Raw genomic sequence first — 57315 nt, 5'->3', positions numbered from 1 at the left:
GGTGCGACTGGCTGCTGAAACCCTGGGCCGTCTTGCGAATCAGGGCGGCAGGGCGTGCATGCAAACCGCCCCGGTGGGTGATGCGCACGCTGGCGCTGGTCTCAAAGCTGGAGTTATCCACAGCCGCTTGAACAGTGGCGGTGGCACGCGCAGCAATGCGCATCAACGGCTCGCCAACCTTGACTGTCTTCAGCGGCAAAGACGTCAGCTCATAGCGATCACTGTTAGTCAGGATGATCAGGCTCACCAGGCTTTTGCACTGGCGCGCAATGCGGTCCAGGTCAAACTGCACCAACGGCTGGCCCTCGCTCACCCGTGCGCCTTCCTTCACCAGCAAGGCAAAGCCTTCGCCCTTGAGTTCCACGGTGTCGATGCCTACATGCATCAGCACTTCGGCACCGTTATCAGCGCGGATGGTCAGGGCATGCCCGGTGCGGGCGACATGGATGATCACACCGTCACAGGGCGCCTGCAGGCAATCGTTCAACGGGTCGATGGCAATCCCGTCGCCCATGGCGCCGCTGGCGAACACTTCGTCGGGGACGCGGTTCAGGGCCAGCACCGGCCCACTCAAGGGGGCGCTTAAGGTCAATGGATTATTGTTGTTGGACATGGGCACGGTACTCATCAGGAAAACGCCGCTTCAGTGCGTGCGGGTGACTTTGCTCAGGTGGCGCGGCTGGTCCGGGTCCATGCCCCGTGCCTCAGCCAGGCCGGCGGCCATCACGTAGAAGCTCTGGATCGCCAGGATCGGGTCCAGGCTTGGGTGTTCGGCGCGGCTCAGGGTCAGGTCGCGTTCGGCAATATCGTCTGGTGCGGCCAGCAATACGCAGGCGCCGCGCTGGCGCATATCGGCGGCCAAGGTCAGCAGGCCGGCCTGTTCGGCGCCGCGTGGGGCGAAGACCAGCAAGGGGTAGTTTTCGTCGATCAAGGCCATCGGCCCGTGACGCACCTCGGCGCTGCTGAAAGCTTCGGCCTGGATCGCCGAGGTTTCCTTGAGCTTGAGCGCGGCTTCCTGAGCAATGGCAAACCCGGCGCCACGGCCGATCACCATCAAGCGCTGGCTACCTTTGAGCGCATCGACGGCCAGGCGCCAATCTTGCTTGGCGGCATCGCGCAGGCCATCGGGCAGGGCCTGGCAGGCTTGCAGCAGGTCGGGTTCCTGGTTCCAGTGGCCGATCAACTGCGCGCTGGCGCTGAGGGTGGCGATAAAGCTCTTGGTCGCGGCCACGCTGAGTTCCGGTCCGGCGCACAGCGGCACGTGAAACTCACACGCGGCTTGCAGCGGCGAGTCTTCGGCATTCACCAGCGAGATGCTCAAGGCGCCGCGCTTGCGCAACAGGCGCAGGCTGTTGACCAGATCCGGGCTCTGACCAGACTGGGAGAACCCGAACGCCACCTGGCCGCTGACTTTCATCGGCGCCTGCAACAAGGTCACCACCGACATCGGCAACGACGCCACCGGAATGCCCACATGCTGCATGGCCAGGTAAGCGAAGTAACTGGCGGCGTGGTCCGAGCTGCCACGGGCGATGGTCATCGCCACTTGCGGCGGCTGGCGGCGCAGGCGACCGGCGATTTCCTGCAAGGCCGGGTCCAGGCGTTGCAGTTGTGCCGCGACGGCGTCGCAGGAGGCCAGGGCCTCTTCAAGCATTTTTGAAGTCAATGGTGTCTCCTTCGACCATTACGTCGGTGAGTGTCAGGGAGCGGTCCAGGCGCACGCAGTCGGCAAAGCTGCCGGGTTGCAGGCGACCGCGTTCTTCCAGGCCCAGGTAGTCCGCAGGAAACTGCGACAGGCGTTGTGAGGCTTCACTGATAGGCAGGCCGATTTTCACCAGGTTGCGCAGCGCCTGATCCATGGTCAGGGTGCTGCCGGCCAGGGTGCCGTCGGCCAGGCGCACGCCGCCCAGGCATTTGGTCACGGTGTGGCTGCCCAGCTTGTATTCGCCATCGGGCATGCCGGCGGCGGCGGTGGAGTCGGTGACGCAGTACAGGCACGGGATCGAGCGCAAGGCCACGCGGATCGCGCCGGGATGTACATGCAGCAAGTCCGGTATCAGCTCGGCGTACTTGGCGTGGGCCAGCGCGGCGCCGACGATGCCCGGCTCGCGGTGATGCAGCGGGCTCATGGCGTTGTACAAGTGGGTAAAGCTGGTGGCGCCGGCGGCGAGGGCGGCGACGCCTTCTTCGTAGCTGCCCAGGGTGTGGCCGATCTGCATGCGCACGCCGCGTTCGCTGAGGGCGCGGATCAGGCCGTCGTGGCCGGCGATTTCCGGGGCGATGGTGATCACCCGGATCGGCGCCAGGCGCAGATAGCCTTCGACTTCGGCCATCAACGCGGTGTGGGCGAAGTTGGGTTGTGCACCGAGTTTGCCCGGGTTGATGTAAGGACCTTCCAGGTGCACGCCCAATACCCGGGCGCTGCCTGTCGGACGCTGCTCGCAGAACCTGCCGAGTTCACCGAGGACGCTGGTGATTTCGTCCACCGGCGCCGTCATGGTGGTGGCCAATAGTGAGGTGGTGCCGAACCGCACGTGGGTCCGGGTGATGGTCTCGAAAGCGTTGGCACCTTCCATGATGTCCGCGCCGCCGCCGCCGTGCACATGCAGGTCGATAAAGCCTGGCAGCAAATAGGGCAGGTCGTTGTCGGCCGGGTCGCACGGCGTGCCTTCAATGGCAACTACCTTGCCGTGCTCGTGCACCAGGCGGCCGCGCATCCAGCCGCTGGGCGTGAGGATATTGTCTTCGGACATGGGCAGTTCTCTAAATTCGCAATTCGGCGGAATAGTCATGACGGCGCAGCTCTGCGACAAAGTCGTAGTAGTCGTTGCGGCAGTAGGTGTCGGTGATTTCAATCGGCGTGTTGTCGGCGGTGTAGCCCACGCGGGTCATCAGCAGCATGGCGGTGCCGGGGGCGATGCCCACCAGCTTGGCGAACTCGTCCGACGCATTGATCGCCTGGATATGTTGCAGGGCACGTACGATGGGCTTGCCGATGCCTTCCAGGTATTCGTACAGCGAATTGCCGATGGCTTGCGGCTGGGGCAGTACGGAGGCGGGCAGGGTGGTCATTTCGATCGCCATCACCGTGTCATCGGCTTTGCGCAGGCGCTTGAGGCGCGCCACTTTGTCGGTGGGCGACAGGCACAGACGGATCAGTTCTTCGTGGGTGGGCGGGGTGATGTCGCGCTCCAGCCACTGGGAGGTGGGCACAAACCCCTTGAGCCGGAGCATTTCACTGAATCCCGACAAGCGCGACAACGGTTGTTCCAGGCGCGGCGTAATAAAGGTGCCGGAGCCCTGGCTGCGGCGGATCAAGCCCTGGGCAAGCAACACTTCCAGCGCTTTGCGGGCGGTCACCCGCGAGATGCTCAGCTGTTCGCTGAGGGCGCGTTCGGAGGGCAGGGCCTGCTCGGATTTCCACTGGCCGGCATGGATCGCGGCTTCAAGGCTGCGAGCCAGTTGCAGGTACAGCGGCGTGGATTGCTTGTCGTCGGGGCGCAGGGCCAGGATGGGATTCATCTGTCAGGTTTCCGATGCGTTATTGGAGTGTTGTCGCCCGGTAATGGCCGGAAATTAATACCACTTAAATACCATGTCAATGCTGCCAAAACGGTGCGAGCCCCGGTTTCAGGGCTTCTTAACGGTGCGTGGTATCAAGTGGTATTAGAAAGGTTTTTGTTGCGCGCACACATGCGCAGCCCGCGCAGTGAACTGGTATTCACCGGCAGGCGCTGCCTGGGGCAGGAAATATTTTCGAATTATTTTACGAGCGGTCGCCGATCAGGGCCGAATCTCGATCAGGGTGCCGTCCTTGACCAGGCTCCAGACTTCGCGCATGTCCACATTGCGCATGCCGATGCAGCCGTCGGTCCAGTCCAGGGTGTGAAACCACTGTTCCGGATAGTCCTCGGTGTCGGGCGTGCCGTGGATCATGATCATGCTGCCCGGTTTCACCCCTTCGCGGCGCGCGCGGGCGGCGTCGCTGATATTGGGGTAGGAGATGTGCATGGCCAGGTTGAAGCGCTCGCTGGTCTTGCGCCAATCGATCCAGTACAAGCCTTCAGGCGTGCGACGGTCGCCCTCGATCAGTTTGTGGCCTTTGGGGTTTTTTCCCAGGGATATGCGATAGGTCTTGAGGGGCTTGCCGTCGTTGATCAACTGCAACTGGTGGGCGGATTTGAGCACCAGGACTTTTTCGACAGGTTTGCCGCCCAGGGTTTCCACCGTGGAGGCCGAGGACAGGGCAGCGAACGACAGGCAGATCAGAGCAAGCAACCAACGCATTGAAACGGTATCCCTTTGGCGACGATCGGCCGGCTTGTTATTGGGCGGGCTTGGACAGCGGTGGCACGGACTCGCTGCGCACCGGGTAGGCCTGTTGGCGACGGTCAGCGAAGAAGCATTCTAAGGTACGCCCGACCGTGCGGAAAGCCAGCTCGGACCAAGGGATATCGGCCTCGGCGAACAGCTTCACTTCCAGGCTTTCGATGCCTGCGGCGAAGTCCAGGTCGATCAGCTCGGCGCGGTAGAAGATATGCACCTGGCTGATGTGCGGCACATTGATCAGGGTGTAGAGGCTCAGGTTGCGCACGCGGGCACAGGCTTCTTCCAGCGTCTCGCGCATGGCGGCCTGCTCGACGGTTTCGCCGTTTTCCATAAAGCCCGCGGGCAGGGTCCAGTAGCCCAGGCGCGGCTCGATGGCGCGGCGGCACAGCAGCACTTTGTCGCCCCACACCGGCACGGTACCAGCAACGATATTGGGGTTCTGATAGTGAATGGTCGAGCAATGGTCACAGACATAGCGCAGGCGCGCGTCGCCTTCGGGAATGCGTTGGGTGACCGATTTACCGCACTGGCTGCAGAAATTCATGCTGGGGTTCCTGGGGAGTGGGCCTATCTTGGCTTGGCGGGCAGGGCCCTGCAAGTTGTCGTTTCGCGACACGCCTGTGGTTTTGGGGTTGGGCGCCTGCTCGCTTTGGTGCATGATGCAAGGTAGCCAACAGACCGAGATGACTCATGCTGGACGAGCTACTTCGCCGGGTAAGCAATCACACTCCCCACACCCTGGAGACCGACGGGCGTTTCCCCGAGGCCGCGGTGCTGGTACCGATTACCCGCAGTGACGAACCCGAGCTGATCCTGACCCTGCGCGCCAGCGGCCTGTCGACCCATGGCGGCGAAGTGGCCTTTCCCGGCGGGCGCCGCGACCCCGAAGACCCGGACCTGATCTTTACCGCCCTGCGCGAAGCCGAAGAAGAAATCGGCCTGCCGCCGGGGCTGGTCGAGGTCATTGGCCCGTTGAGCCCGCTGATCTCCCTGCACGGCATCCGTGTAACGCCGTATGTAGGCGTGATTCCCGACTATGTCGAATATTTGGCCAACGACGCCGAAATCGCCGCTGTCTTCAGCGTGCCCCTTGAATTTTTTCGCCAGGACCCACGCGAGCACACCCACCGCATCGACTATCAGGGCCGCAGTTGGTATGTGCCAAGCTACAGGTTCGGCGAATACAAGATCTGGGGCTTGACGGCAATCATGATCGTCGAGCTGATCAACCTGCTCTATGACGACGCCCAGATCAGCCTGCATCAGCCACCCAAGAGCTTCATCAACATCTAAGCCATCGTTTGAATGGCGAGCCGTGAGGGAACACCATGAAATACCGCCTGGGCGACGCCCGCGTCGAGACGCATTCCAACAGTTGGGTGGCACCGAATGCCACGCTGGTGGGCAAGGTCAAGCTGGAGGAGGGCGCCAACGTCTGGTTCAACGCGGTATTGCGCGGCGACAACGAACTGATCCTGATCGGCAAAAACAGCAACGTGCAGGACGGCAGCGTGATGCACACCGACATGGGCTACCCGCTGACCCTCGGCACCGGCGTGACCATCGGCCATAACGCCATGCTGCATGGCTGCACTGTCGACGACTACAGCCTGATCGGCATCAACGCGGTAGTTCTCAACGGCGCCAAAATTGGCAAGCATTGCATCATCGGCGCGAACTCGCTGATCGGCGAAGGCAAGGAAATTCCCGATGGCTCGCTGGTGATGGGTTCACCGGGCAAAGTAGTGCGTGAACTGACCGAAGCGCAGAAGCGCATGCTCGAAGCCAGTGCCGCGCACTATGTGCATAACGCGCAGCGCTATGCGCGGGACCTGGTTGAGCAGGAAGAATGAGTGCGGTTGAACGGCCGGTTGCCTCGCCTTGCGTGAGCATTTGCGCGTTGGACGATGATGACATTTGTACTGGCTGCCAGCGTACGGTTGACGAGATTACGCGTTGGAGCCGCATGGATAATGCCGAGCGACGGGTGGTGTTGGGGTTGTGTCATGAGCGGGCGCTGGCGGGTGGGTTAGTGTTTATGGTTTCTGGTAAATCCGGCGCCTGACTGCTGCCCCCCCTGTAGGAGCGAGCTTGCTCGCGAAAAACCCAAGAACACCGCGTATAGTCAGATCCCCCGCGTCATCGTTAACGGTTTTCGCGAGCAAGCTCGCTCCTACAGGTTTTCTGCCCCATGCTCTTCCTGATCGCCTACATCAGCAGCGTCGTGCTGATCAACTTCGCCTTCTCCACCGCCCCGCACCTGGACGTGATCTGGTCCGCCTGGGGTGGCCTGGTCTTCATCCTGCGCGACATGGTGCAAACCCGCTTCGGCCACGGCGCGATCATCGCCATGCTGGCCGCGCTGGTGCTGTCATATGTGACATCCGACCCGGCCATCGCCCTGGCCAGCGCCACGGCGTTCGCGGTGTCCGAGTGCATCGACTGGCTGGTGTTCAGCATCACCCGGCGCCCGCTGCACGACCGCCTGTGGATAAGTTCGGCGCTGAGCATTCCCCTGGATACCTTTATCTTCTTCGGCCTGATCGGCGCACTGACCCCAGCCGTGGTGGGCACTGCCCTGGCGTCTAAGTTTGCCGGGGTCACGGCTGTGTGGCTGATCATGGCCTGGCGCATCCGCAAGCGGACCGTCGCCAACTGAGGCCAATTTTTACAGTTCATGTAAAATGCCGGCCTTTCTCCCCATGATCCGCTCCCCTGAGGACCTGAGATGACCCGAATCGGAACTCCATTGTCGCCAACCGCGACCCGCGTTTTGCTGTGTGGCTGCGGTGAGCTGGGCAAGGAAGTGGTGATCGAACTGCAACGCCTGGGCGTTGAAGTGATTGCCGTGGATCGCTACGCCAATGCGCCGGCCATGCAGGTGGCGCACCGCAGCCACGTGATCAACATGCTCGACGGTGCCGCCTTGCGCGCCGTAATCGAGGCGGAGAAGCCGCACTTCATCGTGCCGGAAATCGAAGCCATCGCCACCGCTACCCTGGTGGAACTGGAGGCCGAAGGGTTCACCGTGATCCCGACCGCGCGCGCCACCTCGCTGACCATGAACCGCGAAGGCATCCGTCGTCTGGCTGCCGAAGAACTGGACCTGCCGACCTCGCCGTACCACTTCGCCGACACCTTCGAAGACTACAGCAAGGCCGTGCAAGACTTGGGTTTCCCGTGCGTGGTCAAGCCGGTGATGAGTTCGTCGGGCAAGGGCCAGAGCCTGCTGCGCAGCGCCGATGACGTGCAGAAAGCCTGGGATTACGCCCAGGAAGGCGGACGGGCCGGTAAAGGTCGGGTGATCATTGAAGGCTTTATCGATTTCGACTACGAAATCACCCTGTTGACCGTGCGCCACGCTGGCGGCACCACCTTCTGCGCGCCGGTCGGCCATCGTCAGGAGAAGGGCGACTACCAGGAATCCTGGCAGCCCCAGGCCATGAGCCCGGTTGCCCTGGCCGAGTCCGAGCGCGTTGCCAAGGCGGTGACCGAAGCCCTGGGCGGTCGTGGTCTGTTTGGCGTGGAGTTGTTCATCAAGGGCGATCAGGTGTGGTTCAGCGAAGTGTCGCCGCGTCCCCATGACACCGGTCTTGTGACCCTGATTTCCCAGGATTTGTCGCAGTTTGCCCTGCACGCCCGCGCTATCCTCGGCCTGCCGATCCCGTTGATCCGTCAGTTCGGGCCGTCGGCTTCGGCGGTGATTCTGGTGGAGGGGCAGTCGACCCAGACGGCGTTTGCCAACCTGGGTGCTGCGTTGAGCGAGCCGGATACGGCGTTGCGTCTGTTTGGCAAGCCCGAGGTCAACGGCCAGCGCCGCATGGGCGTGGCGCTGGCGCGGGATGAGTCGATTGAGGCTGCTCGTGCCAAGGCGACCCGGGCTTCTCAGGCTGTGGTTGTAGAACTCTAAAAGCATCGGGGGCAAGCCCCCTCCCACATTTGAATGTATTCACAACTCTAACTATGTGAACCCGATCAAGTGTGGGAGGGGGCTTGCCCCCGATAGCGGTCTATCAGGCGACCTTGTTCAAATCATTATCCCGCGTCTCTTTCAGACACAGCACCGCAATCAAACTCAGCAACGCTGCCGCCGACACATACCCCCCGACATAACTCAGCCCGCCCATCGCCACCAGCTTGGTCGCGAAGAACGGCGCCGCCGATGCGCCCACGATCCCGCCCAGGTTATACGCCGCCGAAGCGCCGGTATAACGCACGCGGGTCGGGAACAGTTCCGGCAGCAGCGCACCCATCGGCGCGAATGTCACGCCCATCAGGAACAGTTCCAGCGCCAGGAACAGCGCCACCGCCCAGGTCGAGCCGTGGGTCAGCAGCGGCTCCATGGTAAAGCCCGACAGCATCGCCAGGACCGCGCCGACAATCAGCACCGGCTTGCGCCCGTAACGATCGCTGGCCAGGGCCGCCAACGGCGTTGCCAGGCCCATGAACAGCACCGCGAAGCACAACAGGCCGAGGAAGGTTTCACGGCTGTAGCCCAGGGTCGATACCCCGTAGCTCAGGGAAAATGCGGTGGTGATATAGAACAGCGCATAGCACACCACCATCGACGCGGCGCCCAGCAATACCGGCAGCCAATGCTGGCTGAACAGCTCCACCAGCGGCACCTTCACCGGTTTTTCATGGGCCACGGCATTGGCGAACACCGGCGTCTCGTGCAGCTTGAGCCGTGCGTACAGACCCACCATCACCAGCGCCGCGCTGAGGATGAACGGAATGCGCCAGCCCCAGCTGCGGAACTGCTCGTCGTTCAGGCTCATGGCCAGAATCAGGAACAAGCCATTGGCCGCCAAAAAGCCAATCGACGGGCCCAACTGCGGGAACATCCCAAACCAGGCGCGTTTGCCTTTGGGCGCGTTCTCGGTCGCCAGCAAGGCCGCGCCGCCCCATTCCCCGCCCAGGCCCAGGCCTTGGCCGAAGCGCAATACACACAACAGGATCGGTGCCCAGGCGCCAATGCTGTCGTAGCCGGGCAGCAAGCCGATCAGGGTGGTACACACGCCCATCAGCAACAGCGAGGCCACCAGCGTCGACTTGCGGCCAATGCGGTCGCCAAAGTGGCCGAACAGCGCCGAACCCAGCGGGCGCGCGATAAAAGCGATGCCGAAGGTCAGGAACGACGCCAGCATCTGCGCGGTGCCGGACGTCTGCGGGAAGAACACCGGGCCGATCACCAGCGCGGCAGCTGTGGCGTAGATATAGAAGTCGTAGAACTCGATGGCGGTGCCGACGATGCTCGCGGTCGCCACGCGAGCCGTCGAGTTGGTGGGGGCAGCGGTCGCAGCCTCGTTATAGGTGGTGCTCATGGCGGTAATCCCTGACGGTCATTGCGCGTTTGGACGCGGATTATTATTGGTCGTACACCCATGGATCAGGGTTGTGCGCGGAGCGGCTTGGGTAAGCCGCAGGGATTATAGGAAGGGGGGTGGAATTACAACAAGTAGCTGAAGTAACACAGATCCAATGTGGGAGGGGGCTTGCCCCCGATGGCGGTGTATCAGTCACCTGATGCAGTGACTGACACTCCGCTATCGGGGGCAAGCCCCCTCCCACATTGGAACTCGGTGCTGTCAGAGGTTATGCGGCGACGGGCACATGGCTGGTATGCCAGATCAGCACCTTGCTCACCCGGTTGTCCTCGGTCTCGAGGATTTCCAGGCGATAGCGGCCAATCTTCAGGCACACCGCGCAGTCTGGAATCGTCTCCAGCGCCTCGGTCACCAAGCCATTGAGGGTCTTGGGGCCGTCGCTGGGCAGGTGCCAGCCCAGGCTTTTGTTCAGTTCGCGGATCGAAGCGGCGCCGTCGATGATGTAGCGGCCATCGGGCTGGGCTTCGATGTGCGGGTTATCCACCGTCTGATCGCTTTCGAATTCACCGACGATTTCTTCCAGGATGTCTTCCAGGGTGACGATGCCCAGTACTTCGCCGTACTCGTCCACCACCATGCCCAGGCGACGCTGCTGCTTGTGGAAATTCAGCAGTTGCAGCTGCAACGGCGTGCTTTCCGGCACGAAGTAGGGTTCGTGGCAGGCGGCCAGCAGTGCTTCCTTGGTCAGGCTGGCGTCGGCCAGCAGGTGCTGGATCTGCCGGGTGTTGAGCACCGCTTCGACCTGGTTGATGTCGCTGTGGAACACCGGCAGCCGCGTGCGCTGGGAAGTGCGCAGTTGTTCGATGATGTCTTTGATCGCGTCATCCAGGTTGATGCCGTCCACTTCGCTGCGCGGCACCAGGATGTCATTGACGGTGATGTTGTCCAGGGCATGGATGCCAGGCATGCCGGGCATATGCGCTTGGTCGGCATCATGTTGCGGTTCGTCGTGGTGCTCGGACGAGGGTTCGTCGCTGTTTTTCACCACGCCGGCCTTGCGCGCGAACGGGCGCAGCAACATCAGGCTGATGCCATTGAGCAGCCAGGCCGCGGGATAGAGGATTTTCAGCGGCACGCCCAAAAGCGCATTGCCAAAACCCAGGATGGCGTGCGGATAGCGGGTCGCCAGGGCGCGGGGCAGGTAGTCGGCGAGGATCAACAGCAGCGCGCAGGCGATCAGCCAGCCCAACCAGGGCCCGTTCTGCGCCCAGGCGTAGATCGCCAGCAGTGTGCAGAGAATGACCACGGCTGCGCGGCACAGGCTGTTGCACAGGATCAGGCTGTGGCGCGGGAAGCTCAGGCGTGCGGCAGCCTTGTCACCCTGGCGGGTGCCGGGGCGCAGGGCCAGGAGATGCTGTTGCGCGGCCTCGATGGCGGTAAACAGCGCCGCCCATAGAATCAGCAGGGCAATTACGGCGAGCATCGGCCCAAGGGGCAAGTTGTCCATGATCGCCGCTCGTCAGATATGCAGGATGTATTCGCGAACCAGCTTGCTGCCGAAATAGGCCAGCATCAGCAGGCAGAAGCCGGCCAGGGTCCAGCGGATGGCCTTGTGCCCGCGCCAGCCGAGGCGGTTGCGGCCCCACAGCAACACGCTGAACACGATCCAGGCCAGGCAGGCCAGCAAGGTCTTGTGCACCAGATGCTGGGCGAACAGGTTCTCGACGAACAACCAGCCGGAGATCAGCGACAGCGACAGCAAGCTCCAGCCGGCCCACAGGAACCCGAACAACAGGCTTTCCATGGTTTGCAGCGGTGGGAAGTTCTTGATCAGCCCGGACGGGTGCTTGTGCTTGAGCTGGTGGTCTTGCAGCAACACCAGCAGCGATTGGAACACCGCGATGGTGAACATGCCGTAGGCGAGGATCGACAACAGGATATGCGCGAGAATGCCCGGCTCTTCATCGATCACCTGTACGGTGCCGGTAGGGGCGAATTGCGCCAGCAGCACCGTGAGCATGCCCAGCGGGAACAGCAGCACGAGCAGGTTTTCGACCGGAATCCGGTAGCACGCCAGCAGTGTCAGTGCGATGACGGCGGCGGCGATCAGGCTGGCGGCGCTGAAAAAATCCAGGCCCAGGCCGACCGGGGTCATCAGGTGCGTAAACAGACTGGCGGCATGGGCCAGCAGGGCGAGGACGCCAAGGCCTGTCAGCAGACGTTTGTCCGCTTTGGCGCCTTGGGCCAGACGAGTGCCCTGATAGAGGGTCGCAGCGGCATACACGATGGCGGCGGCGAGACTGGGTAGCAAACTGGGTGACAAGGGGAGCATAAATCCTGATAGACAAGCCCGAAAGGCGCTGAGTTTGGCACACACCCGCGCCGCACGAAAGACTCCCGCACCAGACAGCGGGTGTGCATGGGCGCAGTCTTCGCTATAATCCGCGACCTGCCCACGCCGCAGGCTCGCCGAGCGCTATGTTTAATAGCGATTTACCGCAGCCTGGGCCGCCATTACCTCGGTCTACCAATGCATATCGTTGAATAGGGCCTGAAAGGATCGCGCATGTTTGAAAACCTGACTGACCGTCTCTCGCAGACGCTGCGCCATGTCACCGGCAAGGCCAAGCTGACCGAGGACAATATTAAAGACACCCTGCGTGAAGTGCGCATGGCGTTGCTGGAAGCCGACGTGGCCTTGCCGGTGGTGAAGGACTTCGTCAACTCGGTCAAGGAGCGTGCGGTCGGCACCGAAGTGTCGCGCAGCCTGACCCCGGGCCAGGCCTTTGTGAAGATTGTCCAGGCCGAACTCGAAAGCCTGATGGGCGCGGCCAACGAAGACCTGAACCTCAGCGCCGTGCCACCGGCCGTCGTCTTGATGGCCGGTCTGCAGGGCGCGGGTAAAACCACCACCGCCGGCAAGCTCGCGCGCTTCCTTAAAGAACGCAAGAAGAAGTCGGTGATGGTGGTATCGGCCGACGTGTACCGTCCGGCGGCCATCAAGCAGCTGGAAATGCTCGCGGGCGAAGTTGGCGTGACCTTCTTCCCGTCGGACCTGAGCCAGAAGCCGGTCGACATTGCCAACGCGGCGATTAAGGAAGCCAGGCTGAAATTCATCGACGTGGTCATCGTCGATACCGCCGGTCGCCTGCACATCGATGAAGAGATGATGGGCGAGATCAAGGCGCTGCATGCCGCGATCAACCCGGTCGAGACGCTGTTCGTGGTCGACGCCATGACCGGCCAGGATGCGGCCAACACCGCCAAGGCCTTCGGTGACGCACTGCCGCTGACCGGCGTGATCCTCACCAAGGTCGACGGCGACGCCCGTGGCGGTGCCGCACTGTCGGTGCGTGCCATCACCGGCAAGCCGATCAAGTTCATCGGCATGGGCGAGAAGAGCGACGCGCTCGAACCGTTCCACCCCGAGCGTATCGCCTCGCGCATCCTCGGCATGGGCGACGTGCTCAGCCTGATCGAGCAGGCCGAAGCCACGCTCGACAAGGACAAGGCCGACAAGCTGGCCAAAAAGCTGAAGAAGGGCAAGGGCTTCGACCTCGAAGACTTCCGCGATCAGCTGCAACAGATGAAGAACATGGGCGGCCTCGGCGGCCTGATGGACAAGCTGCCGAATATCGGCGGCGTGAACCTGGCGCAAATGGGCAACGCCCAGGGCGCGGCAGAGAAGCAGTTCAAGCAGATGGAAGCCATCATCAACTCCATGACCCCGGCCGAGCGCCGCGACCCTGAGCTGATCAGCGGTTCGCGCAAGCGCCGGATCGCCATGGGTTCCGGCACCCAGGTGCAGGACATCGGTCGCTTGATCAAGCAGCACAAGCAGATGCAGAAGATGATGAAGAAGTTCTCCGCCAAGGGCGGTATGGCCAAGATGATGCGCGGCATGGGCGGTATGTTGCCCGGCGGCGGCATGCCCAAGATGTAAAGAATTCGAGCGCAGGCCCTGCTTGCGCTCCGACCCGCAGGGATGCGGGATCTCCAGCAAACCCGCCATTGGCGGGCGCTGACTTGCCGTTTTAACCGACGGCTCTATAGCAGATCTGAATGGCACGCTGGCAGGCGCCGGAAAAAGACATTTGCAAAAGTCCGGATATTCCTTAGAATATGCGGCCTTTCGGGCACCTATGCCCGCTGTGCATTTAGATTTGCAGCACCGACTACAGGAACGATGTTCACATGCTAACAATCCGTCTTGCCCTTGGCGGCTCCAAAAAGCGCCCGTTTTACCACTTGACCGTAACTGACAGCCGCAACCCACGTGACGGCTCTCACAAGGAACAAGTTGGCTTCTTCAACCCGATCGCTCGCGGTCAGGAAGTTCGTCTGTCCGTGAACCAAGAGCGCGTAGCCTACTGGCTGAGCGTTGGCGCACAGCCATCCGAGCGCGTTGCCAAGCTGTTGAAAGACTCGGCTAAGGCCGCAGCCTGAGCAATATGAACGCGACGCCGACTGTTGCTGATGATTTGATCGTTATCGGCAAGATTTACTCTGTTCATGGCGTTCGCGGCGAAGTGAAGGTGTATTCCTTTACTGATCCGACTGAAAACCTGTTGCAGTACAAAACCTGGACGCTCAAGCGCGAAGGCAGCGTGAAACAGGTCGAGCTGGTCAGTGGACGCGGGAGCGACAAGTTCCTGGTCGCAAAGCTCAAGGGTCTTGATGATCGTGAAGAAGCTCGTCTTCTGGCCGGTTATGAGATCTGCGTGCCGCGCAACCTGTTCCCTGAATTGACCGACGGCGAGTACTACTGGTACCAGCTGGAAGGTCTGAAGGTTATTGATCAACTCGGGCAATTGCTGGGGAAAATCGATCATCTTCTGGAAACCGGCGCCAATGATGTAATGGTGGTCAAGCCTTGCGCTGGCAGCCTGGATGATCGCGAACGCCTGTTGCCCTATACCGGGCAGTGCGTGTTGGCCGTCGACCTGGCCGCGGGCGAGATGAAGGTGGAATGGGACGCGGACTTCTAAGCGTGGCTAATCTGCGCATTGAAGTGATCAGTTTGTTTCCCGAGATGTTTTCCGCCATCAGCGAGTACGGCATCACCAGTCGGGCGGTGAAACAGGGGCTGTTGCAGCTCACCTGTTGGAACCCGCGAGACTACACGACGGATCGACATCACACTGTGGACGACCGCCCATTTGGCGGTGGCCCGGGCATGGTGATGAAGATCAAGCCCCTGGAGGACGCGTTGGCCCAGGCCAAGGCAGCCGCCGGGGAGAAGGCGAAGGTAATTTACCTGTCCCCTCAAGGCCGTCAGCTGAAACAGGCGGCGGTACGCGAACTGGCGAATGAGGAAAGTTTGATCCTGATTGCCGGTCGCTATGAAGGCATTGACGAGCGTTTTATTGACGCTCATGTCGATGAAGAGTGGTCGATTGGGGACTATGTCCTGTCTGGCGGCGAGCTGCCGGCGATGGTCCTGATAGATGCGGTTACACGACTGCTGCCTGGAGCTTTAGGGCATGCGGACTCCGCGGAGGAAGATTCCTTCACGGATGGTTTGCTGGATTGCCCGCATTACACCCGTCCGGAGGTGTATGCGGATCAGCGTGTTCCCGACGTATTGCTAAGTGGCAATCACGCACACATCCGGCGTTGGCGTTTACAGCAGTCCCTTGGTCGGACCTATGAACGACGCGCCGATCTTCTGGATAGCCGCTCGCTTTCTGGAGAAGAGAAGAAGCTGCTCGAGGAATACATCCTCGCGCGGGACGATAGTTAACAACGTATCGATGGTAGGTCCATTGACTTACCTTAGGAGCACAGCATGACTAACAAAATCATCCTTGCACTCGAAGCAGAGCAGATGACCAAAGAGATCCCTACCTTTGCCCCGGGCGACACCATTGTCGTTCAGGTGAAAGTGAAGGAAGGCGACCGTTCGCGTCTGCAAGCGTTCGAAGGCGTGGTAATCGCCAAGCGTAACCGTGGTGTGAACAGTGCTTTCACTGTTCGTAAAATCTCCAACGGTGTTGGCGTAGAGCGTACTTTCCAGACCTACAGCCCGCAAATCGACAGCATGGCTGTGAAACGTCGCGGTGACGTACGCAAAGCCAAGCTGTACTACCTGCGTGACCTGTCCGGTAAAGCAGCTCGCATCAAGGAAAAACTGGCTTAAGTCCAGCTTCCCGATGCAGAAAAAAGCAGCCTGCGGGCTGCTTTTTTGTGCCTGCGATTTATGCAGTGCGATCCTGGGTCTGACCTGGCTGAATGACTGCCAGTAACGTCCATCCCGCCAGCGGTTTCAAATCGCTCTCTGGCGTGACCACATGCACCCAGCCGCTGTTATCGCGGGCAAACAGCAGTGTCGCTCGTTCCTCATGCAGTGCCTGATAGTCGCTCCAGCCAAACCCATCGGTCAGGTGGGTGGTGTACAGCTCGGCGCCTTGCCCCAGCAAACTGGCGAGCTTGGTGTAGCTCAGCGGCTGGCTGCCCAGCAAGTGCCCACGATGCTCGCCGCTGGCCCGGTGCTTGTCGGTGCGACGGCTTTCCTGGCTATTGGCCAGGGCGAACAGGCGATGCCCGAAGTCATGACGAAAGCGCATGGTGGCCAGGGTATTCAATTCGCCGGACGGGGAGAGCGCGAGCAAATGCCCGAGACCGACCAGGTCCAGATGGGACTCGGCATGCTGTGACGCCGGGTTGCCGAAGTAAGTCGGCAGCCCTTCCATACGGCTGGCGCGAATGTTTTCCCAGCTTGAGTCGGTCAGCAGCACGCGGCTGCCCAGCTGTTGCAGGGCTTTGCCGAGGATACGGGCCGGGCCGTTCGCGCCGACGATCAGAAAGCCGCTTGGCGCAGGCTCGGCTACTTTCAGCAAACGGGCCAGAGGGCGTGCAGTCGCGCTTTGCAGCACCACGGTACCGATAATCACCGCAAACGTCAGCGGCACCAGCAACAACGCGCCTTCGTGTCCGGCTTCATCCAGGCGGATCGCAAAAATCGCCGACACCGCCGCGGCCACAATCCCGCGTGGGGCGATCCAGGCCAGCAGTGCGCGTTCGCGCCAGTTCAGCTTCGAGCCGACGGTCGACACTGCAACGTTCAACGGGCGCGCAATGAACTGAATGATCAGCAGCAGAATCAGCACGAACGGCCCCAGGGCGATCAGTGCATTCAGGTCCAGGCGCGCCGCCAGCAGTATAAACAAGCCGGAAATCAACAATACGCTGAGGTTCTCCTTGAAGTGCAGGATGTGACGCACGTCCACGCCCTTCATATTGGCCATCCACATGCCCATCAGCGTCACCGCCAGCAGGCCGGATTCATGCATCACCTCATTGGAGGCGATGAACACCCCCAGCACCGCCGCCAGGGTTGCCAGGTTATGCAGGTATTCCGGCAACCACTGGTGACGCATGACCAAACCCAGTACCCAGCCCCCGACAATCCCGAACAGGCTGCCGCACAGGATCACGCCGCCAAAGGTCAGCAGGCTGTGGCTCAGGCCATCGCCCGATGCGCTGGCGATGATAAAGCTGTAGACCACCACCGCCAGCAGCGCACCGATAGGGTCGATGACAATGCCTTCCCAGCGCAGGATATTGGCGATAGAGGTTTTCGGGCGCACCACGCGCAGCATGGGCACGATGACGGTCGGGCCTGTGACCAGCGTCAGGGTGCCGAACAGCAGCGCCAGCATCCAGTCGAAACCCAGCAGCCAGTGGGTTGCCAGGGTAATCACCGCCCAAGTCGTCAGCGCGCCAATCGTCACCAGCCGGTGCACCACGCTGCCGATTTCCTTCCATTCCGACAGGTGCAGCGTCAGGCTGCCTTCAAACAGGATCAATGCGACGGCCAGCGACACCAATGGCATCAGCAACGGGCCGAACATTTCCTGCGGGTCGAGCCAGCCGAGTACCGGCCCCGCCAGAATTCCGCTCAATAACAGAAACAGAATCGCCGGCAATTTCAGGCGCCAGGCCAGCCATTGGCAGCCGAGCGCGGCCACACCGATACCGCCGAAAGCCAACAAGATCTGTTGTTCGTTCATTAAAGCTTCCTGTTCCTAGAAGTAGCGGGCTATGAAAGACTAGTGGCCCTTGCCACAGTTCACTAAATAAAATGGCGCCAAGCCCCGTGCCGCGCCGCTTGAGTAACCATGCCCGCCATTGACCACCCCCTGATCGACCGCTTCCTTGACGCCCTCTGGTTGGAAAAGGGCCTCTCGGACAACACTCGCCAGGCCTACCGCAGCGACCTGGCCCTGTTCAACGGCTGGTTGCAGGAGAAAGACCTGGAGCTGATCAATGCCGGGCGCGAGCTGATCCTCGATCACTTGGCCTGGCGCCTCGAGCAACATTACAAACCGCGATCCACCGCGAGATTTCTCTCCGGTGTGCGTGGCTTTTATCGCTATCTGTTGCGTGAAAAACTCATCGCAACCGATCCAACTCTACAAGTCGATATGCCGCAATTAGGTAGGCCTCTTCCTAAATCTTTGTCGGAAACTGACGTGGAGGCGCTGTTGGCCGCGCCGGATCTCAGCGAGGCCATCGGCCAGCGCGATCGCGCCATGCTGGAAGTGCTCTACGCCTGCGGGCTGCGGGTCACCGAGCTGATCAGCCTGACCCTGGAACAGGTCAACCTGCGCCAGGGCGTGTTGCGGGTGATGGGCAAGGGCAGCAAGGAGCGCCTGGTGCCGATGGGTGAGGAAGCGATTGTGTGGGTCGAGCGTTACATGCGCGATGCGCGCCACGAGCTGCTCGGTGGCCGCCCCAGCGATGTGCTGTTCCCCAGCCTGCGCGGCGAACAGATGACCCGCCAGACCTTCTGGCACCGCATCAAGCACCAGGCCAAGGTCGCCGGGATCGGCAAGACGCTGTCGCCCCACACCTTGCGCCATGCGTTCGCCACGCATTTGCTCAACCACGGCGCGGATTTGCGTGTGGTGCAGATGCTGCTCGGGCATAGCGACTTGTCCACCACCCAGATTTACACCCACGTGGCACGGGCGCGCTTGCAGGAAATGCACGCCAAGCACCATCCGCGCGGCTGAAAAATCCCAATTTGTCCGGCTGCGGGCTGCCCTGCGGCCCAACTGTGGTAGGCTTTGCCGGTTCGCAAAGGCGACGGTCCACACCCCAGTTTCCAATCGGCGTGCCTGCACCCGTCCCTGCATCTGCCTTCAGGAGTTTCCATGCGCTTGACCCAGATTATTGCCGCCGCAGCCATTGCGCTGGTTTCCACCTTTGCCGTCGCCGACGATGCGGCCGAGCAGGCCATTCGCAAGAGCCTGGTCAACCTGCAACTCGACACCCCCATCGAAAGCATCAGCGCCAGCCCCATGGCCGGCCTGTACGAAGTCAAGCTCAAGGGCAGCCGTGTGCTGTACGCGAGTGCCGACGGCCAGTACATCGTGCAGGGCTACCTGTTCCAGCTCAAGGACGGCAAGCCGGTCAACCTGACCGAGAAAGCCGAGCGCCTGGGCGTGTCCAAGCTGATCAACGGTATTCCGGTGGCTGAAACCGTGGTGTATCCCGCCATCGGCGAGACCAAGACCCACATCACCGTGTTCACCGACACCACCTGCCCGTACTGCCACAAGCTGCACGCCGAAGTGCCGGCGCTGAACAAGCTGGGTGTGGAAGTGCGCTATGTCGCGTTCCCGCGCCAGGGCCTGGGCTCGCCGGGCGATGAGCAGTTGCAGGCGGTGTGGTGCTCGGCCGACAAGAAAGCGGCCATGGACAAGATGGTCGACGGCAAGGAAATCAAGGCGGCCAAATGCGCCAATCCGGTTTCCAAACAGTTCGCCCTGGGCCAGTCCATCGGCGTGAACGGTACACCGGCCATCGTTTTGGCCGACGGCCAGGTGATTCCGGGCTACCAGCCGGCACCACAAGTTGCCAAACTGGCACTGGGTGCCAAGTAAGCATTAATCGTCGAGCCTTCGACGAGCATGATCCGCCGAACCGTCGGCGGGTCATTAATTGAGAGCCGCGGTTGCGCGGCTGTGTTCCACGGCCGACCTCGAGTCGGCCGTTTCATGGGGAGTTCTTCAGTGAAACCGGTCAAAGTAGGCATCTGTGGGTTAGGGACCGTCGGTGGCGGCACCTTCAACGTACTTCAGCGTAACGCTGAAGAAATTTCCCGCCGTGCAGGGCGTGAAATTGAAGTGGCGCAGATTGCCACGCGTTCGCCAAAGCCTCAGTTCGAAACGACCGGTATTGCGATTACCCACGATGTATTCGCCGTGGCCACCAACCCTGAAATCGATATTGTCATCGAGCTGGTGGGCGGCTACACCGTGGCCCGCGAGCTGGTGCTCAAGGCGATCGAGAACGGCAAGCACGTGGTCACCGCCAACAAGGCGCTGATCGCCGTGCACGGGAACGAAATCTTCGCCAGGGCGCGCGCGAAGGGCGTGATCGTGGCGTTCGAAGCGGCGGTGGCCGGCGGCATTCCGGTGATCAAGGCGATTCGTGAAGGCTTGTCCGCCAACCGCATCAACTGGGTTGCCGGCATCATCAACGGCACGGGTAACTTCATCCTCACCGAAATGCGTGAGAAAGGCCGTACCTTCGAAGACGTGCTGGCCGAAGCCCAGGCCTTGGGTTACGCCGAAGCCGACCCGACCTTTGACGTGGAAGGCATCGACGCGGCCCACAAGTTGACCATCCTGGCGTCCATCGCCTTTGGTATCCCGCTGCAGTTCGACAAGGCCTACACCGAAGGCATCACCAAGCTGACCACCGCCGACGTGAACTACGCCGAAGCCCTGGGCTACCGCATCAAGCACCTCGGTGTGGCGCGCAGCACCCCGGCCGGTATCGAGTTGCGTGTGCACCCGACGCTGATTCCGGCCGATCGCCTGATCGCCAACGTTAACGGCGTGATGAACGCAGTGATGGTCAACGGTGACGCCGCCGGCTCCACCCTGTTCTACGGCGCCGGTGCTGGCATGGAGCCGACCGCTTCGTCGGTGATCGCCGACCTGGTGGACGTGGTCCGCGCCATGACCAGCGACCCGGAAAACCGCGTGCCGCACCTGGCCTTCCAGCCGGATTCGCTGTCGGCCCACCCGATCCTGCCGATCGAAGCCTGCGAAAGCGCCTACTACCTGCGCATCCAGGCCCAGGATCATCCCGGCGTGCTGGCCCAGGTGGCGAGCATCCTGTCGGAGCGCGGGATCAACATCGAATCGATCATGCAGAAGGAAGTCGAGGAGCAGAACGGCCAGGTGCCGATGATCCTGTTGACCCACCGCGTGCTCGAGCAGCATATCAACGATGCCATTGCCGCCCTGGAAGCCTTGCAGGGCGTGGTGGGCCCGGTGGTGCGGATTCGCGTCGAACACTTGAACTAACCGATTTGTCCAAGGGGCCCCGTGCGTTCGGCGGCCTCTGTTCTGGAATGTTTAGAGGAACCAGTCATGCGTTATATCAGCACCCGCGGCCAGGCACCGGCCCTGAATTTTGAAGACGTCTTGCTCACAGGCCTTGCCACCGATGGCGGCCTGTACGTGCCGGAAAACCTGCCACGCTTCACCCAGGAAGAAATCGCTTCCTGGGCCGGCCTGCCGTACCACGAGCTGGCGTTCCGGGTGATGCGCCCGTTTGTCACCGGCAGCATTCCGGATGCGGATTTCAAGAAGATCCTCGAAGAGACGTACGGCGTGTTCTCCCACAGCGCCATCGCGCCCCTGCGCCAATTGAACGGTAACGAGTGGGTACTCGAGTTGTTCCACGGCCCGACCCTGGCGTTCAAGGACTTTGCCCTGCAATTGCTGGGTCGCCTGCTCGACTACGTACTGGAAAAACGCGGCGAGCGCGTGGTGATCATGGGCGCTACGTCCGGTGATACCGGTTCGGCTGCCATTGAAGGCTGCAAGCACTGCGAACACGTCGACATCTTCATCCTGCACCCGCACCAGCGCGTATCGGAGGTGCAGCGTCGCCAGATGACCACCATTTTCGGTGAGAACATCCACAACATCGCCATTGAAGGCAACTTCGATGACTGCCAGGAAATGGTCAAGAACAGCTTCGCCGACCAGAGCTTCCTCAAGGGTACGCGCCTGGTGGCGGTAAACTCGATCAACTGGGCGCGGATCATGGCCCAGATCGTCTACTACTTCCACGCCTCCCTGCAGTTGGGCGGCCCGGCGCGTTCGGTGTCGTTCTCGGTGCCGACCGGCAACTTCGGCGACATCTTTGCAGGCTACCTGGCGCGCAACATGGGCCTGCCGATCAATCAGTTGATCGTCGCGACCAACCGCAATGACATCCTGCACCGCTTCATGAGCGGTAACGGGTACGTCAAGGAAACCCTGCACGCCACGCTGTCGCCGTCGATGGACATCATGGTCTCGTCGAACTTCGAACGCCTGCTGTTCGACATGCACGGTCGCAACGGCGCGGCGTTGGCCGAGCTGATGAACAGCTTCAAGCAAGGTGGCGGTTTCAGCGTCGAGCAAGAGCGCTGGACCGAAACCCGCAAGCTGTTCGACTCCCTGGCCGTGGACGACGCGCAGACATGCCAAACCATTGCTGAAGTCTATGCGCAGACCGGCGAGCTGCTGGACCCGCACACCGCCATCGGTGTGAAGGCCGCCCGCGAGTGCCGTCGCAGCCTGGATATCCCGATGGTGATTCTTGGCACTGCGCATCCGGTGAAATTCCCCGAAGCGGTGGAAAAGGCCGGTGTTGGCAAGGCGCTGGAGCTGCCGCAGCACCTGGCGGATCTGTTCGAGCGTGAAGAGCGTTGCACGGTGCTGGCTAACGACCTGAAAGCTGTGCAGGCGTTTGTCAGCCAGCATGGCAATCGGGGCAAGCCGCTGTAAGGCATACCGCGTAGACAAAAACGCCGCTTTCCCTTCCCTGGGTCAGCGGCGTTTTTTGTTTGTGGCAGGCCCGGCAGTCATATCGTTTACGTGAGTAGCTTATGCGCCAGCGCCATTACCGTACCAACAGCGGTAAAGAAGCCTATTGCGATGCCTACGGGGTACCAGAAAATCTCACGGGTTATCTTGTGGACTTCAGCGTTGAACTTGCGTTGTTCGGCATAGATGCGTGATATGTCCGCGTGAATTTTCTCGATCGAGGCTTGTTGTTCATTGTGTTCCAACATCATCTTATCCTTCGCAATAAGGGCCTTATGACATGCACTCTGCCTGCACGGCGGAGTGATCAGCGCTCACCGAGTATAGGATTCACTCTTGGCCTGCGCGCCCGGCGCACCCAAAACCGCTACCCATTGCGTAAGCAGTTATGTGCCGCCGTTTTTTACCTGTCATGTTGCAAGCGCATGCTGGACACGTCATCCCCGCACAACCCTTGAAAGACGAAAAAGCGAACTTTCCTACGTTAAGACCAGTCACTTAGGAGAGATGCAGCACCCGTTGAAACGATTGTTCCCGAACTATTGAGTGGTGATCGAGATGGAAAGTATCAGCCTGTTGCTCGAAGAAGCACTGAGCCCTTATCTGGTTACGCTGACCACCGCTGGTGTGCAGGGCGAATGCCTGGTGACCGTGAAAAATCCCGGTGGCGCCATCATGGTCGAGCGCGAAGTTAACCGCGCTCAACTGACCGACAAGCGCGCCCTGGTGGATGTGGTGGATTGCCTGCTGCGTGATTTGAAAATCGCCGAAGGTCGGCTTGAACCCTCGGTCATCGCAGCCCTGCGCAACGCCGCCATGACACGCACCCCGGTCTGCGCATGAAGAATTATTTATCCTTCGAAACTTCCTACAACACGGCCGGTCAGAGTTTGTAACAGCAAGAGCAAACATTGTGCTCCGGTGTTTGTGGCTTGTTGTACTGGTCTTTGTAGATCACGTTTAACCCCGAGTTGTCTCCCCACTCCTCGGGGTTTCTTTTTGCCTGGAATTTGGCATTGCGGCGCTCCCAGGTTCAGGGTTCAGATCGCGCCATCCGCGCGCAAGCGCTCAATGGCCACCGCGTCGTAGCCCAGGGCGTTGAGCAGCACACCGTTGTGCTCGCCCAATTGCGGCCCCACCCATTCACAGCTGCCTGGGGTATCCGACAGTTTGGGCACGATGCCCGGCATCTTGAAATCCTTGCCATCCGGCAGCTGCGCGCTGAGGAACATTTCCCGGGCCAGGAATTGTGGGTCACCCAGCATGTCCTCGGCACTGTAGATGCGGCTGGCGGGCACCTGGGCCTGGTTCAGTTGCGCCATGACCTGCTCCAGCGGCAGGGTGTTGACCCAGCGATCGATCACCCCGTACAGCTCATCGCGGCGGGTGTCACGCCCGTCATTGCTGGCGAGCGCCGGATCGTTCGCCAGGTCGTCGCGGCCGATGGCGGCCATGAAGCGCTTGAAGATCGCATCGCCATTGGCGCCGATCTGCACATGCTTGCCGTCGGCGCTGGTGTGGATCGAGGACGGCGTGATGCCGGGCATGATGTTGCCGGTACGTTCGCGAATGAAGCCGAACACGTCGAACTCGGGAATCATGCTTTCCATCATGGCGAAGATGGCTTCGTACAGCGCCACGTCCACGACCTGGCCCAAGCCACCGTTGACCTCGCGATGACGCAGGGCCATCAGCGCGCCGATCACCGCCCACAGCGCGGCAATCGAGTCACCGATGGAAATCCCGGTGCGCACGGGCGGGCGGTCTTCAAAACCGGTGATGTAGCGCAAGCCGCCCATGGACTCGCCCACCGCGCCAAACCCCGGCTGGTCCTTCATCGGCCCGGTCTGGCCGAAGCCCGAGAGGCGCACCATCACCAGCCTTGGGTTCAGGGCGTGCAGGGTTTCCCAGCTCAGGCCGAGCTTTTCCAGCACGCCGGGGCGGAAGTTTTCGATCAGGATGTCGGCGTCGGCGAGCAATTGCTTGAGGATCGCCAGGCCATCCGGGTGCTTGAGGTTGAGGGTCAGCGACTGCTTGTTGCGCGCCTGCACGAACCACCATAGCGAGGTGCCTTCATACAATTTGCGCCATTTGCGCAGGGGGTCGCCGCCGTCCGGGGATTCGACCTTGATCACCTCGGCGCCGAACTCGGCGCAGATGCGTGAGGCAAACGGGCCGGCAATCAGGGTACCGAGTTCGATGACTTTCAGTCCGGCAAGCGGTTTGGCATTAAGCGACATGGGGATCCTCAAGGGCGCGGGACGGTGACGTACTGCTTTTTAACATAGGCGAGCAGCACGGATGCAGCGCAGTATTCGTTGATTGGCCTCGCCATCGGTTAGACTGGCCGCCTTTCCCTGTCTCCAGAGCCCGTTCATGGCCCAGCCGTCCACGACCTACAAATTCGAACTCAACCTCACCGACCTTGACCGTTCGGTGTACGAGAGCGTCAAACAGACCATCGCCCGCCACCCTTCGGAAACCGAAGAACGCATGACCGTGCGCCTGCTGGCCTACGCCCTCTGGTACAACGAGCAATTGGCGTTCGGCCGTGGCCTGTCGGATGTCGACGAGCCGGCCCTGTGGGAAAAGAGCCTGGATGATCGGGTGTTGCACTGGATCGAAGTCGGCCAGCCGGATGCAGACCGCCTGACCTGGTGCTCGCGTCGCACCGAACGCACCAGCCTGCTGGCCTACGGCAGCCTGCGCGTATGGGAAGGCAAGGTGGTGCCGGTGGCGAATAACCTGAAGAACGTGCATATCGCTGCCGTGCCGCAGGAGATTCTGGAGGTCCTGGCCAAGGACATGCCGCGCGTGATCAAGTGGGATGTGATGATCAGCGAAGGCACGATCTTCGTCACCGATGACCGTGGCCAGCATGAAGTGCAGTTACAGTGGCTGGTGGGCGGGCGTGATTGAAAATGTGGGAGGGGCTTGCCCCCGATGGCAGTGGATCAGCTACAGATAAGCTGGCTGATAGATTGCTATCGGGGGCAAGTCGAATCGTCGCACCGCCCCTCCCACATTTGATCTTTGTTGAATTTTGAATTGTCGTTTATCCGTTGAATCAGTAGAGAAGTCATCACCCCCGTATGCGTATCGATCCCCGTCCCTTGCCTGCCGTCCTGCCATTCCTCGGTGAATTGCCGCCGCTGCTGACCCGTCTCTACGCCGCGCGTGGGGTGCAGTCGGAAGCCGAGCTGGACAAGAGCCTGGCGCGGTTGATTCCCTATCAGCAGCTCAAGGGCATCGATGCCGCCGTCGACCTGCTGGTGACGGCGCTGGAGCAGCGCCAGCGCATCCTGATCGTCGGTGACTTCGACGCCGACGGCGCCACCGCCAGCACCGTAGGCACACTGGGCCTGCGTCTGCTCGGTGCGGCCCATGTCGATTACCTGGTGCCCAACCGTTTCGAATACGGTTACGGCCTGACGCCGGAGATCGTTGCGGTGGCGCTGCAGCGCGAACCGCAGTTGCTGATCACCGTGGACAACGGTATCTCCAGCGTCGAAGGCGTGGCGGCGGCGAAGGCGGCAGGGCTGAAGGTGCTGGTGACCGATCACCACTTGCCGGGCGACGAACTGCCGGCGGCGGACGCGATCGTCAATCCGAACCAGCCAGGCTGTACGTTCCCCAGCAAGGCGTTGGCCGGTGTGGGCGTGATCTTCTACGTACTGATGGCCCTGCGCGCGCGTTTGCGCAGCCTGGGTTGGTATGACAAAAGTCCGCAGCCGAACATTGGCGAACTGCTCGACCTGGTGGCCCTGGGCAGCGTCGCCGACGTGGTGCCGCTGGACGCCAACAATCGTATCCTGGTGCATCAAGGGTTGGAGCGTATCCGCGCCGGTCGCGCACGGCCGGGGATCAAGGCGATCCTCGAAGTGGCCAAGCGCGACCATGCCCGTATCACCTCCACCGACCTGGGCTTCATTCTCGGCCCACGGCTCAATGCGGCCGGGCGCCTGGACGATATGAGCCTGGGCATCGAATGCCTGCTGACCACCGATGTTGGCGCAGCGCGGGAAATGGCCGCACAACTGGATGGCATGAACCAGGACCGTAAATCCATCGAGCAGGGCATGCAGCGCGAAGCCCTGGCGCAACTCAAGGATTTGCCGGTGGAGTCAATGCCTTACGGTTTGTGCCTGTTCGACCCGGAGTGGCACCAAGGGGTAATCGGGATTCTGGCGTCGCGCATGAAAGAGCGCTATTTCCGTCCCACCATTGCGTTTGCGGATGCCGGCGATGGCCTGCTCAAAGGCTCCGGGCGTTCGGTGCAGGGCTTTCATATCCGTGACGCGCTGGCGGTGGTTGCCAGCCAGCATCCCAACCTGATCGCCAAATACGGCGGTCATGCGATGGCGGCGGGCCTGACACTGCCCGAAGCGAACTTTCCCTTGTTTGCCGAGGCTTTCGATGCCGAAGTGCGTCGGCAACTGCGCGAAGAAGACCTCACCGGCCGCCTGCTCTCCGATGGCACCCTGGCGGTGGAAGAGTTCCACCTGGAACTGGCCCGCGCGCTGCGCCATGCCGGCCCTTGGGGGCAACACTTTCCCGAGCCGTTGTTTCACGGCGTGTTCCAGTTGGTGGAGCAGCGGGTGGTCGGCGAGCGCCACTTGAAAGTGGTGCTCAAGAGCGAGTGCGGGTCGGTGAAGCTTGATGGCATTGCGTTTGGGGTAGACCGTGAAGTCTGGCCGAACCCGACCGTGCGCTGGGTGGAGTTGGCCTACAAGCTGGATGTGAACGAGTTTCGCGGGAATGAGACGGTGCAGTTGATGATTGCGCATATCGAACCGCGCTAGATCCAACTGACAATGCAATACAAATGTGGGAGGGGGCTTGCCCCCGATAGCGGTGGATCAGTCACTACATCATTGACTGACACTCTGCTATCGGGGTCAAGCCCCCTCCCACATTTGGTTTTGTATACAGCCTGGGATTACTCGGTCTTGGCCTGGTGCTTGACGATGATATCCACCAACCGCTTGGCCAGCGCCGGGTAGTTCTCATCGAAGTGATGCCCGCCCGGCAGCTTCATCGCTTCGCCCACGGCGGTCTTGTCGGTGCAGCCACTCTCGTCGACTTCTTCCGCGCCATAGATGCACACCACTTTCTCAGGGGGCAGCTTGGCCATTTCCGGGCCGGTCGCAGCTTCTTTGCCGGCGTTGCCCAGCCAGCCTTCCACTTCAATCTCGAAGCTGCCGGTGCGGGCGAAGGCCAGCAGGATGATCGCGTCGACCCGTTGCTGTTCGTTTGCCGGCATCCGGTTGTAGATGGCCGGCAGGACGTCGGCACCGAACGAATAACCGGTCAGCACGAAGCGCTTGGTGCCCCATTTCTGCCGGTAGTGCTGCATCAGTTCGGTAAGGTCCTTGGCGCTTTGTTCCGGGGTCTTGTGCTGCCAGTAGTAGCGCAGGGTGTCGATGCCGACCACCGGGTAGCCGATCTTCGCCATTTCGCCGGCCACGTCACGGTCCAGGTCACGCCAGCCGCCGTCACCGGAGAGGAACAGGGTCACGGTGTCCTTGGCCTGGCCGGCCGGTACTTCCACCACCGGAATCGCCAGGCCGCCGTTGTCCGAACCCACCAGTTGCTTGCGCAGCTCGTTGTTCAGCACTTGCGGGTAATGAATGTCGTAGTCGCTGATGCTGGTGGTGGCACGCGGTGTGTCACGTACGAAGCTGGCGCTTTCATCGTCAGGGTTGTCATTCCACGCCACCAGCCAGTTGCCATGGGCGGCGGTTTTCGGCAGCGGGTCGTTGCAGCCTTCCTGTTTCAGGGCGAAGCCGACGGAAATGGCGTTGGCCTTGTCGTCGCTCTGTGTGGCCAGCCAGCGCCAGGCGAGCGCCGCGCCAGGGCCGATGCCGCTGACCAGGGTCGCCGGGCCTTTAAGCTGGGCCAGGGCGCTTTGCAGCGCTTGCTCCTGCAGCTTGCAGTCGTCCTTGGGCAGGACCACCTGAACGAGCTGCGCCGAGCCACCCTGGCTGAGGGCGATCAGTTGGCTGTCGGTGAGGGTTTCGTCGGCCATCACGGCCACCGCCACGCGGGCCTTGGCGTTGCCGGCCGGGGTTACGCGGGTCATCACCGAGCCGTCGGCCTGGGGCATTTGCTCCAGGGTCGGCTGTGGGGCAGGGCGGTTCCAGTACCAGTAGCCGCCGCCCAGGATCAGCGCGAGCAGCACTACAACAGCCAATACATACCGCCAGGAGCGTCGAATCATCAGCGTTTCACCAATCCAGTCAAGCCGCCCGCGATCAGGGCGGCGGTATCGGCCAGTGCCACCAGCGGATCAAGTCCTGCGGGCACGGCCATGTAACGGGGTTCCCAGTCAGGCTGGAACTTGTCTTTGAAGCGGCGCAAACCTTGGAAGTTATACAGTTGCTCGCCACGGCGGAACACCATCGAGCCCAAGCGTTGGGTCAGTGGCGCGCCACGCCGTGGTTGCAGGCCCGACAACGGCACCATGCCGAGGCTGAAGCGGGCGTAGCCGTGACTCTTATAATGTTGAATCAGGCCGACCATCATGAACTCCATGGTCAGCTTCGGCGCGTCCGGGTGGGCGCGCATCAGGTCGAGACTGGCCAGGTCATGGTTGTACGTCTCGAGCAGGTTGGCAAAGGCCACCGGGCGCCCTTCGAAGCGAATGATCGCGATACGGAAGTGCTTGAGGTAGTCGTTGCTGAAGCGGCCGAGGGAGAAGCCTTTTTCGCGCACATTCTTACCGGTAAGCCAGGCGTCCGAGATAACTTTTAATTCATCCATCGGCGCGGTGCCCGGCTCGCAGATCTCCAGGGACAGACCGTCCCGGGTGCCACGGTTCCAGGTGTAGCGCAAATCCTTCATCTCTTTGCCCTTGGCTTCCAGGTCAAAGCGTTTCAGGTCGACGCGGGCTTCTTCGCCCAGCTTGATCGCGGTGAGTCCGATGTCCATGTAGTACGGCAGGTTCTCGGCACGTACTTGATAGAACACCGGCCGTGCATGGTGAATGTCGCACAGGTCGCGGAACTGCCAGATCATCTCGGCGCGCGGCTGGGTCGGGCCGATCGGATCATACAGGGCCACCAGGCTGCGCCCGCGACGGGCATACATCAGGAAGGCTTCGTCATTGGGGTGGAACAGCAACGCCTTGTCACCGGTCAGCGCCAGGCCGCCGTCGGGTTGCGAGGAGGCCATCAGGATCTTGGAAGCGCGTTCGAGTTCTTCCGGGGTCGGCAGATGGATGATCGGGCGTGCGGTGCGCAGCAGCCAGGTCAGCGACACGATCACCAGCAGCACGGCGGCGCCCAGCAATGAACGCAAGCCGCGCGGGGCGTTGGCATCGAGGGTGAACTGCCACCAGAGCTGGTGGCTGTAGGGCACGTCCTGGTAGGCGAACAGCAGCAGCCAGATCGACGCGCCCAATACACACACGCTGGCCACCAGGTACAGCGGCGAGAAGGGCAGTTCGGTCAAGCGGCTGGCGCGGTAGAACGAGCGTCGGAAGATCGCCAGCAGGATCGCGGTCATGGTCATCAGACTGGCTTCTTCCCAGTCGAAGCCCTTGAGCAGCGAGAGCAGGGCGCCTACCAGCAGCAGCACCATGGTCAGCATCCAGGCCGCCGACAAACGTCGACGCAGGCCTTGGGCCAGCAACAGGCACAGCACGCCGATCAGACTGGCACCGAAGTGCGACGCGTCAATCAGGCGGTGGGGAATCAGAAAGCCGATGTTTTCCAGGCGTGAATCGATCTCCGGCGTGGCGCCGGAAAACAGCAGGACCACGCCGGACAAAAAAACCAGTACGGCCAGCACCGGTGCCGCGAGGCCGGAGGCGACGCGCAGGCTCTGCTGAGTCTGGAACAGGCGCTGGGCCTCGTTGATCAGCAGGAAGATGCAGGCGATCAACAGCGGCAACACCACGTAGATCATCCGGTACAGCAGCAGGGCGGCAGCCAGTGGCGCAGCGCCGAGTTTGTCGGCGAAGGCCGCCAGCAGGATCGCTTCGAAAACCCCTACGCCACCGGGTACATGGCTGAGTACGCCGGCGGCCAGGGCCAGCAGGTACACCAGCAGGAACGGGCCGAAGGGCGGTGCTTCGGGCAGCAGCAGATAAAGGACGGTGGCTGCGGCGGCGACATCCAGCGCGGTGATGACCAACTGCAGGAAGGTCAAGCGACGGCCCGGCAGGCGCAGGGTGCGACGCCCGGCCTTGACCAGCAGGTTATCCGGGTAGGGTTGTTCCGGCAGGCGACGGCGATAGATGCCGATGCACAGCATGGCCGACAACAGCAGCACCGCGCCGGCAACACCGCCGAGCAGGCTTTGCGACGCATGCAGATAAGTCGATGCCGCCGGCAGGTTGCTCAGCGTGGCCAATGCGGCCAGGGGGGGCAATGCGCAGCCCAGCGCCAGGCTGGCGAACACGGTCATGTGGGCGACTTCCGACGCACCAATGCCGTGGCGTGCATATAAACGGTAGCGCACCGAGCCACCCGAGAGCATCGACAAGCCAATGGCGTTGCCGATGGCGAAGGCGGTGAAGCCCCCCAGTGCCAGGGTCTTGGCGGGCAGTTTCACGCCCGCATAACGCGCGCCGGAGAATTCATAGCCCAACAGAATGATGAAGCCGGCCACCGCCGCCGCAAACGCGCCGAGCAAGGCCGGCTTGGGCACTTCCAGGATCGAGTCGTGGAGGGCGTAGAGATCGAGCTCCAACAACAGGTGTCGGCAGGCGATCAGGGCAATGGCAAACAGCAGCAAGGTCACGGCCAGGCCGATGGGCTGACGGTATTTGCTCAACAGATCCAACCAACGTAAACGGGTGGGAGGGATCGGTTGTTCCGCTGTGACAGTGTCTTGTGGTTCAGACGAGTTGGCGCGCATCAATCACCTCGTGGATTGTGCGCGACAGGATGGGGGTATCCAGCCAAGTTACCAATCCCTATGGACAAAATAATTACAAATATTAACGCGGATCACCGAGTGCGGCGACTGCGGCCATTGGTCGTAGAGGGCAACGCTTGAGCATTGAGCATAGCGTGCAATGAGATGGACTCTGCAAACCGTCTACGGTTTCATGAAAGATGCCATGCCATTGTTTCAGAAGAACTTTTTCACCGGATACAAAAAAGGCCACTCTTTCGAGTAGCCTTTTTTGATGTTTGGTTGCGGGAGCCGGATTTGAACCGACGACCTTCGGGTTATGAGCCCGACGAGCTACCAGACTGCTCCATCCCGCGTCTGTGTGCGGCATTCTACAGTCCAGCGCCGAGGTGTCAACCGTTAATGCGGTAATGGCTCAAATAAGTGGGTTTTATTCAAAATCAAGGCCTTGGCACCGCCCATTCCATTGTAGGAGCGAGCTTGCTCGCGAAGAACGCCAACGATAACGCAGCGCTTCATTAGCCAGCGGTGTCTTGAATTTTTCGCGAGCAACGGGAGGGGTAAAAACAGGCGCGCACAAAAAAGGCCACTCTTTCGAGTAGCCTTTTTTGATGTTTGGTTGCGGGAGCCGGATTTGAACCGACGACCTTCGGGTTATGAGCCCGACGAGCTACCAGACTGCTCCATCCCGCGTCTGTGTGTCGGCATTCTACAGAGGAACGCGAGTGTGTCAACCCTGAAATCGAATAAAAGCGCTTGTGGTTCAATTGGTTAGCTCTCCAAGGCGGGCGTCGAAAGGGCGCGGAGCCAGTCAGGCCAGGGCTTTGCGCTCTATTGGAAGGTTGAATTCGATTGAAAAAACAAATTCCCCTGGGATATTTCCTACCGCTCAGACGGAAGATTCAAACTACTGGTGCTATATACAGGGGTGAATGCGATACTGGCCATCCGTTGGTTCACACCCCGTTTATATGACGCAGCGCAAAATCATCCACGTCGACTGTGATTGCTTCTACGCCGCCATCGAGATGCGCGACGACCCGAGCCTGGCGCAAAAACCCTTGGCTGTCGGCGGCTCGGCGGATCGGCGGGGGGTAATCGCTACGTGCAATTACGAAGCGCGGGCTTACGGGGTGCGCTCGGCGATGTCATCGCGTCACGCGTTGAAGCTGTGCCCGGACCTGACGATCGTCAAGCCGCGCATGGATGCCTATAAGGAAGCGTCGAAGGAAATCCAGACGATCTTTCGCGACTACACCGACCTGATCGAGCCGTTGTCGCTGGATGAAGCCTACCTCGACGTCTCCGACAGCCCGCACTTTGGCGGCAGTGCCACGCGCATCGCCCAGGACATTCGTCGGCGCGTGTCCAATCAACTGCACATCACTGTGTCCGCCGGTGTGGCGCCCAACAAGTTTCTGGCCAAGATCGCCAGCGACTGGAAGAAACCCAACGGCCTGTTCGTGATTACCCCGGACCAGGTCGAAGCGTTCGTCTCGCAGCTGCGCGTGAGTAAGTTGCACGGGGTGGGGAAGGTCACCGCCGACAAGCTGGCGCGCCTGGGCATTGAAGACTGCCTGCAATTGCGCGAGTGGAACAAACTGGCGCTGGTGCGCGAATTCGGCAGTTTTGGCGAACGGCTCTGGAGCCTGGCCCGTGGGATCGATGACCGCGTGGTGCAGAACGACAGCCGACGCCAATCGATCAGTGTGGAAAATACTTACGATGTGGACCTGCCGGACCTTTCAAGTTGCCTGGCCAAGCTGCCTGAGCTGATGGACACTCTGGCTGGGCGCATGGCGCGTATCGACAGCAGCTACCGCGCAGGCAAGCCGTTCGTGAAGGTCAAGTTTCATGACTTTACCCAGACCACCTTGGAGCAGGCCGGGGCAGGGCGGGATCTGGAGAGTTATGAACAACTGATGACCCAGGCGTTCAACCGTGGTGGGAAGCCTGTGCGGTTGTTGGGGATTGGGGTGAGGTTGCTTGATTTGAGCAGTGGTAACGAGCAGCTCGAGTTTTCCTGGTAGAACTCGGGATGCCCCTGTAGGAGCGAGCTTGCTCGCGAAAAACGTCAACGATAACGCGTGTTTCCTGAAAGGACGCGGTGCGTGTGAGTTTTTCGCGAGCAAGCTCGCTCCTACAAAAACAGCCTGGGATCAGCGCGCGCCAGGATCTGCGACGAGTCGCCCCGCATCCTTGGCCAGTGCCTGCAAGAACTCCTGCTGCAATTCCGGATCATTGCGCGTCAGTTCAATCAGGCTTTGCTCCAGTTCGCTGGCTTCTTCTTCCAGGCCCAGCTCCGAGAGGCGCTTGACCCGGTGCACCCACTGGTTGACTTCGTCGTCTTCCAAATCGTCATAGATCAGGCCATGGGCTTCCAGCAATTTGCCGCGCAGGGTGTTGCTGATCGCCAGGGTAGAGTCCGTGTGCACATCGTCCTGGCCGTCTTCCACGCTGATTTTCAAGGTGGTGACGCGGTTCAGGTCCTGCTCGGCAAACGGACTGTCCAACAGATTCAGGCGCAGTACGCCGTCGCGGTCGGTGGTCAGTTCATGGGTCTGTTTGCCGGCGGTGACCTGTACCGGGCGTTCGCTCCAGGGCAGGCTCGAATATTCCAGGCGCTTGTCACGCTGGACTTCATCGATAGCCGCGAGGTTCTGCTGCGCACGACCATGGGATTGCACGTTCATGAATGGGTTGATGCCGTCCACGCCGTAGCTCAGCCAATCGCGCGTCATACTGGCAGGCAGGTTGCCGAGGGCGAAGATATTCGCCACATTGGCCCCCGCGCCGGCCACCAACGCAACGGCACCCAATGGCATCTCATAGAGTTTGCGCCAGGGCTGGTAGGGCGTGTAGCGGTCGTAACGCCGTGTGACGTCGAATTCGGTGACCTCGAACGTCTTTTGCTCGTGAATCCGAACCCGACGTTGCGGCAGCTCCAGCACTTTAGGCTCACCGACATCGATCTGCAGACCGTGGTCGAGCAACTTGCGCTCGACCCGCTCCTCGTGCTCACTGCGTTGCGACATCTGGTTGGCGCAGCCGCTGACCAGCAGGGCGCCGCACAAGGCGGCGCCCCCCAGGGCTCTGGTGTTTCGCTTGAACATGACTTCTCTTGATCTGGTTTTCAGCGACGAATACGCGCCTGAAGGAAAGACAGCACGTCAGCCACCGGCAACGGTTGGGCTTCGGCTTCGGTCCGGCTCTTGTATTCCAGATTGCCATCGGCCAGGCCGCGGTCACTGACCACGATCCGGTGCGGGATGCCAATCAGTTCCATGTCGGCGAACTTGATGCCCGGGCTGGTTTTTTTGTCCCGGTCATCGAGCAGCACTTCAAAACCGGCGGCCGTCAATTCGGCATACAGCTTGTCGGTGGCTTCGCGCACTTGCTCGGTTTCATAGCGCAACGGCACCAGCGCAACCTGGAATGGCGCCAGGGCGTCGCTCCAGATGATGCCTTTGTCGTCGTTGTTCTGCTCGATGGCGGCGGCGACCACACGGGAAACGCCAATGCCGTAGCAGCCCATGTCCAGGGTGATCGGCTTGCCGTTCTCGCCCAGCACTTCGCACTTCATCGCCTTGCTGTACTTGTTGCCCAGCTGGAAGATATGCCCGACTTCGATGCCGCGCTTGATTTCCAGGGTGCCCTTGCCATCCGGGCTCGGGTCGCCGGCCACGACGTTGCGCAGGTCGGCCACGCTTGGAACCGGCAGGTCGCGCTCCCAGTTCACGCCGAAGTAGTGCTTGTCGTCGATGTTCGCGCCGATAGCGAAGTCGCTCATCAGCTCGACCGAGCGGTCGATGATGATCGGCAGCGGCAGGTTCAGCGGGCCGAGGGAACCGGCGCCGGCGCCAATGGCGTCGCGCAGTTCGGCATCGGTGGCCATCACCAGCGGGCTGGCCACGCCAGGCTGCTGCGCTGCCTTGATTTCGTTGAGCTCGTGGTCGCCACGGATCACCAGGGCGATCAGCTTGCCTTCTTCTTCGGCGCGCACGATCAGGGTCTTGATGGTCTTTTCAATCGGCAGACTGAATTTTTCCACCAGGGCCGCGATGGTCTTGGTGTCCGGGGTGTCGACCAGGCGCAGCGCTTCTGCCGGGGCTGGGCGCGAGGTTTCGCGCGGTACGGCTTCGGCTTTTTCGACGTTCGCCGCGTAGTCCGAAACATTGCTGAACGCAATGTCGTCTTCGCCGGATTCGGCCAGCACGTGGAACTCGTGGGAGCCGGCACCGCCGATGGAGCCGTTGTCCGCTTCAACCGGGCGGAACTTCAGGCCCAGGCGCGTGAATATGTTGCAGTAGGCCTGGTGCATGCGGTCGTAGGTCGCCTGCAACGACGCCTGGTCGGCGTGGAACGAATAGGCGTCCTTCATGATGAATTCACGGCCGCGCATCAAACCGAAGCGTGGGCGGATTTCATCACGGAATTTGGTCTGGATCTGATACAGGTTCAGCGGCAGCTGTTTATAGCTGCTCAACTCGTTGCGCATCAGGTCGGTGATGACTTCTTCATGGGTCGGGCCGGCGCAGAAATCGCGGCCATGACGGTCCTTGAAGCGCAGCAGCTCGGGGCCGTACTCTTCCCAGCGTCCGGATTCCTGCCACAGTTCAGCCGGTTGGGTGCTCGGCATCAACACTTCCAGAGAGCCGGCGGCGTTCATTTCTTCACGAACGATGGCCTCGACCTTGCGCATCACCTTCAAGCCCATGGGCAGCCAGGTGTACAGGCCCGAGGCCAGTTTGCGGATCATGCCGGCGCGCAGCATCAGCTGATGGCTGATCACAACCGCGTCGGAAGGCGTTTCTTTCTGTGTGGCGAGCAAATATTGACTGGTACGCATGGTAGGCCGTTGTCGGTTGCTTGGACTTGAAATGACTTGGGATTGTACGGGCGGTTGCTGCTGGAGTACAGGCGTGACGTTGCGGGGAAGGATCTGATCAGGGAAGATCCAAATGTGGGAGGGGGCTTGCCCCCGATGGCGGTGTTTCAGCTACAAGATACTCAGCTGTCCCACCGCCATCGGGGGCAAGCCCCCTCCCACATGTCAGTCTTCTGCAGGGGGATTCAACCGAATCCGCCGGTTCTCCTGGAACCAGTGCAGGGCAATCAGAAACAGCGTCGGCAACCCCAGCAGACAGGTGATCATGAAGAAGTTGTGATAGCCGAACTTCTCCACCATCACCCCCGAATACCCACCGATCAGGCGCGGCAGCAGCAGCATGATCGAGCTGAGCAGGGCGTATTGGGTGGCGGAGAACTTGAGGTTGGTCAGGCTCGACAGGTAGGCGACAAACGCCGACGTGGCCAGGCCCGAGCTGAAGTTATCCAGGGAAATGGTGACGATCAGCATCTGCAGGTCGGGGCCCATGTCGGCGAGCATCACGAACAGCAGGTTGGTGCCGGCCGAGGCCACGCCGCCGATGAACAGGATCGGCAGGATCCCGAACCGCACGATCAACAGGCCGCCCATGCCGGCGCCGACCAGGGTCATGATCAGGCCGAAGATCTTGCTGACCCCGGCAATCTGGTCCTTGGTAAACCCCTGGTCGATATAGAACACGTTGGCCATCACGCCCATGACGGTGTCGGACATGCGATACGTGGCGATCAACCCCAGCAGCAGCAACGCCTGCCAGCGGTAGCGCAGGATAAAGTCGTTGACCGGCGTCAGCACCGGCGCCAGGCCACGCCGGCCCATGGCCGAGAGGCACAAGGCAGTGAGCAGGATATAAAGGATGGCGCGCAGGAACGCGCGGTCTTCCATCAGCAATTCCCACAGGCTCACGCCCTGGAACAGCACGCTGGCGAAATCGGTGTTGTACAGCTGGGTAAACATCGCCGGCACCGACACCAGCAGCACGATCAGCACGAACACCGACACCAGCTGGTGCGCGAAGCTGTAGCGCCCGGCCTGCAACTGGGTGCGCAGCGGCACGTTGGGTTCGCGCATGAACAGGGTGGTGAGCAGCGCCGGCACCATCAGCACGCCGAACAGCACATAGGTGCCGGTCCAGGCCGAATGCTTATAGTTGAAACCGGTGGAACCGAAGCCCTCGGCAAAGAACAGCGCACCGGCCGTGGCCAGCAGGGCGGCGATGCGATAGCCGGACATATAACTGGCGGCCAGGGCCGCCTGGCGGCTGTCGTCGGCGATCTCCAGGCGGTAGGCATCGACCGCGATGTCCTGGGTGGCCGACGCGAAGGCCACGACGACGGCAATGGCGATCAACCAGGACAAGTGTTTTTGCGGGTCACAAAAGCCCATGCCGATCAATCCGAGGATCACCAGCGACTGGGCGAGCACCAGCCAGGAACGCCGGCGCCCGAGTTTTCCGAGCAATGGCAGGCGCCATTGGTCGAGCAGCGGCGACCAGACCCATTTGAAGGCGTAGGCCAGCCCGATCAGGCTTGCATAACCGATGGTCTCACGGGCAACACCCGCTTCGCGCAGCCACACGGAAAGCGTCGAGAACACCAACATATAAGGCAGGCCGGCAGCGAAACCGAGCAACAACAGCACTAACGTCGAGGGGCTGGCATAGGCGGCGAGCGCGGCGCGCCAGGTTTTACGGGGCATGGGCTGGAGTCTGCCTCAGGTTTGCGGAAACAAAGCGCGCACTCTAACCGCTGTGCTCTACCGGACGCCAGCCATGACGCTGAATATCAACACGATTGTTCAGGATAGTGACGCCTTCGCTGCGTAAACGCGCACGTTGCTCGTCACCTGGTGCACTGCCCACCGGCAGGCTTATCCGACCACCGGCACCCAGCACCCGGTGCCAGGGCAATCGGGTATCCGCAGGAAGCTGGCTCAAGGTACGCCCCACCCAGCGCGCGGCGCGTCCCAGGCCTGCCAGGTGCGCCAACTCGCCGTAACTGACCACGCAACCTGGCGGCACTTGTGCCAACGTCAGGTAAAGCGCGGTGCGGCGAATTTCGGCGGGGCTTTGCGGGGTGTCGGCGGGTTCATTCACTGTGAGGCTATCCGTTGAGAACGTCGGTGTTTTTGTGAGAAACGTCTGTAAACTTGGGGCTGAGCATTGAACTCAATATAAATAGTTGAGTCAGTTCAGGCTATCTAACACGATAGCGTCTTCTTTTCGCCAACCCCGAGCCCCGTATCCGCTTATGTTGTCCAGAACCCTGCTGTGCCTTGCTGTCCTCAGTGCTTCCACGCCCTTGCTCGCCGATACCGTCTGGTTGAAGAACGGTGACCGCCTGACCGGCAAGATCAAAGTCTTCGACGGCGGCAAGCTGCTGATCCAGACCAGCTACGGCGGAGCGATCCCGGTGGACTGGAAGCAGGTCAAAACCCTGGAGAGCGATCAGGAGTTGCTGGTCAAGCAAGACGCCTATACCGGGGAAAAGGCCAAGTCCCTCAAGCCTGCCGAGGATGGCAAGGTCGTGCTGGCTAATGGCGAAGCGCCCAAGACCGTGGAGTTGGCCAGCATCCAGCAGATCCTCAAGCCCAAGCCCGTGATCGAAGATCTGGTGTGGAAGGGCAACATCGACCTGGCGCTGGACTACAAGCGCGCCGACAAAGACACCAACGACTACGACATCGACTTCAAGACCTCGGCCCGTCACGGCCAGTGGCGCCACACAGGCAAGGGCGAATACAACCGCGAGTTCCAGGACGACGTCACCACCACCGACAACTGGGCCCTGGAATACGACCTGGACCGCTTTTTCACCGAGCACTGGTTCTGGCAGGGTCGTCTGACCTACAAGCGCGACAAGGTCGAAGACCTGGCACGCCAGCGCACCGTCGGTACGGGCCCCGGCTATCAGTTCTGGGACGATGAACTGGGCGCATTCTCTCTTGGCTCGCTGGTCAACCGCACCGATTACGAATACGCCGATGGCGGCAAGGACAACTTCTATTCCCTGGCCATGAAGTGGAACTACAACCGGTACCTGGTGGGCAAGACCGTTGAGTTCTTCACCAACGGCGAGGTAGGCAAGCCGCTGGACGGTCCGGCCGAGTATTCCCTGGATGCCGAGATGGGCCTGCGCTACAAAGTCACCGAATGGGCGTCGCTCAATCTCAAGGCTGAACGCGATGTCATCAGCGGCGACTCCGACAGCAGCTTGAGCAAGACCCGCTACACCGCAGGTTTTGGCGTGGCCTGGTAAAGCGACACGCTGGCAACCTGCGCGGATATTGATTACCTTGTGTTGAGATCCATTCCCATATGCCGTGGGCGGCGGAACAACCCAGGAGTCATACATTGAGCGTGCACGTTGCCAGGAACGCCCGAGAGCTGTTGCTCAAGGAATACCGTGGGGCCTTGGCCACACTGTCCAAAGCCATGCCCGGTTTTCCCTTCGGTTCGGTCGTGCCGTACTGCCTCGACGCGCACGGCCAGCCGCTGATCCTGATCAGCCGCATCGCCCAGCACACGCACAATTTGCAGAAAGACCCCAAGTGTTCGTTGCTGGTCGGAGAGCGCGAAGCCGACGATGTGCAGGCCGTCGGGCGCCTGACCTACCTGGCTGAAGCCGAGAAGCTGGAAGACGCCGCCAGCATCGAAGCCGCCGCCGAGCGCTACTACCGCTACTTCCCTGACTCGGCTAACTACCACAAGGCCCACGATTTCGATTTCTGGGTGCTCAAGCCGGTGCGCCACCGTTATATCGGTGGGTTTGGCGCGATCCACTGGGTTGATCAACTGACCTTGGCCAATCCGTTTGCGGGCAAGGCCGAGCGCAGCATGATCGAACACATGAACAGCGATCACGCCAAGGCCATCGCCCATTACGTCGACCTCGCCGGTTTACCGACGAGCGAGCCTGCGCAACTGGCCGGCATCGACAGTGAAGGCATGCACCTGCGCGTCGGCCAGTCCCTGCATTGGTTACCGTTTGCCGAGCCTTGCAACACTCCGACACAAGTACGCGAAGCCCTGGTTTCATTGGCTCACGCCCAGAGCTGGCCGAAAATATCAGACGTTAGCGCTTGAATTAACGAAAAGGCGACGTCATCTAAGGTGAACCAGCAAGGCATTCTTGCGTTGAGGAACCATTTGATGCGCCCTTTTTTGTTGCTTTTTCTATTGTTCCCGGTGCTGGAGCTGTTCGTATTCGTTCAAGTCAGCGGTGCGATCGGATTTTTCCCGGCACTGTTACTGATCATTCTCGGCTCGATGCTCGGCGTTCTGGTGCTGCGCGTCGCCGGCTTGGCGACCGCCCTGCGCGCCCGTGAAAGCCTGAACCGCGGCGAGCTGCCCGCCCAGACCATGCTCGAAGGCCTGATGATGGCCCTGGCCGGTGGCCTGTTGATTCTGCCGGGCTTTATCAGTGACGTGGTCGGTCTGGTGATGCTGCTGCCGGTCACGCGCAAACTCTTGGCCGGCAAGATGCGCCAGCGTGCCGAAGAAGCGGCGATGCGTCAGCGCGCGTTCGCCGACGACCTGCAACCCCGTGGCGGCCCGGCCCCGCGTCAGCCCCTGGGGCGAGAAGGTGATGTGATCGAAGGCGAGTTCGAACACCGCGACGGCAAATAACCGCTTCACCGGCACGGCACCTTCGGGTGCCGTGTTGCATTCATCCCGATCAAAACACAAAAAATTTCATGCGCTGCCCCTTGTAATCAACCTGGGCGCCCTTATGTAACGGTCACCGCAAGGTTTCTGGTGGTGACACTAGACAGACTTCCGCGTCTCGCCCAGCGAGCCGCGACCGGCACCGCCGGAATTTAACCCGCCGGAATTGATACCGGCCGATGAAACACACAATTAGGAGAGATCGACAATGAAGCTTCGTCCTCTGCATGACCGCGTCGTCATCCGTCGCAGTGAAGAAGAAAAGAAAACCGCCGGCGGGATCGTTCTGCCAGGTTCGGCTGCTGAAAAAGCCAACCACGGTGTGATTCTTGCTGCGGGTCCAGGCAAGGCTCTGGAAAACGGTGAAGTACGTGCGCTGGCCGTGAAAGTGGGTGACAAGGTTGTTTTCGGCCCTTACTCCGGCAGCAACACTGTGAAAGTCGACGGCGAAGACCTGCTGGTAATGAGCGAGAACGAGATTCTTGCCGTTCTGGAAGACTGATTTCCCCCGCTCATTTTCCCGTTTACTCCAAAGTATTTAAGGAATATCGATCATGGCTGCTAAAGAAGTTAAATTCGGCGACTCCGCCCGCAAAAAAATGCTCACCGGTGTAAACGTCCTGGCTGATGCAGTAAAAGCGACCCTGGGCCCGAAAGGCCGTAACGTGATCATCGAGAAGAGCTTCGGCGCTCCGACCATCACCAAGGACGGCGTTTCCGTAGCAAAAGAAATCGAACTGGAAGACCGTTTCGAAAACATGGGCGCGCAGCTGGTCAAAGACGTTGCCTCCCGTGCCAACGATGACGCCGGCGACGGCACCACCACCGCCACCGTTCTGGCCCAGGCCATCGTTAACGAAGGCTACAAGGCCGTCGCTGCCGGCATGAACCCGATGGACCTCAAGCGCGGTATCGACAAGGCGACCATCGCCATCGTTGCCGAGCTGAAAAACCTGTCCAAGCCATGCGCTGACACCAAGGCTATCGCTCAGGTAGGCACCATCTCCGCCAACTCCGACAGCTCCATCGGCGACATCATTGCCGAAGCCATGGAAAAAGTCGGCAAGGAAGGCGTGATCACCGTTGAAGAAGGCTCGGGCCTGGAAAACGAACTGTCGGTTGTAGAAGGCATGCAGTTCGACCGTGGCTACCTGTCCCCGTACTTCGTCAACAAGCCGGACACCATGGTTGCCGAGCTGGACAGCCCGCTGATCCTGCTGGTCGACAAGAAAATCTCCAACATCCGCGAAATGCTGCCAGTACTGGAAGCCGTTGCCAAAGCCGGCCGCCCACTGCTGATCGTTTCCGAAGACGTTGAAGGCGAAGCCCTGGCGACCCTGGTTGTGAACAACATGCGTGGCATCGTCAAAGTCGCAGCCGTCAAGGCTCCAGGCTTCGGCGACCGTCGCAAGGCCATGCTGCAGGACATCGCCGTATTGACCGGCGGTACCGTGATCTCCGAAGAGATCGGCCTGAGCCTGGAAAGCGCCACCCTGGAAAACCTGGGTAGCGCCAAGCGCGTGACCATCTCCAAGGAAAACACCATCATCGTTGACGGTGCTGGCGTTGAAGGTGACATCGAATCGCGTATCGCCCAGATCCGTGCCCAGGTTGCCGAGACTTCGTCCGACTACGACCGTGAAAAACTGCAAGAGCGTCTGGCCAAGCTGTCCGGCGGCGTTGCAGTGATCAAGGTTGGCGCCGGTTCCGAAGTTGAAATGAAAGAGAAGAAGGCCCGCGTTGAAGACGCCCTGCACGCAACCCGTGCAGCCGTTGAAGAAGGCGTGGTACCTGGCGGTGGCGTTGCGCTGATCCGTGCCCTGGAAGCCCTGACCAACCTGACCGGCGACAACGCTGACCAGAACGTCGGTATCGCTGTACTGCGTCGCGCTGTTGAAGCACCGCTGCGTCAGATCGCTGCCAACTCCGGCGACGAGCCAAGCGTTGTGGTCAACGAAGTCAAGAACGGCAAAGGTAACTACGGTTACAACGCTGCGACTGGCGTCTACGGCGACATGATCGAAATGGGCATCCTGGATCCAACCAAGGTGACCCGTTCCGCACTGCAGGCAGCTGCTTCCATCGGTGGCCTGATCCTGACCACCGAAGCGGCCATCGCCGACAAGCCAAAGGCTGAAGGCGCAGGCGGCGGTATGCCAGACATGGGCGGCATGGGTGGCATGGGCGGCATGATGTAAGCCAGCCTTACCCCTGTACTGAAAAACCCCGCCTGCAGTGATGCAGGCGGGGTTTTTTGTTGTTTGGCCTGACCGATGATGCGGGTGTACTCGTTCAAAAATGTGGGAGGGGGCTTGCCCCCGATGGCGGTGTGTCAGTTAAACATTATCAACTGACCCACCCTCATCGGGAGCAAGCCCCCTCCCACATTTTGAATCTTCATTGCAATGGGCGATGATTTTCCCTGCACGCCTGTGGCCAGTTTGTGAAGTTATAGTGAAAATCTCGTTCAATCTAAATATCGGTTGAAAAGTTATATCGACGACCTGTGCAGGTCTATCCCTGAACGGCACTTGGCCTTAAGCTGCGCGAGCCAACACGGCTGTTACCGCGTACGGAGCACTGCCCATGCGAATTTTATTGGTTGAAGACAACCGCGATATTCTGGCCAACCTGGCCGATTACCTGGGGCTCAAAGGCTACACAGTGGATTGTGCGCAGGACGGCTTGTCGGGCCTGCACCTGGCCGCCACCGAGCATTACGATTTGATCGTGCTCGACATCATGCTGCCTGGCATCGATGGCTACACCTTGTGCAAACGCCTGCGCGAAGATGCACGCCGCGACACACCGGTGATCATGCTGACCGCCCGCGACCAGTTGGACGACCGGCTGCAGGGCTTCAAGTCCGGTGCCGATGACTACCTGCTTAAGCCGTTTGCCCTGTCGGAGCTGGCCGCCCGTATCGAAGCGGTGCTGCGCCGTGCCCAGGGTGGCGGGCGTCGTGCCCTGCAGGTGGGCGACCTCAATTATGACCTGGACACGCTGGAGGTGACCCGCGAAGGGCGCCTGCTCAAACTCAACCCGGTCGGCCTGAAGTTGCTGGCGGTGTTGATGCAGAAAAGCCCGCACGTCTTGCGTCGGGAAATTCTCGAAGAAGCCTTGTGGGGCGATGATTGCCCGGACAGCGACAGCCTGCGCAGCCACGTCCACCAGTTGCGCCAGGTGATCGACAAGCCTTTCGCCAAGCCGTTGCTGCAAACGGTACACGGTGTGGGGTATCGCCTGGCCGAGGGGCGTGATGGAGTTTAAGCAAAGCCTTGCCCAGCGGATCATCATCGCCTTTGCCCTGATGAGTGCGTTGGTGGCGGGCGCCTTCGCCATGGGCATTGTCGCGACGGTGCACCTGGTGGAAGAGAAGTTGATTTCGGCGGGCCTGGGCGGCGACCTGCAACGCCTGCTGCTGATGGACAGCATGGAGGACTGGCGACACCGGCCCGAGCCTGACCAGTTGTTCTATTTCAGCGGCGGCCCCGGCGATTTCGAGCTGCCCAAGGATTTGCGGCATCTGGACCCAGGCTTTCATGAAGTGTTTCGCGAGTCGCTGTCCTACCACGCCATGGTCGAGGTGATCGATGGCCGGCGTTATGTGCTGCTGCAGGACCAGAGCGATTTCGAAGAGCGTGAGCGCGTCCTGTTTGCCGTGGTGCTGGTGGGCTTCGTGCTCAGCCTGGCATTGGCGGTGTTTCTCGGCTGGGTGCTGGCGCGCAAGGTGATGGCGCCGGTGGTACGCCTGGCCCGCCAGGTACGCCATCGCGACCAGTTGCTGGGGCTTGCGCCGCCGTTGGCGCCGGATTATGCGGCTGACGAAGTGGGCGAGTTGGCGGTGGCGTTCGATGCCACGCTGGGTCGCCTGCGCCAGGCGCTGTCTCGCGAACAGTTGTTTACCAGCGATGTGAGCCATGAATTGCGCACACCCTTGATGGTGCTGGCCAGTTCCTGCGAGCTGCTGCTGGAGAACCCGGCGATCGATCAACGCGGTCGCAACCAGGTCCAGCGCATCGCCCGGGCCTGTGAAGAAATGCGCGAGCTGGTGCAGACCTTCCTGATGCTGGCCCGCGCCCAGCATGACGATGCCGCCATGTCGGCCCAGGTCAACCTGACCCAGGTCGCCGAGGATCTGCTCGGGATCTGGCGTGGGCCTATCGAGCAAAAAGGCCTCGAGTTGATCTACTGCCCAGGCAATCCGCTGGATACACGCTACAACACGACGTTCCTGCATGCGGTGATGGGCAATCTGTTGCGCAATGCACTGCATTACACCGAGCAGGGTTTTATCCGCCTTACTCTGGAGCTCAGCGGCTTCGTGGTAGAGGACACCGGCGTGGGCATTCCCGAAGACAAGCGTGAGGCAATGTTCGAGCCGTTCGTGCGTGGCAGCGAGAAGCGCGGCGAGGGTCTCGGGCTGGGCTTGTCGCTGGTGCAGCGTATCTGTGATAGCCAGGGCTGGAGCGTGACCCTGAGCACCATGGAACCCAATGGCTGCCGTTTTCATGTCGAACTGGGTCCAGTCAAAACCTGACCATTCGGTCTGTCAATTTGCTGCTGCGCGGCGCCTGCTTTTCGGCGAAGATGGCCCCATGCTACTGAATGTTTCTGTAAAGTCTTGAAATGTATGGGATTGGACAGGACAAGATTTTCACAACGAGTTGACCTGTTGATCACAGTTCGCTGCTTAGGGTTGTAGGCATCAGTTACCGGAGACGTAAGATGCCTTCCCCGATTAAGTTGGAATTTTCAGAAAAGTACGACGATCAACACGCGCAGCAATATTTGCTCAAGCATCAGGACAATCTGGCTCGCCGGTTGTCCCACAAGCGCGATGAGCAACTGGCGCGCGGCGCGCTGGCCATGGCCGGTGAGCCGGGCCTGGTGTTGGATTTGCCGTGTGGTGCCGGGCGCTTTTGGCCGTTGCTGGCCGAGAAACCCAATCGTGTGATCATCGGCGCCGACAATTCGGCGTCGATGTTGAAGGTCGCCACGGTGGCCCAACCGGCGGAAGTGGTGAAACGGGTACGCCCTTTGCAGACCTCAGCCTTTGATATCGATTTGCCAGATAACTCAGTCGACAGTATTTTCTGCATGCGCTTGATGCACCACATCGGTGACCCGGTGCACAGGATGACAATACTTCGGGAGTTTCAGCGGGTTACCCGTGACAGCGTGATTATCTCGCTGTGGGTGGATGGCAATTTCAAGGCCTGGAAGCGCAAGCGCGCCGAAGTGCGGCGTCGCAAGAAAGGTGAGCAGGAAGGTTACCAAAACCGGTTTGTGTTACCGGCTGCTACTGTCGAGGCAGAATTCGAGCAGGCCGGTTTCCGAGTTCAGGAATCCCTGGACTTCATGCCGCTCTACGCCATGTGGCGAGTCTATGTATTGCGTAAGAGGTAACAGGATGGCAGTTGAGTGCGTAGTCGGCAGTCATATAGCTCCCGAAGAACGATTTGATTTTTTCTGGCGTCAGCAGGGTGAGTGGGTGGAAGAGCCCAATCGCCGGCGTGGCGGTGAAAGTGGTGTACAGCGTGTGATCAGTCCCAATGGGCGATTGCTCTATTGCAAGCGCCAGACGGGCCATATCTACCGCAGTTGGTTGCATCCGTTTGGACGTCCGACCGTGTTGCGTGAACGTGATGCCCTCAAGGGCTTGCGCTTGCTGGATGTACGGGTGCCGGAACTGGTGTTTTGCGAGGCGCGACGCGACCCCGAGCATCAATGGAAAGCTATGTTGGTCACCGCTTCGCTGGACGGTTTCGATGAGATCGAAAACTGGTACGCCGCCGGTGGCCGTGAGCAATACGGTGAGGCGGTCCACGAGCGCTTGCTTGAGGAATTGGCCGGTACCCTGGCGCGCATGCACAAAGGCCGCTGGCAGCATGGTTGCCTGTACATCAAGCACATCTTCGTGCGGGTGACCGGTGAGGGCGATGCGGTGACCGTGGAAGTGGCGCTGCTGGATTTTGAAAAATGTCGCCAGCGTTTGACCGCTTATCGGGCCGCCTCCCATGACATGCTGCAATTGCGCCGCCATTCGTCGTGGAGCGCTACCGACTGGAAAAAACTCAGCTACTTTTACGAGACGGCGTTTGGCAGCGCTATCAAGGGTTTAACCAGATGAAGCTAGAAATAGCACGAGGTTTGTTCCTGGTCGGGGCGTTAGGGGTTGCAGCCCTGGCCCTGGCGGCCTGGGAACAGCCTCGCACACAGGTACTCAGTGCGACCCAAGGCAGCGGGCAATGCCTGCTGCCGCGTGTGGCCAAGGTCAGTGTGGCGGCCAAACCCGATCATGATTTGCTGTTATTCATGTTCGGGATGTCTCAAGCGATGAGGCCGCAGAGTTGAAACAATTGAAACCCCCGGAAAAGGCCTCGCGATGCGAGGCCTTTTTTTGTGCGCTATCGGGTCAGCGCCCTGGCTGAATTGTCCGCTTTGGTCAGCGTCGTATACACCGTGGGCAAGACGAATAGGGTGAACAGGGTACCGATCGACATGCCGGTGGCGATCACCATGCCGATATCGAACCGACTGACCGCGCCCGCGCCGGTGGAGAAAATCAGCGGCACGACGCCCATTACGGTGGCCAGCGTGGTCATCAGAATCGGCCGCAGACGGATCGCGGCCGCTTGTTGGACCGCAGCCCGCGCGGACAGGCCTTGTTGCTTGCGCAGCTGATTGGCGAACTCGACGATCAGGATGCCGTGTTTGCTGATCAGACCGATTAACGTGACCAGGCCGATCTGCGTGTAGATATTCAGGGTGGACCAACCCAGAAACAGCGCAATCAATGCACCGCACACCGACAGCGGCACCGTCACCAGTATCACCAGAGAATCACGCAGGCTTTCAAACTGCGCCGCCAGCACCAGGCCGATGACGGCCAGTGCCAGGCCGAACGTGCCCCACAGCGCATTGCCCTCCTGTACGAACTGGCGCGTGGCGTTGCTGTAATCGAAGGTGTAATCCGCTGGCGCCTCTTCCTGGGCAATGGTTTGCAAGGTCTGCAATGCGTCGCTCATGCCGACGATGGGAAAGGCCGACACGGTGACCGAGTTCAGTTGCTGGAACTGATTCAACCGCTGGGGCCGAACCTCTGGGCTGGAGACGGTGATCAGCGTCGACAAGGGCAGTAATTGGCCCTTGGCGTTCTTTACCGCGTACTGGCTCAACCAGTCGGGGTTGTCCCGGTAGTTGCGCTCGACTTGGGCAATCACTTTGTAGAGATGCCCGTCGATACTGAATCGGTTGATTTGTGCCTCCGCCAGGAGGGTGGTCAGGGTCAGGTCCAGGTCCTCCATGGACACGCCCATCTGCGCGGCCTTGGTGCGGTCGATGTCGACCCTGACTTCCGGGCGGTCGAAGGCCAAGTCGATATCCACATAGGCAAATTTTCCCGAGTCGATCGCGCGTTGCTTGATGCGCTCGGCCACGCCCATCATCGAACTGTGGTCCTGCTGGGAACTGATGACAAAGCCAAAGGGCAGCCCTTCACCTGTCCCCGGCAGGGAGGGCAAATTGAATGCGAAAACTTGCAGGCCGGGATTGCTGTCGAGTCTTTCGCGTAAGGCTGTCAGGACTTGCATCTGTGTGCGCTCACGCTCTTCCCAGGGGGTGAGCAGGAAGCCGCCGACACCTGAATGTAAGCCGTCCAGGCCGTTGATCTGGAAGGATGCCTGGTATTCGGGCAAGGTTTTGAACGGTTCGATAAAGTCCTGGGTGTAGCGATTCAGGTAGGCCAGGTTCGTTGCCTGGGGCGCGCTGGACAGAATGAAAATCAGGCCTTTGTCCTCGTCGGGCGCCAATTCCGAGAGGGTGAACGTGAGCATGGCGGGTATCAGGCAAAGCACGAGCGAGGCGAACACCACTACCACCGACCGCGCTCGCATGATCTGGCGCAGGCGGCGCCGATAGCGTTTTTTCAGGGCATTGAAGAAGCGGTCCAGCACCAGCGACAGGCCCTTTGGCTGTTCCTCAGGCCGCAGCAAAATGGCACACATCATCGGTGACAGCGTCAACGCCACGATTCCGGAAATCACCACAGCGCCGGCCAGGGTCAGGGCAAACTCCTTGAACAACGCCCCGGTCAAGCCCTGCATGAAGCCGATAGGTGCAAACACCGCGGCCAGCGTGATGGTCATGGACATCACCGGAACGCAGACCTCCCTGGCCCCCTTGATCGCGGCCTCAAGTGGGGATTTACCTTTTTCGATGTGCCGGTGAATGTTTTCCATCATCACGATGGCGTCGTCGACCACCAGGCCAATAGCCAGGACCATCGCCAGCAGCGTCAGCACGTTGATGGAATAGCCCAGCAGTTGCATGAGGAACAAAGTGCCAAGCAACGACAGTGGAATGGTGATGACTGGAATGATCACAGAGCGCAAGGAACCCAGGAACAAAAACACCACCAGCACCACAATCAGTACGGCTTCCATCAGGCTGGACAGCACCTGGTCGATCGAAGCGTTGATATACAGCGTCGAATCGTAAGCGATATCCGAGTGCAGGTCGGGTGGGGTCTGCGTCTGCAATTGGGGCATCAGTTCGCGCACGCGCTTGCCCAACTCCAGGGGGTTGGCATCGGGTGTGGCTTGAATGCTGATATACACCGCCGGGGTGCCATTGAAGGTGCTGAAACTGTCGTAATTTTGCGAGCCCAGTTCAACGCGCGCCACGTCCCCCAGGCGCACCTGATTGTCGCCGTTGGTTTTCACTGGAATGGCACTGAACCCCTCGACCGATTGGAGTTCGGTGTTGGTGGTCGCGCTGGTGACGACATATTCGCCGGTAAGGTCTCCCGCCACAGGTTGTACGTTGTAGCGTTTGATTGCCTGGGTTACGTCACTGGCGCCCAGACCAAACCCGGCGAGTTTTATCGGGTCGAGCCAAAGACGCATGGCGAAGCTCTGGCTGCCGATAATCTGCGCTTGCGCCAGGCCCGGCAGTGTCACCAAGCGAGGCTGGACCACCCGCTGCAGATAGTCGGTGATCTGCGCGTTGTTCATGGTTTTGCTGGAAAAGCTCAGGTACATCAGCGCGGTACTGTCCACCGCCACTTTGCTCAGTACCGGGTCTTCAATGCCGTCGGGCAACTGGTTCCTGACTTCGTTGGACTTGGCAAGCAGTTCGGTGAACAAGCGGTCGCTGTCGGCGCCGACCCGACTATAGATGGAGATGAGCGAAAGATTCTGACGGCTGGACGAGGTCATATAGTCGATGCCTTGTGCGCTGGCCAGGCTTTGTTGCAAGGGCTGGGTGACGTAACTCTGGATGGTTTGCGCACTCAGGCCCGGTGCGACCGTGGTGACCGTAACCAGCGCGTTTTCCATTTGCGGAAACTGGCGCAGTTGCAGTTTTTCGTAGGCCTGGCATCCAAGCAGCACGATCAGCAGACTGACGACCACGGCCAGCACCGGGCGACGAATGAACAGGTCGGTGAAGGTCATTGCGCACCCTCCGGTTGAGGCGTCGGCAGCGGCCCCTCCGGCTGGCTTCGGTCAATACTGATACGCACAGCAGTACCGTGTTTGAGTTTGAGCTGGCCGGCAGTGACCACCTGTTCGCCCTTGTGCAGCCCCTTGGAAACCACCACCAGGCCATTGCGCCGCTCGCCCGTTTCGATCAGGCGCTGTTCGGCTATCAGTTGCGGCGTGTCGCCGGCATCGGAAGCGTGCGGCTCGCCGTTATTACCCGGTGTTATTACGAAAATGTACTGTCCATAAGGACTGTAGGCGATCGCACTTTCCTGGATCACAGTGTGTGCGGTCGGTTCGTCCAGCAGCACCCGTAGATTGGCGAACATTCCCGGTAACAGCTCATCGCGCGGGTTGGACAGCGTCGCGCGCACCAGCACGTTTCGCGTGCTTTCATCGACGATCGGGTTGATGGCACTCACCTTGGCGAGGCTGAAGATGCCGGGGCGTGCCGAGATTTCAACCTGCACCGACTGCCCGATCCTGATCAGTTGAAGGGCTTGCTCGGGCACATAAAAGTCAACGTAAAGCTGGCGTGTGTCCTGCAGGCTGGCGATAACCTGGGTACTTTGCAGGTAATCGCCCACATTGACCTGGCGAATGCCAATGGTGCCGGTGAAGGGCGCGACGATGCGCTTCTTTTCCAGCGCTGCAGTGCGCTGTGCCACGACGGCGGTGTTGCGATTGAGTTCGGCGCCGAGCCGGTCAAACTCGCCTTTGGAGATGGCGCTGATCTCCACCAGTTTCCGGCCGCGCTCAAAGTTCTGACGGGCCAGGCGCTGGTCGGCCTTTGCTACGTCCAGCTCGGCCTGCTCGGTCTGGTACTCAAGCTGCAGCAGAGGCTGCCCGGCCTCGACCCTTTGCCCTGACTCGAAATGCAGCTGTGTCACCACGCCGGGCACCTCAGTGCTCAGATCGATACCTTGCAATGCCTTGAGCGTGCCCGCCGCCGGCATCTGGCGCTGCCAGGGGATTTCAAACGCATTGGACGTCGCCACGCTGACCGGTGGCTTCGGCCCATGCAAAAGCTGCAACTGTTGATAAATCCAATACGTCTTGTAGCCGGCGAGCATCAGGACGACGGACAGAACGAGGCTGAGCATGATAAGCATCCGGCGGCCCGGCATGGTCATAGTGGGGGTCCTTGTGAAACCTGTGCAGGTTGAACGGAGCGCGAGCACGCAACTGCAGGCGGCGCTGCACTGAGCGCCGCAGTCTTGATCAGGACGAGGATGGGGATAAGTAGTAGTTTCGCAAATTGTTGTGGGGACACTGTTCCACGGATGAGAGACAGTTCCACAGGTTGCGTAGGAGATGTGCCAGCGGCTGTCGGCGGACAGGCTCCCGGGCATCAGCGCAGGAGCATTGAGATCAAGGTGGTGGTTACGTCATGAGATGCAGGTGGTTGTCCCACAACCCGGCGGGCAAGGTCAGTGGGGTCGCTACTGGCTGTTTCTGACGGCAATCGTACAGGCGGCAGCGCCCCTGGCCCGAGGTCACGACAAAGCCGTCCGCCACCGCGCCCACGCCGGCGCAATCGGGCAGCGGCCCATCCAGGCGCAACTCGCCACTGTCCATGTCCCAGATAAAGAAGCGATTACCCCGTGGCGCCGTCAGCGCAACCAGGCGCAGCTCGCTGTGCACCGCAACGCTGGCGGTGTAGTGCCCCATCGCCTGCAACTGCGCATCGGCCACTGGAAAGGCCACGAACGGTTGGCCCGGACGCTTGATCGCGAGCAATTCGGAACGCTCCTGGGACGGTCCCATGAACTGCTGCCCGGTCAGGATGGTGCCATCGCTGGCGATCCCCATATGGCGCACGCTGTTCATCTGCTGGCCCAGGGTTTCCTTGCTGATCAGCGTGCCGTCGCGCTGCATCAGCACCAGGCTCGGCTCCATGGCGTTGAGGTTCATCTCCACGCGGCTCTCGGCTTCGGTGCGGATGCCGCCGTTGGCCACCACCAGGGTTTCGCCATCGGGCATCCAGGACACCTGGTGCGGGCCGATGCCGTGGGTGGAGAGCTCGCCGCTGTGCACCAGCCGCTCGCCTTCGAACCTGTACACACCCAACAGGCCACGGCCGGGGTCGGAGGTGTCGTTCTCGGTGGCATAGAGCCAGTCGCCGCTCTTGTGGATCACCGCGTGGCCATAGAAGTGGCGATTGGCGTTGGCGGTGATGGTTTGCAGCAGCGCGCCGTCACGCAGGTCGATCAGGTAACTCTCGGTGCCCGGGCGGCGGGCGACAAACAGTGCAATCGGCAGTGTCGGGTGGTTGATGATGTCGTGGCAGCGCTGGCCGACCTGGGTGGCGAACACCTGCTTGCCGTCCAGGCGATAACCGACGGCGTAGTGCCTGCCGTCCGCATCGTCGCGCGCCGACAGCAGCAGCGGACTCTTGTCCTTGTGCTTGAACAGCGTCCAGCCGCCCAACGTGAGGGCGCTGAGCAGCACGCTGCCCACCGCCAAAGCCTGTCGCCTGAGCATCATCAGTCACCGTCGTTGGCGTTGAAGCCCAGCTGGATGCCCAGCGCCTTGGCCAGCTCGCCTTCGTGCAGGCGATGGACCACGTTGAGGCTGTCGTAGATGTCGTTGAGTTGCTGGCGCCCGGCGTCGTCGTTCAACAGTTCGTTGAGGGTGCGCTGGTTGCTGGCGAACAGTTTGAGTGACGCGGCATAGGCGGCGTCGATCTTGTCGGCCAGGGCTTTCTGGTCCGCCGGCAGCAGGCCGCGCAGGCCTTTGTTGTCCACGCCCACCCAGACGGTCTGGGCGGCCGCGAGGCTGGCTTCAAGGCTTTGCAGGGACGACTGGCTGCGCCAGGCATCGGCCTGGAACGGTTGCGGGATGCCCTTGGTCTGACGGCCCATCGGCGTGCCGAGTTTTTTCTTCAGGGTATCCAGGGCGGTCACCTGCACGCGCAGCAGGTCAGCGATGGCTTCGTGGGAGTCGGCATAGCGCTGGTTGGGGAACTTGGTCATCTGCGCGAGCATGCCGTCGGTGCTGTTCCAACTGGCCAGGATCTCTTCGGCCAGGGCTTTCTGGCGTTCGCCGATGGCCATCAGCAGCGGGCAGTAACGGGCTTTCTGGGCCGGGTCGGCGACGTCGGGCTTGGCGTCGTAGAGGATATATTCGTAGGCGGACAGGCCTTGCACCACCACGCTGGATTTGGCGAGGGCGGCCGCATCGATCTGCGGCTGGGCGCTGACCAGTTGCTCGACCTGGCGACCGACCAGGTTCTTCTTGTCCGGCCAGAACTGGATCTGCCAGGCGCGGTTGCCCTCGGCCAGCGGGCCGATCAGCAGCGGTTGCAGCTCGGCCCAGGCTTTTTGCGCATGCAGGAAGTCGGCGCGGGCGGTGTCCAGGCTTTCCTTGTCCTGGCAGTAGGCCAGCGCGCTGACGGCCAGTTGACGGTCGGCCTCAACCCAACGGCTGTAGGTCGGCAGGATGACTTGCTTGGCGATGGCCGCCGAGGTCACCGCTTGCGGGTCCTGGGGCGAGCAGGCGCCGAGGGCAAGGGCGGCCAGGCTGGTGAACAACAACTTGGGACGGAACATGTCGAGCTCCCTTCTGTAATTGGGGCAAAGCTTATAGAGAATTCAGGAACGCCAGCAACGCGGCACGCTGCTCGGCGTTGAACGACAAAACATGCTGCTGCGCCGCTTGCGCCTCGCCGCCGTGCCAGAGCACGGCTTCAAGCAGGTTGCGGGCGCGGCCGTCATGCAGAAACTGGGTGTGACCACTCACGGTTTGCGTCAGGCCGATGCCCCACAACGGCGGCGTACGCCAGTCGCGGCCACCGGCCTTGAATTCGGTACGGTTGTCGGCAAGGCCTTCGCCCATGTCGTGCAACAGCAAGTCGCTGTAGGGGCGGATCACTTGATTGGCCAGTTCGGGTTCGGCGGAATTGGCGGCGGTGGTGAACGTCGGCTTGTGACAGCCCTGGCAACCGGCCTGGTAGAACAGGTTTTTGCCGGCCAGCACCTGCGGCGCGTCGACGTCGCGGCGCACCGGCACGGCAAGGTTACGCGTATAGAACAGCACCAGGCGCAGGATATTGTCGCTGACTTCCGGCTCGCCCTCGGGGCCGTTGCCGTTGGGCGCCTGTTTACAGGCTGCCTGGGCATCGGTGCAGTCATCGAAAGGTCTCAATGAAGTGGTGAGGCCCATATCACCCGAAAACGCGTGAACATTTTGTTGATTGAGCGTGGGTTGCCCGGCTTTCCAGCCAAATCGCCCTAAAACGGTTTTCTGCCTGGCGTCATCCCAGACCTGATTCGCCCGACCGACGATGGCTTCAGGGTCGGCGGTTTTCGGGTCGGTGTTGCGCAGGATATCGGCGTCGCTGATGGCTTCGAGCAAACCCAGGCCGATCATCGGCGGCGCGATGCGTGCCGAAAAACGCGTGTCCGGGTGCATCGGGCCATAGCCGAGCTGGGTGATCTGCAACTCGGGCTTGCGCAGCTCGACCACCGTGCCGTCCTTGAACCTGACGTTGACCGGCGTGTAATCGACCCGCACCTTGCCCTCCGGCGCCACGCCCGGCACGGCCATGTCCTGCAGTTGGCCGCCGTACTGCGGCTCGGGCACCACGCCGATTTGCTCGATGAGGCTGGCATAGGCAGGCGCATCCGGAATGGACAGCCGCACCAACATCGAAACCGCATTGGGCGCATCGGCCAGCGGTGGGTGGCCTCGGCCGTCCTTGATATGACAGTTCTGGCAGGCATTGGTATTGAACAGCGGGCCCAGGCCGTCACGCGCCGTGGTGGTGGAGGGCGCGATCACCCAGGGGCTGCGAAAGAAACTGTTGCCGACGCTGAAATCCAGGCGGCGGGTAGGCGCCAGGTTGGCCGAGGGCAGGGAAAACGCGTTCTGGTCACGCTTGTTCACCGTCGTGGCGCCACCGGGCCGCGACTCACCAGGCTCGGCCTTGGTGAAGCGGGGAGCGTCGTCGCAAGCGGTCAGGCTTAAAGCCATCAACGTTGCCGACAGGCAAAAAAGCGCACGGAACATCGAAATTCCTGGAAGCGGTTGGAAAATAGGGTCGCAAAGTCTAACAGGGCGGGGCAGTTTGAATAAGAGCAATTATCGTTTGCTGGCATCCCGATGCATTCCGCTAGAATGACCGCACATTTTTTTCTGGAGGTGGCCAATGCAGGCTCTCGACGCTTTGCTCAACCGTGTTTCCGTGCCGCGCTTGCTGGAACCGGCACCGACCCAGGCGCAGCGCGACGTGCTGTTCGCCGCCGCCATGCGCGCGCCCGACCACGGCCAACTGCGCCCGTGGCGTTTCCTCACCGTGGAAGGTCCGGCCCGTGAGCGCATGGGCACGCTGCTGGCCGAAGCGGCGCGTTTGCAGGATGCCGACGCCCCGCAAGCCGCCATCGACAAGGCCCAGAACGGTCCGTTGCGGGCGCCGCTGGTGGTGGTAGTGATCGCCCGCCTGCAGGAGCATTTCAAGGTGCCCAAATCCGAACAGTTGCTGGCAGCCGCCTGTGCGGCCCATGGCATTCTACTGGCGGCGTATGCACAAGGGATTGGCGCGGTGTGGCGTACGGGTGAGTTGTCTTACTCGGCGCATGTGGCCAAAGGGCTGGGGCTGACAGAAGATGAAGAGGTGATCGGCTTCCTGTATTTGGGCACGCCGCAGAACCCGCCGCGTACGGCGCCGAAGGAAGATGTTGCAGCGTTCGTCCAGGCCTGGACCGGTCTTTAAGCGGTGCGCGGTCAAAATGTGGGAGGGGGCTTGCCCCCGATGGCGGAGTGTCAGTCACCTTATCTATGGCTGACACACTGCTATCGGGGGCAAGCCCCCTCCCACATTGGATTTGCCCTGTTTCTTATACCCTGAACTGATCCATCAGCTTCATCTGTTGGCTGGCCAGGGCATTGAGCTGGCTGCTGATGGCCGCCGACTCGGTGGCCTGGCCGGTAAGGGTTTCGGTCACGGTGCGGATCGCCGAGACGTTGCGATTGACCTCTTCGGCCACCGCGCTCTGCTCTTCGGCGGCGCTGGCGATCTGCAGGTTCATGTCGCTGATCACCGTCACAGCATCGCTGATCTTGCCCAAGGCCTTCACCGCTTCGTGGATCTGCCCGGCATTGCTTTGCGCCTGTTGCTGGCTGGAGTGCATGGTCGCCACCACGCCACGGGTGCCGCTCTGGATCCGTTCGATCACCTGGCGAATTTCCTCTACCGAATCCTGGGTGCGTTTGGCCAGGTTGCGCACCTCATCGGCCACCACCGCAAAACCGCGTCCGCTTTCCCCGGCACGTGCCGCTTCGATCGCCGCGTTCAGGGCCAGCAAGTTGGTCTGTTCGGCAATGCTGCGGATCACTTCCAGGACTGAACCGATCTGTTCACTATTGACGGCCAATTCCTCAACTTCGCCGACGGCCTTGCTGACTTCCTCGGCAAGCGAGGTGATATCGCGGGTGCTTTGTTCGATGATCGACATGCCCTCGCGCGCCGACTGATCCGCGCCGCGTGCCGCACTGGCGGCATTGGAGGCGCTGTTGGCGACGTCATGGGCGGTTGCGCTCATTTCATTGGACGCGGTGGCCACCTGGTCGATCTCGCGAAACTGCACCTGCATGCCTTCGCTGGTCTGGCGCGCAATGGCCGAGGACTGGTCGGCCGTGCCGCGCGCTTCCGTGATGCTTTGCTTGATCTGCGCGATGGTCGGTTGCAGCTTGTCGAGGAAGCGGTTGAACCAGTTCACCAACTCGCCCAGTTCGTCTTTTTTGCTGTAGGCCAGGCGCTGGGTGAGGTCGCCGTCGCCGCTGGCGATGTCCTTGAGCATGGCGGCCACGCTGTTGATCGGGCGGGTCACGCCGGTCGCGGTCAGCCAGATCAGCAGCAGGCCCAGCAGGGCAGCGGCGGCGGCGACCAGCAAGGCCTTGAGGGTGCCGGTGGCCTGGG

The 57315-nt window shown here is 61.0% G+C and carries 53 protein-coding genes and 2 tRNA genes (2 of these 55 only partly in view); 29 read left to right on the top strand and 26 right to left on the bottom strand.

Features of this window, described 5'->3' with window-relative positions; genetic code table 11:
- From ptsP to TU82_RS14935, 6 genes are all read right to left on the bottom strand, one after another.
- On the bottom strand, window positions 1-613 hold the start of the coding sequence (ptsP, locus tag TU82_RS14960; protein ID WP_057723931.1) for a phosphoenolpyruvate--protein phosphotransferase. 1901 nt of this gene lie to the left of the window's left edge; 613 of the gene's 2514 nt are visible here — the first part of the coding sequence; the start codon lies at window positions 611-613; its stop codon lies off the left edge, out of view.
- Window positions 614-643: 30 nt separating this feature from the next.
- Window positions 644-1666: an SIS domain-containing protein gene (locus tag TU82_RS14955; RefSeq protein ID WP_156421663.1), complete on the bottom strand. Its 1023-nt coding sequence runs from the start codon at window positions 1664-1666 to the stop codon at window positions 644-646.
- On the bottom strand, window positions 1647-2753 hold the full coding sequence (gene nagA, locus TU82_RS14950; RefSeq protein WP_057723929.1) for an N-acetylglucosamine-6-phosphate deacetylase: 1107 nt from the start codon (window positions 2751-2753) through the stop codon (window positions 1647-1649). The genes TU82_RS14955 and nagA overlap by 20 nt, the downstream gene beginning before the upstream one ends.
- A 10-nt stretch (window positions 2754-2763) precedes the next feature.
- A complete protein-coding gene (locus TU82_RS14945; RefSeq protein ID WP_057723928.1) occupies window positions 2764-3522 on the bottom strand; it encodes a GntR family transcriptional regulator in 759 nt (252 codons plus the stop codon).
- Window positions 3523-3783: 261 nt separating this feature from the next.
- Window positions 3784-4287, bottom strand: coding sequence for a L,D-transpeptidase family protein (locus TU82_RS14940; protein WP_057723927.1), 504 nt, complete (start codon window positions 4285-4287; stop codon window positions 3784-3786).
- Window positions 4288-4324: 37 nt separating this feature from the next.
- On the bottom strand, window positions 4325-4873 hold the full coding sequence (locus TU82_RS14935) for an NUDIX hydrolase (RefSeq protein ID WP_057723926.1): 549 nt from the start codon (window positions 4871-4873) through the stop codon (window positions 4325-4327).
- Between the two features lie 146 nt (window positions 4874-5019).
- Between TU82_RS14935 and TU82_RS14930 the strand changes: the two genes are divergently transcribed.
- From TU82_RS14930 to purT, 5 genes are all read left to right on the top strand, one after another.
- Window positions 5020-5622, top strand: coding sequence for a CoA pyrophosphatase (locus tag TU82_RS14930; protein ID WP_056858702.1), 603 nt, complete (start codon window positions 5020-5022; stop codon window positions 5620-5622).
- A gap of 35 nt (window positions 5623-5657) precedes the next feature.
- Entirely contained in the window at window positions 5658-6182 is a 525-nt protein-coding gene (locus TU82_RS14925; protein WP_057723925.1) for a gamma carbonic anhydrase family protein, read from the top strand.
- Window positions 6179-6394 carry a DUF1289 domain-containing protein gene (locus tag TU82_RS27920; protein WP_082632022.1) on the top strand — a complete coding sequence of 72 codons (216 nt, stop codon included), beginning with the start codon at window positions 6179-6181 and terminating at the stop codon, window positions 6392-6394. The genes TU82_RS14925 and TU82_RS27920 overlap by 4 nt, the downstream gene beginning before the upstream one ends.
- A 126-nt stretch (window positions 6395-6520) precedes the next feature.
- Complete coding sequence (locus TU82_RS14920; protein WP_057723924.1) at window positions 6521-6988, top strand: VUT family protein; 468 nt, start codon at window positions 6521-6523, stop codon at window positions 6986-6988.
- Window positions 6989-7057: 69 nt separating this feature from the next.
- Entirely contained in the window at window positions 7058-8239 is a 1182-nt protein-coding gene (gene purT, locus TU82_RS14915; protein ID WP_057723923.1) for a formate-dependent phosphoribosylglycinamide formyltransferase, read from the top strand.
- A gap of 103 nt (window positions 8240-8342) precedes the next feature.
- Here purT and TU82_RS14910 read toward each other — a convergent pair whose 3' ends face one another.
- The 3 genes from TU82_RS14910 to TU82_RS14900 form a co-directional block, all read right to left on the bottom strand.
- On the bottom strand, window positions 8343-9653 hold the full coding sequence (locus tag TU82_RS14910) for an MFS transporter (RefSeq protein ID WP_057723922.1): 1311 nt from the start codon (window positions 9651-9653) through the stop codon (window positions 8343-8345).
- Window positions 9654-9924: 271 nt separating this feature from the next.
- Window positions 9925-11163 carry a transporter associated domain-containing protein gene (locus TU82_RS14905; RefSeq protein WP_057723921.1) on the bottom strand — a complete coding sequence of 413 codons (1239 nt, stop codon included), beginning with the start codon at window positions 11161-11163 and terminating at the stop codon, window positions 9925-9927.
- Window positions 11164-11175: 12 nt separating this feature from the next.
- The gene (locus tag TU82_RS14900) at window positions 11176-11988 is read right to left on the bottom strand and encodes a cytochrome C assembly family protein (protein ID WP_057723920.1); all 813 of its coding nucleotides are present in this window, start codon (window positions 11986-11988) and stop codon (window positions 11176-11178) included.
- Window positions 11989-12222: 234 nt separating this feature from the next.
- Between TU82_RS14900 and ffh the strand changes: the two genes are divergently transcribed.
- From ffh to rplS, 5 genes are all read left to right on the top strand, one after another.
- Window positions 12223-13599, top strand: a complete 1377-nt coding sequence (ffh, locus tag TU82_RS14895) for a signal recognition particle protein (protein ID WP_024077237.1) — start codon at window positions 12223-12225, stop codon at window positions 13597-13599.
- A gap of 251 nt (window positions 13600-13850) precedes the next feature.
- The gene (gene rpsP / locus TU82_RS14890) at window positions 13851-14102 is read left to right on the top strand and encodes a 30S ribosomal protein S16 (protein WP_003238923.1); all 252 of its coding nucleotides are present in this window, start codon (window positions 13851-13853) and stop codon (window positions 14100-14102) included.
- Between the two features lie 5 nt (window positions 14103-14107).
- On the top strand, window positions 14108-14644 hold the full coding sequence (rimM, locus tag TU82_RS14885) for a ribosome maturation factor RimM (protein WP_057723919.1): 537 nt from the start codon (window positions 14108-14110) through the stop codon (window positions 14642-14644).
- On the top strand, window positions 14626-15399 hold the full coding sequence (gene trmD / locus TU82_RS14880) for a tRNA (guanosine(37)-N1)-methyltransferase TrmD (RefSeq protein ID WP_173667478.1): 774 nt from the start codon (window positions 14626-14628) through the stop codon (window positions 15397-15399). Before rimM ends, trmD begins: the two co-directional genes overlap by 19 nt.
- A gap of 45 nt (window positions 15400-15444) precedes the next feature.
- Entirely contained in the window at window positions 15445-15795 is a 351-nt protein-coding gene (gene rplS / locus TU82_RS14875) for a 50S ribosomal protein L19 (protein ID WP_003175895.1), read from the top strand.
- Between the two features lie 58 nt (window positions 15796-15853).
- Here the strand turns inward: rplS and TU82_RS14870 are convergent, their stop codons facing one another.
- Entirely contained in the window at window positions 15854-17668 is a 1815-nt protein-coding gene (locus tag TU82_RS14870; protein ID WP_057723918.1) for a cation:proton antiporter, read from the bottom strand.
- A 108-nt stretch (window positions 17669-17776) separates the two neighbouring features.
- Between TU82_RS14870 and xerD the strand changes: the two genes are divergently transcribed.
- The 4 genes from xerD (at window position 17777) to thrC (ending at window position 22456) form a co-directional block, all read left to right on the top strand.
- Entirely contained in the window at window positions 17777-18673 is an 897-nt protein-coding gene (gene xerD, locus TU82_RS14865; RefSeq protein WP_057723917.1) for a site-specific tyrosine recombinase XerD, read from the top strand.
- A gap of 141 nt (window positions 18674-18814) precedes the next feature.
- Window positions 18815-19546 (top strand): thioredoxin fold domain-containing protein, encoded by a 732-nt coding sequence (locus TU82_RS14860; protein WP_057723916.1) that lies wholly within the window; start codon window positions 18815-18817, stop codon window positions 19544-19546.
- A gap of 129 nt (window positions 19547-19675) precedes the next feature.
- Window positions 19676-20980, top strand: a complete 1305-nt coding sequence (locus TU82_RS14855) for a homoserine dehydrogenase (RefSeq protein WP_057723915.1) — start codon at window positions 19676-19678, stop codon at window positions 20978-20980.
- Between the two features lie 66 nt (window positions 20981-21046).
- Window positions 21047-22456 (top strand): threonine synthase, encoded by a 1410-nt coding sequence (gene thrC / locus TU82_RS14850; protein WP_057723914.1) that lies wholly within the window; start codon window positions 21047-21049, stop codon window positions 22454-22456.
- 86 nt (window positions 22457-22542) lie between these two features.
- Here the strand turns inward: thrC and TU82_RS14845 are convergent, their stop codons facing one another.
- A complete protein-coding gene (locus TU82_RS14845; RefSeq protein ID WP_057723913.1) occupies window positions 22543-22743 on the bottom strand; it encodes a hypothetical protein in 201 nt (66 codons plus the stop codon).
- 310 nt (window positions 22744-23053) lie between these two features.
- Here TU82_RS14845 and TU82_RS14840 point away from each other — a divergent pair, with 310 nt between their 5' ends.
- Window positions 23054-23338: a DUF3509 domain-containing protein gene (locus TU82_RS14840; RefSeq protein ID WP_057723912.1), complete on the top strand. Its 285-nt coding sequence runs from the start codon at window positions 23054-23056 to the stop codon at window positions 23336-23338.
- Window positions 23339-23535: 197 nt separating this feature from the next.
- Here TU82_RS14840 and TU82_RS14835 read toward each other — a convergent pair whose 3' ends face one another.
- A complete protein-coding gene (locus tag TU82_RS14835) occupies window positions 23536-24735 on the bottom strand; it encodes a CaiB/BaiF CoA transferase family protein (protein WP_057723911.1) in 1200 nt (399 codons plus the stop codon).
- 136 nt (window positions 24736-24871) lie between these two features.
- On the opposite strand from TU82_RS14835, the gene TU82_RS14830 reads away from it, so the two are divergent.
- Window positions 24872-25414, top strand: a complete 543-nt coding sequence (locus TU82_RS14830) for a YaeQ family protein (RefSeq protein ID WP_057723910.1) — start codon at window positions 24872-24874, stop codon at window positions 25412-25414.
- Between the two features lie 173 nt (window positions 25415-25587).
- Complete coding sequence (recJ, locus tag TU82_RS14825; protein WP_057723909.1) at window positions 25588-27297, top strand: single-stranded-DNA-specific exonuclease RecJ; 1710 nt, start codon at window positions 25588-25590, stop codon at window positions 27295-27297.
- 137 nt (window positions 27298-27434) lie between these two features.
- Here the strand turns inward: recJ and TU82_RS14820 are convergent, their stop codons facing one another.
- The 4 genes from TU82_RS14820 to TU82_RS14805 form a co-directional block, all read right to left on the bottom strand.
- The gene (locus TU82_RS14820; protein WP_057723908.1) at window positions 27435-28715 is read right to left on the bottom strand and encodes a virulence factor family protein; all 1281 of its coding nucleotides are present in this window, start codon (window positions 28713-28715) and stop codon (window positions 27435-27437) included.
- Window positions 28715-31357 carry a bifunctional lysylphosphatidylglycerol flippase/synthetase MprF gene (gene mprF, locus TU82_RS14815; RefSeq protein ID WP_057723907.1) on the bottom strand — a complete coding sequence of 881 codons (2643 nt, stop codon included), beginning with the start codon at window positions 31355-31357 and terminating at the stop codon, window positions 28715-28717. Before mprF ends, TU82_RS14820 begins: the two co-directional genes overlap by 1 nt.
- A gap of 279 nt (window positions 31358-31636) precedes the next feature.
- Window positions 31637-31713, bottom strand: a tRNA-Met gene (locus TU82_RS14810).
- Between the two features lie 260 nt (window positions 31714-31973).
- Window positions 31974-32050 (bottom strand) — tRNA-Met (locus tag TU82_RS14805).
- Between the two features lie 278 nt (window positions 32051-32328).
- On the opposite strand from TU82_RS14805, the gene dinB reads away from it, so the two are divergent.
- Complete coding sequence (gene dinB, locus TU82_RS14800; RefSeq protein WP_057723906.1) at window positions 32329-33387, top strand: DNA polymerase IV; 1059 nt, start codon at window positions 32329-32331, stop codon at window positions 33385-33387.
- Window positions 33388-33516: 129 nt separating this feature from the next.
- Here dinB and TU82_RS14795 read toward each other — a convergent pair whose 3' ends face one another.
- The 4 genes from TU82_RS14795 to TU82_RS14780 form a co-directional block, all read right to left on the bottom strand.
- The gene (locus TU82_RS14795) at window positions 33517-34470 is read right to left on the bottom strand and encodes a hypothetical protein (protein WP_057723905.1); all 954 of its coding nucleotides are present in this window, start codon (window positions 34468-34470) and stop codon (window positions 33517-33519) included.
- Between the two features lie 20 nt (window positions 34471-34490).
- Window positions 34491-36206: a proline--tRNA ligase gene (locus TU82_RS14790; protein ID WP_057723904.1), complete on the bottom strand. Its 1716-nt coding sequence runs from the start codon at window positions 36204-36206 to the stop codon at window positions 34491-34493.
- A 204-nt stretch (window positions 36207-36410) separates the two neighbouring features.
- Window positions 36411-37943 (bottom strand): AmpG family muropeptide MFS transporter, encoded by a 1533-nt coding sequence (locus TU82_RS14785; protein WP_057723903.1) that lies wholly within the window; start codon window positions 37941-37943, stop codon window positions 36411-36413.
- A gap of 43 nt (window positions 37944-37986) precedes the next feature.
- A complete protein-coding gene (locus tag TU82_RS14780; RefSeq protein WP_057723902.1) occupies window positions 37987-38340 on the bottom strand; it encodes an MGMT family protein in 354 nt (117 codons plus the stop codon).
- Window positions 38341-38494: 154 nt separating this feature from the next.
- Between TU82_RS14780 and TU82_RS14775 the strand changes: the two genes are divergently transcribed.
- The 10 genes from TU82_RS14775 to TU82_RS14730 all read left to right on the top strand — a co-directional run bounded on the left by TU82_RS14775 (window position 38495) and on the right by TU82_RS14730 (window position 47268).
- Entirely contained in the window at window positions 38495-39502 is a 1008-nt protein-coding gene (locus TU82_RS14775) for a DUF481 domain-containing protein (RefSeq protein ID WP_057723901.1), read from the top strand.
- A 95-nt stretch (window positions 39503-39597) separates the two neighbouring features.
- A complete protein-coding gene (locus TU82_RS14770; protein WP_057723900.1) occupies window positions 39598-40329 on the top strand; it encodes a HugZ family pyridoxamine 5'-phosphate oxidase in 732 nt (243 codons plus the stop codon).
- A gap of 66 nt (window positions 40330-40395) precedes the next feature.
- Window positions 40396-40872: an FxsA family protein gene (locus TU82_RS14765; RefSeq protein WP_057723899.1), complete on the top strand. Its 477-nt coding sequence runs from the start codon at window positions 40396-40398 to the stop codon at window positions 40870-40872.
- A gap of 247 nt (window positions 40873-41119) precedes the next feature.
- Window positions 41120-41413, top strand: coding sequence for a co-chaperone GroES (locus tag TU82_RS14760; protein ID WP_057723898.1), 294 nt, complete (start codon window positions 41120-41122; stop codon window positions 41411-41413).
- Between the two features lie 52 nt (window positions 41414-41465).
- Window positions 41466-43109: a chaperonin GroEL gene (groL, locus tag TU82_RS14755; protein ID WP_057723897.1), complete on the top strand. Its 1644-nt coding sequence runs from the start codon at window positions 41466-41468 to the stop codon at window positions 43107-43109.
- A 388-nt stretch (window positions 43110-43497) separates the two neighbouring features.
- Entirely contained in the window at window positions 43498-44181 is a 684-nt protein-coding gene (colR, locus tag TU82_RS14750) for a two-component system response regulator ColR (protein ID WP_003208587.1), read from the top strand.
- On the top strand, window positions 44171-45451 hold the full coding sequence (locus tag TU82_RS14745; protein WP_057723896.1) for a sensor histidine kinase: 1281 nt from the start codon (window positions 44171-44173) through the stop codon (window positions 45449-45451). Before colR ends, TU82_RS14745 begins: the two co-directional genes overlap by 11 nt.
- A 188-nt stretch (window positions 45452-45639) precedes the next feature.
- On the top strand, window positions 45640-46320 hold the full coding sequence (locus tag TU82_RS14740; protein ID WP_057723895.1) for a class I SAM-dependent methyltransferase: 681 nt from the start codon (window positions 45640-45642) through the stop codon (window positions 46318-46320).
- Window positions 46321-46324: 4 nt separating this feature from the next.
- Complete coding sequence (locus tag TU82_RS14735; protein ID WP_057723894.1) at window positions 46325-47044, top strand: lipopolysaccharide kinase InaA family protein; 720 nt, start codon at window positions 46325-46327, stop codon at window positions 47042-47044.
- Complete coding sequence (locus TU82_RS14730) at window positions 47041-47268, top strand: hypothetical protein (protein ID WP_057723893.1); 228 nt, start codon at window positions 47041-47043, stop codon at window positions 47266-47268. The genes TU82_RS14735 and TU82_RS14730 overlap by 4 nt, the downstream gene beginning before the upstream one ends.
- 53 nt (window positions 47269-47321) lie before the next feature.
- On the opposite strand, the gene TU82_RS14725 is transcribed toward TU82_RS14730, so the two are convergent.
- The 5 genes from TU82_RS14725 to TU82_RS14705 form a co-directional block, all read right to left on the bottom strand.
- Window positions 47322-50369, bottom strand: a complete 3048-nt coding sequence (locus TU82_RS14725) for a multidrug efflux RND transporter permease subunit (protein WP_057723892.1) — start codon at window positions 50367-50369, stop codon at window positions 47322-47324.
- Window positions 50366-51523: an efflux RND transporter periplasmic adaptor subunit gene (locus TU82_RS14720; protein WP_057724091.1), complete on the bottom strand. Its 1158-nt coding sequence runs from the start codon at window positions 51521-51523 to the stop codon at window positions 50366-50368. Before TU82_RS14720 ends, TU82_RS14725 begins: the two co-directional genes overlap by 4 nt.
- A 256-nt stretch (window positions 51524-51779) precedes the next feature.
- Entirely contained in the window at window positions 51780-52880 is a 1101-nt protein-coding gene (locus tag TU82_RS14715; RefSeq protein WP_057723891.1) for a DUF1513 domain-containing protein, read from the bottom strand.
- A 2-nt stretch (window positions 52881-52882) separates the two neighbouring features.
- Entirely contained in the window at window positions 52883-53947 is a 1065-nt protein-coding gene (locus TU82_RS14710) for an imelysin family protein (protein WP_057723890.1), read from the bottom strand.
- 31 nt (window positions 53948-53978) lie between these two features.
- Window positions 53979-55406: a di-heme oxidoreductase family protein gene (locus TU82_RS14705; protein WP_057723889.1), complete on the bottom strand. Its 1428-nt coding sequence runs from the start codon at window positions 55404-55406 to the stop codon at window positions 53979-53981.
- A 139-nt stretch (window positions 55407-55545) separates the two neighbouring features.
- Here TU82_RS14705 and TU82_RS14700 point away from each other — a divergent pair, with 139 nt between their 5' ends.
- Window positions 55546-56109 (top strand): NAD(P)H nitroreductase, encoded by a 564-nt coding sequence (locus TU82_RS14700; RefSeq protein WP_057723888.1) that lies wholly within the window; start codon window positions 55546-55548, stop codon window positions 56107-56109.
- A gap of 124 nt (window positions 56110-56233) precedes the next feature.
- Here TU82_RS14700 and TU82_RS14695 read toward each other — a convergent pair whose 3' ends face one another.
- Window positions 56234-57315 carry the 3' portion of a methyl-accepting chemotaxis protein gene (locus TU82_RS14695; protein WP_057723887.1) on the bottom strand. 1057 nt of this gene lie beyond the right edge of the window, so 1082 of the gene's 2139 nt are visible here — the last part of the coding sequence; its start codon lies off the right edge, out of view — the gene reads right to left on this strand; it ends in the stop codon at window positions 56234-56236.

This window comes from Pseudomonas orientalis (assembly GCF_001439815.1).
Taxonomy (GTDB): Bacteria; Pseudomonadota; Gammaproteobacteria; order Pseudomonadales; family Pseudomonadaceae; genus Aquipseudomonas; species Aquipseudomonas orientalis.
The sequence above is the reverse complement of the archived record's forward strand: the minus strand, read 5'-3'. Positions and strand labels throughout refer to the sequence as shown.

Coding starts and splice junctions, on each gene's coding strand:
- nagA (WP_057723929.1), bottom strand. CDS start 2,753: ATGTCCGAAGACAATATCCTCACGCCCAGCGGCTGGATGCGCGGCCGC.
- TU82_RS14945 (WP_057723928.1), bottom strand. CDS start 3,522: ATGAATCCCATCCTGGCCCTGCGCCCCGACGACAAGCAATCCACGCCG.
- TU82_RS14940 (WP_057723927.1), bottom strand. CDS start 4,287: ATGCGTTGGTTGCTTGCTCTGATCTGCCTGTCGTTCGCTGCCCTGTCC.
- TU82_RS14935 (WP_057723926.1), bottom strand. CDS start 4,873: ATGAATTTCTGCAGCCAGTGCGGTAAATCGGTCACCCAACGCATTCCC.
- TU82_RS14930 (WP_056858702.1), top strand. CDS start 5,020: ATGCTGGACGAGCTACTTCGCCGGGTAAGCAATCACACTCCCCACACC.
- TU82_RS14925 (WP_057723925.1), top strand. CDS start 5,658: ATGAAATACCGCCTGGGCGACGCCCGCGTCGAGACGCATTCCAACAGT.
- TU82_RS27920 (WP_082632022.1), top strand. CDS start 6,179: ATGAGTGCGGTTGAACGGCCGGTTGCCTCGCCTTGCGTGAGCATTTGC.
- TU82_RS14920 (WP_057723924.1), top strand. CDS start 6,521: ATGCTCTTCCTGATCGCCTACATCAGCAGCGTCGTGCTGATCAACTTC.
- purT (WP_057723923.1), top strand. CDS start 7,058: ATGACCCGAATCGGAACTCCATTGTCGCCAACCGCGACCCGCGTTTTG.
- TU82_RS14910 (WP_057723922.1), bottom strand. CDS start 9,653: ATGAGCACCACCTATAACGAGGCTGCGACCGCTGCCCCCACCAACTCG.
- TU82_RS14905 (WP_057723921.1), bottom strand. CDS start 11,163: ATGGACAACTTGCCCCTTGGGCCGATGCTCGCCGTAATTGCCCTGCTG.
- TU82_RS14900 (WP_057723920.1), bottom strand. CDS start 11,988: ATGCTCCCCTTGTCACCCAGTTTGCTACCCAGTCTCGCCGCCGCCATC.
- ffh (WP_024077237.1), top strand. CDS start 12,223: ATGTTTGAAAACCTGACTGACCGTCTCTCGCAGACGCTGCGCCATGTC.
- rpsP (WP_003238923.1), top strand. CDS start 13,851: ATGCTAACAATCCGTCTTGCCCTTGGCGGCTCCAAAAAGCGCCCGTTT.
- rimM (WP_057723919.1), top strand. CDS start 14,108: ATGAACGCGACGCCGACTGTTGCTGATGATTTGATCGTTATCGGCAAG.
- trmD (WP_173667478.1), top strand. CDS start 14,626: ATGGGACGCGGACTTCTAAGCGTGGCTAATCTGCGCATTGAAGTGATC.
- rplS (WP_003175895.1), top strand. CDS start 15,445: ATGACTAACAAAATCATCCTTGCACTCGAAGCAGAGCAGATGACCAAA.
- TU82_RS14870 (WP_057723918.1), bottom strand. CDS start 17,668: ATGAACGAACAACAGATCTTGTTGGCTTTCGGCGGTATCGGTGTGGCC.
- xerD (WP_057723917.1), top strand. CDS start 17,777: ATGCCCGCCATTGACCACCCCCTGATCGACCGCTTCCTTGACGCCCTC.
- TU82_RS14860 (WP_057723916.1), top strand. CDS start 18,815: ATGCGCTTGACCCAGATTATTGCCGCCGCAGCCATTGCGCTGGTTTCC.
- thrC (WP_057723914.1), top strand. CDS start 21,047: ATGCGTTATATCAGCACCCGCGGCCAGGCACCGGCCCTGAATTTTGAA.
- TU82_RS14845 (WP_057723913.1), bottom strand. CDS start 22,743: ATGTTGGAACACAATGAACAACAAGCCTCGATCGAGAAAATTCACGCG.
- TU82_RS14840 (WP_057723912.1), top strand. CDS start 23,054: ATGGAAAGTATCAGCCTGTTGCTCGAAGAAGCACTGAGCCCTTATCTG.
- TU82_RS14835 (WP_057723911.1), bottom strand. CDS start 24,735: ATGTCGCTTAATGCCAAACCGCTTGCCGGACTGAAAGTCATCGAACTC.
- TU82_RS14830 (WP_057723910.1), top strand. CDS start 24,872: ATGGCCCAGCCGTCCACGACCTACAAATTCGAACTCAACCTCACCGAC.
- recJ (WP_057723909.1), top strand. CDS start 25,588: ATGCGTATCGATCCCCGTCCCTTGCCTGCCGTCCTGCCATTCCTCGGT.
- TU82_RS14820 (WP_057723908.1), bottom strand. CDS start 28,715: ATGATTCGACGCTCCTGGCGGTATGTATTGGCTGTTGTAGTGCTGCTC.
- mprF (WP_057723907.1), bottom strand. CDS start 31,357: ATGCGCGCCAACTCGTCTGAACCACAAGACACTGTCACAGCGGAACAA.
- dinB (WP_057723906.1), top strand. CDS start 32,329: ATGACGCAGCGCAAAATCATCCACGTCGACTGTGATTGCTTCTACGCC.
- TU82_RS14795 (WP_057723905.1), bottom strand. CDS start 34,470: ATGTTCAAGCGAAACACCAGAGCCCTGGGGGGCGCCGCCTTGTGCGGC.
- TU82_RS14790 (WP_057723904.1), bottom strand. CDS start 36,206: ATGCGTACCAGTCAATATTTGCTCGCCACACAGAAAGAAACGCCTTCC.
- TU82_RS14785 (WP_057723903.1), bottom strand. CDS start 37,943: ATGCCCCGTAAAACCTGGCGCGCCGCGCTCGCCGCCTATGCCAGCCCC.
- TU82_RS14775 (WP_057723901.1), top strand. CDS start 38,495: ATGTTGTCCAGAACCCTGCTGTGCCTTGCTGTCCTCAGTGCTTCCACG.
- TU82_RS14765 (WP_057723899.1), top strand. CDS start 40,396: ATGCGCCCTTTTTTGTTGCTTTTTCTATTGTTCCCGGTGCTGGAGCTG.
- TU82_RS14760 (WP_057723898.1), top strand. CDS start 41,120: ATGAAGCTTCGTCCTCTGCATGACCGCGTCGTCATCCGTCGCAGTGAA.
- groL (WP_057723897.1), top strand. CDS start 41,466: ATGGCTGCTAAAGAAGTTAAATTCGGCGACTCCGCCCGCAAAAAAATG.
- colR (WP_003208587.1), top strand. CDS start 43,498: ATGCGAATTTTATTGGTTGAAGACAACCGCGATATTCTGGCCAACCTG.
- TU82_RS14745 (WP_057723896.1), top strand. CDS start 44,171: ATGGAGTTTAAGCAAAGCCTTGCCCAGCGGATCATCATCGCCTTTGCC.
- TU82_RS14740 (WP_057723895.1), top strand. CDS start 45,640: ATGCCTTCCCCGATTAAGTTGGAATTTTCAGAAAAGTACGACGATCAA.
- TU82_RS14735 (WP_057723894.1), top strand. CDS start 46,325: ATGGCAGTTGAGTGCGTAGTCGGCAGTCATATAGCTCCCGAAGAACGA.
- TU82_RS14730 (WP_057723893.1), top strand. CDS start 47,041: ATGAAGCTAGAAATAGCACGAGGTTTGTTCCTGGTCGGGGCGTTAGGG.
- TU82_RS14725 (WP_057723892.1), bottom strand. CDS start 50,369: ATGACCTTCACCGACCTGTTCATTCGTCGCCCGGTGCTGGCCGTGGTC.
- TU82_RS14720 (WP_057724091.1), bottom strand. CDS start 51,523: ATGCCGGGCCGCCGGATGCTTATCATGCTCAGCCTCGTTCTGTCCGTC.
- TU82_RS14715 (WP_057723891.1), bottom strand. CDS start 52,880: ATGCTCAGGCGACAGGCTTTGGCGGTGGGCAGCGTGCTGCTCAGCGCC.
- TU82_RS14710 (WP_057723890.1), bottom strand. CDS start 53,947: ATGTTCCGTCCCAAGTTGTTGTTCACCAGCCTGGCCGCCCTTGCCCTC.
- TU82_RS14705 (WP_057723889.1), bottom strand. CDS start 55,406: ATGTTCCGTGCGCTTTTTTGCCTGTCGGCAACGTTGATGGCTTTAAGC.
- TU82_RS14700 (WP_057723888.1), top strand. CDS start 55,546: ATGCAGGCTCTCGACGCTTTGCTCAACCGTGTTTCCGTGCCGCGCTTG.